The sequence below is a fragment of the Microbulbifer sediminum genome (assembly GCF_021729035.1).
Classification (GTDB): Bacteria; Pseudomonadota; Gammaproteobacteria; order Pseudomonadales; family Cellvibrionaceae; genus Microbulbifer; species Microbulbifer sediminum.
Genome location: NZ_JAJSAP010000012.1, coordinates 1 through 57144, shown reverse-complemented (window position 1 = coordinate 57144; position 57144 = coordinate 1). Strand labels below are relative to the sequence as shown.

Below are 57144 nucleotides of genomic sequence, written 5' to 3'. Positions count from 1 at the left end.
CCGTCCTCGAAACCGGGAATCATCTGGCCGGAACCCAGGACCAACTGATGGTCCTCGCCCTTGCCACCTTCGAATTCCTCTCCGTCCTTGCGGCCGACGAAGTCGATCACAACGCGATCGCCCTTCTGGGCCTTGCGCTTGGTTTCCTTCCAACCGGACTGCTGCTTGCGCAGCACGTCGATCATGTTGTCGACGTCTTTGTCGGTCACTTCGGCTACCGGGCGCTCGACGGTGATCTCGGCCAGGTCAGCCAGCTCCACTTCCGGGTAGACTTCGAAGGTCGCCACGTACTCCAGGTTCTCACCCGGTGCGGTCTGCTTGGCCTCGATGCTCGGCTGGCCTGCAGGCTTAACCTGCTCCTGCTGCACGGCCTCGTAGAAAGAGCGGCTCATCACCTCACCCAGGACTTCCTGGCGCACACCGGCACCGTAGCGCTGGCGAACAACTTTCATCGGCACTTTGCCCTTGCGGAAACCGTTCATACGTACGGTTTTGGCCGCCTGCTGGAGACGTTTATCCACTTCTTTATCGACGACTTCCGCCGGCAGGTTGACGGTCAGACGACGCTCCAGGCCGGAAGTTGTTTCGATGGAAACCTGCATCTTAATCCTCGTGAGACTCTCTGTAGTCGCGCCGCAGCGCCAGCTCGTGATGGCCGCCGGGCAGCCCCGGCAAACCTCTCTTCCCAGGCGCAGGCCGGGGATAAAACCGCCGAACCCTTTACGCCAAATACAAACAGCCCGCGCCTCGCCACTGATCCAGGGCCGGCAAACGGACTGCGCTTAACATTGCTTGGTGGGGACGGGGAGACTTGAACTCCCACACCTTGCGGCACCAGAACCTAAATCTGGCGTGTCTACCAATTCCACCACGTCCCCGTGGCCACTGTCGCTAACTCATTGATATATATGCATTTTACTGCACTGACCCGTGGGCCCCGCGACAGGGGGAGCAGATTGTGCCACAGGCGTGGGGGCGCTTCAACAAATGCCGGGCCCCCACACTGCCCACCGCAAACCAAAAGGGCGCCCGGCGGGCGCCCTTTCAGGTCTATATCGGCAGCTGAACCAGCCTAGACACGCTCGACGATTGTCGTGATGCCCTGGCCAAGGCCTATACACATGGTAGAAACCCCCAGGTCGCCACCCTCGTTCTGCATGACAGACAGCAGGGTACCGGTGATGCGGACACCGGAACACCCGAACGGGTGGCCCAGTGCAATTGCACCGCCGTAGAGGTTGACCTTCTCGTCCATCTTGTCCAGCAGGTCCAGGTCCTTCAGCACCGGCAGAGCCTGGGCCGCGAATGCCTCGTTCAACTCGACCTTGTCGATATCACCGACGGTCAGGCCTGCACTCTTCAGCGCTTTCTGGGTAGCGGGCACGGGGCCGTAACCCATAATGGACGGATCAACACCCGCCAGGGCCATCTCGCGCACCTTGGCGATCGGCTCCAGCCCCAGCGCCTTGGCCCGCTCGGCCGACATCACGAGCATGACGGAAGCACCGTCAGTGATCTGGGACGAAGTACCCGCCGTGACCTGGCCGTGCTTGGGATCAAAGGCCGGCTTAAGCTGCGCCAGCCCCTCCGCCGTGGTATCCGGGCGGATGGTCTGGTCAGTCTCCACCAGGAAGGGTACGCCGTCCTCGTCGTGCCCCTCGATGGCAATGATCTCCCTGTTGAACTTGCCTTCCTTGGTGGCAGCGGCAGCGCGCTGGTGCGAACGGGCCCCGAATTCATCCATCTGCTGGCGCTGGATACCGTGCATCATCGCCAGGTATTCGGCGGTCATGCCCATGGAGCCGGCAGCCTTGGCCATATGGCGACCCAGCATCGGGTTGGGACTGACATGCTCCATCATATTGAGGTGGCCCATGTGCTCGACACCGCCGACCACATAGACATCCCCCAGCCCGGCGCGGATATTCGCCGCGGCAGTATGCAGGGAGGACATGGAGGAGCCGCACAGCCGGTTTACCGTCTGGGCCGGGATAGTGTGCGGCAGGCCGGCACGCAGCAGGATAAAGCGGGCCACGTTGAAGCCCTGCTCATCACGCTGCATCACGCAGCCCCAGATCAGGTCATCAATCTCAGCCGGATCCAGTTTCTCGTTGCGCTGCAGGAATTTCTTCAGCAGCTCCGCGGACATATCGTCCGCGCGCACATTGCGGTAAACGCCATTCTTGGAACGGCCCATGGCCGTACGGGCGTAATCGACAATTACGGCATCTCTGGGATCTAAACTCATCGAAACTCTCCTCACTTGTCGCCGTAGTAAGTAGTGCCGTTGGCGGCCATTTCGCGCATGCGCTCGGTAGGCTTGTACAGCTCACCCAGCTCGGCGTACTTGTCTGCCATCTTCACGAATTCATCCATACCGACCTTGTCCAGCCAGGCAAAGATGCCACCGCGGAAGGGCGGGAAGCCGATGCCGTAGATCAACGCCATATCGGCCTCGGCCGGTGAATCCACAATGCCTTCTTCCAGGCAACGGGCCAGCTCGGTAGCCATGGGGACCATCATGCGCTCGATAATTTCGTCCTTGTCGAACTCGCGGCGCTCGGCCACATGCGGCTTGAGCAGCTCGTAAGCCTCATCGGTAGCCACCTTCTTGGGCTTGCCCTTCTTGTCTTCTTCGTAGTTGTAGAAGCCCTTGTCATTTTTCTGGCCGTAGCGCCCGGCCTCGTACATGACATCGGATGCAGCCTTGAAGGTTTTGCCCATGCGCTCCGGGAAGCCTTCTGCCATCACTTCCTCGGCATGGACTCCGGTATCGATACCGACCACATCCATCAGGTAGGCCGGACCCATTGGCCAACCCCAGCGCTCCATGACCTTGTCGACTTCCTGGAAGTCGGCACCGTCGCGGACCAGCATGGAGAAGCCGGCAAAGTACGGGAACAGCACACGGTTCACCAGGAACCCGGGGCAATCACGCACCACAATCGGCTTCTTGCCCATCTTGTTGGCGAACGCCACCACGCGGGCAATGGCGTTGTCGGAGGTTTTTTCACCGCGAATAACTTCCACCAGCGGCATCTTGTGCACCGGGTTGAAGAAGTGCATGCCGAGGAAGTTTTCCGGGCGCTTCAGCGCTTCGGCCAGCTTGTCAATGGAAATGGTCGAAGTGTTGGAAGCAATCACGGTGTCGTCACTGACCTTGCCTTCCACCTCGGACAGCACCGAGTGCTTGACCTTCAGCTTTTCCACTACTGCCTCGACCACTACGTCGACGTCGTCGAAGCCGTCGTAGCTCAGGGTCGGCTCGATGCGGTTGAGGGTCTCGCCCATTTTTGCCGGCGTCATGCGTCCGCGATCGACGAGCTTGGCCAACAGCTTGTTGGCCTCTTTCAGGCCCAGGTCGATGCCCTTTTGCTCGATGTCCTTCATCTTGATCGGCGTGCCCTTGTAGGCGGACTGGTAGGCGATACCGCCACCCATGATGCCGGCACCGAGCACGGCGGCGCGCTCAATCTTCTTGTCGGCTTTCTTTTCCCAGCCCTTGGCAACCTTGCCAATCTTCTGGTCATTCAGGAACAGGTTCACCAGCGACTCGGCGGTATCGGTCTGGGCGCACTCGATGAACTTCTGTTGCTCAATCTTCAGGGCCTCATCGCGGTCCACCTTGTAGCCCTGCTCGATGGACTCAACCGCCTTCACCGGGGAGGGGTAGTTGCGCCCGGCCTGCGCACCAACAAAAGCCTTGGTGGTGAAGAAGGCCATCATGGCCTCGGTGTCATTCAGTGGGATGGGCGATTTCTTGATCTCGCGGCGTGCCTGGTAATCCAGCTCGCCATCAATGGCACGACCCAGCAGCTTGAGCGCAGCGTCTTTGAGCTGGTCATTGGCAACCACCGCATCCACGGCGTGGGCGGTCAGCGCCGCATCCGGCTTCTGCTCCTTACCGGCAGCGATCCACTCGGCCGCAACATCCACACCTACCACGCGCGGCAGGCGCACGGTGCCACCCCAACCCGGGATCAGGCCCAGCTTGACTTCCGGCAGGCCAACTTTGCCCTGGTCCCCCATAACCCGGTAATCACACGCCAGGCAAACCTCAAAACCACCGCCCAGGGCGAAACCGTTGATGGCCACCACGGTGGGCACACCCAGGTCCTCCAGGCGATTGAAGTTCTCGTTGTTCTTGTTCATCAGGTCGGCGATGCCTTCCGGGCCGGCCGAGAAAGCGCCGCCAAATTCGGTGATATCGGCACCGACGATGAATACTCCCTTGCCACTGGTGAGCAGCACGCCTTTCAGGCCGTCCGCCGCCTCAATCGCGTCCAGTGCTTCGGAGAGTTCCCCCACAGTCTGGCGATTGAACTTGTTGACAGACTCCCCTTCAAGATTGAAGTTGAGCTCGGCGATGCCGTTGTCCAGCATCTGCACAGTTAGCGCTTTGCCTTTAAATAACATTGATTGACCTCTTGGATTCAGGGCACGGGTCGGCCCGGGGTCGAAGTTTTTCTGTGACCGGGTGAAGCGTACGCCAGGCAGTGACGCCTCACTCCATTTCGGTCAGCCAGCCCTAGTATAGCCAGATTCAAACATTCGTTTGAATACCATTTCTTACAAATTGGATGGCACCACAAGTACCAGAGTTCAGAAATTCACCAACCGACAACGGTGCTGGCGAAAACCGCCGGCGCCAATGGCGAGACCGATCAGACACTGGGCGGTGAATTGGCACTGACGAGAATACAGTCGCAGTCGCCCGGGTTGCGAAAGCGATGGGGCCTGCGACTGCTGAAATAGTAGCCGTCCCCGGGGCCCAGAACGGCGGCCTCGGCGCCCACGGTTACCTCCAGTTGACCAGAGACCACTATCCCCCCCTCCTCGCCGGTATGGCTGAGCATCTCCGGGCCCGTGTCCGAGCCGGCCGGGTAAACCTCGTAGAGTATGGACATCTCGCGCCCCTGGATACCTGAACCCAACAGCCGGTGCTCGACAGAACCGGTACCCATGTCCGGCATCTCATCGGCGCGAAAGAAAATCTGGGAAGAGTCGTCGAACTGCAGGGTAAAAAATTCCGCCAGCGACATCGGGAAGCTGTCGAGCACTTTCCTGAGCGACCCCACGGAGGGGCTCACCCGGTTCTGTTCGATCAGGGAAATTGTGGCGTTGGTAACGCCGGCACGCTTTGCCAGCTCCCGCTGGGACAGGCCGTGCATCCTGCGCACGGCCTTGAGGCGCGAACCCACGTCATCGCCATCCTTGAGGTCCGGCGGTTTTACCGCCGGTTCGCTTTCCGCCATAAGCCACCTCCCTGTTGTGTGGCATCAGTCTACGCCATCCACAACCCGCGGCAACAGGCTTCAGCACATATCATCGAAGGGGTTGTCTGCGGGGAGTTCCACCGGCACCGCGCCCGGGAACGTCATCCTTTCAGCAGAAACCTCGATGGCACTCTCGTCCACGAGCCCCTCGCCGAAGCGGTAAATGGCATTCAGGTCACCCCGTGCCGCCCGACGGTCATATTCCTGCGCCCGCTCAGACACCGACTCATTGCGGTGGCGGGCGGCCGCGATCGCCTTTTCACCGTGGCGCCGGGCCAGCATTTTTTCCACCAGGTGCGGCGCCAGCACACTGGCGGTGGCGTTGTTGCCGCCAAACCCCTTCGAGTTGAGGAATGCGACATCCAGGGATTCCGGCGCCCGTTCGCGATGCTCCAGCGCGATATCCAGGTGCTGGTGATGCACGTCATCCGCCACCCGGTCGATGGTGGTAATCCCCGGCAGGATACCCCGATTGAACATGCCCAGGCTGGTGATCAGCTGGTCGCCACTGGCTGCGGCAACCGTGTGTCCCAGGTAGGCCTTGACCGCGCAGACCGGCCAGCGCTCGATACCGAAGGCGCCGGCGACACGGTCGAAAATAGCGGACTCGGTAACCCGGTTCTGGGGTGTGCTGGAGCCGTGGGCCTGCACGAAGCTCCGCTGGCGCAGGCTTTCATCGCCGACTATCGCACGGGTTTCGGCCAGGGCCCGGGCAACAGTGAGGTAATTACCCGGGCCGGGCGCGGAGATGGACTTCTTGGTGCCATCCGCGTTGACGAACACATTCGCCACGGCGCCGTGGATACTGGCCCCCAGCTGCAGTGCCAGCTCGTCATCCATCAGGATCGCCCACTGGCTGCCCTCACCCAGGGTGAAACCGCAGTTTTCCCCGAACGGCCGGCTAGCGCGGCGATAATCGATCTCACCGGGGAACAGCTTCCGAAGCCCATCGATATTCGCCAGCGCGCCCATGGTCGCATAGCCGTCCACAACCTCTGGCACCAGGGGGGCTTCGGCGGCACCCACCACCGCCACACGCGCGCGGCCATGGCGGATGTCCTCCACCGCTGCGCGCAGGTTGTAGAGGTAGGTGGCACAGGCACCGGCAACAGCACCAGTGGTCCCCACGCTGCCTAACACGTAGGCATTCACAAAGTCGGCGGGCATGCTGGTCAGGCCCAGCGCCAGCTGCTTCGAGCTTACCCGTGTGCCGCGCAGGCGGGATTGCAACAGGCCGCCATTACCGTAGGGGTCAAGCTGGCTCATGGCGGAACTGGCATACACCGAGATCTTGTCCGGGCCGGCGGCGGACACCACGGTGTCCCAGTCAATGCCCAGTGACTGCACGGCATCCGACGCGCCCAGGATCGCCAGCTGCAGGCCTCGGGGGTGAAAACGCGAGTTATATTCCCGGGAGGGCTCGAAGCCGGTCGGCAACTGTCCCGCCGAGGCCACGGGAATCTCCCGGTAGCTGTCCAGCATCACGGACAGGCCGGTACAGCGAACCCGCACCCTGCCCTCGCCCAGGGATTCCACCTGCCAGTCCTCCGGCAGCGGGTCAGGCAGCTGCCGTGCGGTCATCTCGAAGGTGAACCCCTCTGTGTTGCTGAGCTCCGCCGGCTGGTGGTAATGGCACTTGCGGTAGTCGTAAAAGCGCTGCTCAAGTTCCCGCACCAGGGTACCGTCCCGCACCTGCTGCTCCAGCGCAGCGTCCAGCGGCTGCCCCGCGTCCTCAGCCTGGCGCAAGCCCATCAGAGCCGCCAGGTCGGCCAGGATATCCGCGCGCTCAGAAGCACCCAGGCTGTCGAGGACGAGACGGCGATAGCCGCGGTGAAACGAACTGCGTCCGGCGGGATTGAAACCGCCAAAGGCGGTGATGACGGGTAGGCGCTGCATCCTTACCTCCAGCAACAGGGCTGAGAAATTGACTAAATTCGACGGAAGGTCAGTTTAGGGGGTGGCGAATCGGCCTGGTTATGGGCATACTGGCCAGCAAAATTGAGTATCTGGCCAGCGGCATCCCCGGGGCCGGTTTTTTTATCTTTCAGGTATTCAGGGTTCTGGGAAGTAATGCGAACTGTCATTTTTGTACTGATCGACCAGATGCTGGCAACCGGGACCGTGTTGCCGCTGGAGATGCTCCGTGGCGCACAGAGCCGCGCCCGTGCCGAGGGCCTGGACGGCAGGGATACCAACAGTGAGTTGCGCATTCTCACGGTCAGCCTGGACGGCAAGCCGGTTGCCACCCGCTCCGGTTTTCCACTGACACCGGATGCGGCCCTTGCGGATGCACCCGACAGCGACATCATCTACCTCCCTGCCCTGTGGCGCAATCCCCGGCCTGCCCTGCGTCGTTCGGGGCCACTGCTGCAGTGGCTCCAAAAACAGGAGGCCGCCGGCGCCGCCATCAGCGCAGTGGGCACCGGGGTATGCTTCCTCGCGGAGGCAGGGCTGCTCGACGACAAACCCGCCACCACCCACTGGCATTATTTCGAGCGCTTCGCCGCTGACTACCCTCAGGTCAAGTTAAAGCGGCAGTACTTTATCACCCAGGCAGAAAAGCTCTTCTGCGCGGCCAGCGTCAACGCTCTGGCCGATGTCACGGTGCACCTGATCCGGCAACTTTACGGCTCGTCTGTCGCCAGTCACGTGGAGCGCAATTTTTCCCACGAAATCCGCCGGCCATTTGAGGAGATTGCCTACTCGGAGGGCTCGGTACACCTGCATCCGGACGAAGAAATTGTACAGGCACAGACCTGGTTGAAGGAACACTGCAGCGAGGAGGTACGTCTCAGCGAAGTGGCAGAGCACTTTGACATGAGCGTGCGGTCCTTCAACCGGCGCTTCAAGCTCGCCACCGGACAAACCCCGCTGCAATACCTGCAGAATGTCAGGGTCGACATGGCCCGGGAGCTGCTCCAGTCAAGCAACCTTTCGGTCAATGAAATTGCCGAAAAAGTCGGTTACCAGGATATGGGGCACTTCACCGCACTATTCAAAAAATTCCTTGCCACCACCCCCAGCGAGTACAGGACCACTGTGCGCGCCAAGCTCTTCCGGGTAAACACCTGAAACCCCGGGGACCAGAGCGGCGCCCAGGGCCTGCATTGCAGGGTTACCAGCCCGGTCCCCGGCACTATTTGCGCAGAAACACCACATCCCGATCGGCATACTCCAGCCCGGCACCCAGATGTTCCGCAAGCCATGCAAATGTGTGCTTGCTGAAAAAGCAGATATGTGTGGGATCGCGGATATAGTGCCAACTGGCGAATCGCTCCGGCGAGATCACCAGCTTGGTCATCAGCGCGAGCAGCCCACCCTGGCGCAACCTCGACCAGAGTAATTCCAGCACATCACCCGGCGCAGAGAGATGTTCCACCACTTCTGTCGCCACAATAAAATCGAAGCTTTCCTCCAGCACGCTGCTGCCAGGTGCGTAATACGCGTCATGGAGGGCGACGGAGTGGCCGGCCGAGCTCAGCATTCGCGCCAATAGCGGTGCGGGGCCACAGCCAAAATCCAGGCCGCGGGATGCCGGCGGCAGCACTTCCAGCAGCGGGTCGGCGCAGCGGGAAAGGAACTGGCGGTATCCGGAATCGTCCAGGGAATTTTCGTGCAGGTCGTAGTAGGCGCGTTCCGCAGCGGCACTGAGATGAAAGTCGGCAGGCACAAATACCAGTGCGCATCGAGCGCACTGGTGATACGGGCGGAACTTGTCCCGATGGTAGCCCTGCACGGCACCACTGCCGCACAGGGGACATTGCTGAGTCAAGCGATCAAGAGTCAGGCAGCCTGCTCTTCGCCAGCACTTTTCTGGTCGGACTGCAGCAGGCGACCTTCACCGATCTCGATTGACCGGGGTTTCATTGCCTCGGGAATCTCCCGAACGAGCTCGATATGCAACAGCCCATTGGACAGGTTCGCGTCCACCACTCTCACGTGGTCCGCCAGCTGGAAACGCCGCTCAAAATTCCGTGCCGCGATACCGCGATGGAGGAATTTACGCCCATCACCGGAGTCTTCAGACTGCTTGCCGCTCACGGTCAGGCGATTCTGCTCCACCTTGATATCCAGCTCGGACTTCTCGAACCCGGCTACCGCCATACTGATACGATAGCTGTCATCGCCGGTAAGCTCGATGTTATAGGGCGGGTACGCGGGCTGGTTCTGCTCACTGGCAGTCATCCCGTCCAACAGGCTGGCCATGCGATCAAAACCGATGGCAGAACGGTAAAGCGGAGAAAAATCAAAATTACGCATTGTCATATCCTCGAATCAGAGCAATATTCACGATGTGCCCGTCCGTAGACCGGGCGTTGCGGGGGCCTCACTGAGCGCCCTGCCCGTATTACGGATATAGGGGTGCGCGAGCGCATTTCAAGTCTTGGATACAGGGATTTCTATGTCGACGCGGAGAGGGCAAAACGATGGCCGGCTGGAGTCCGGAAACGACACTGCGCGGCTGTTTATCGGAATCCAGCCCGACAGCGCCACCCAGCACTTCCTGGACGGACTGTGCAGTCACGCACGGGGCCTGCTGCCACCTGGCCGGGGCCGGACACGCTGGACCAGTGCCAGCAACAGGCACCTGACACTGGCCTTTCTGGGCGAGACACCCGCGAGCCTGATCCCCAAGATAGAAAGCAGCCTGGTGCAGCTGGCCCATATCGCCAGGCCGTGCTCTGCCAGGATAGTGTCACTTGGGCCCTTCCCTCGCCCCCGGGCCAGCCTGTTGGCAGCAGAGCTTATCAGCAACCCGGATCTCGACAGGCTGCATAACGGCTGCAGGGACCTCATGCGCGAACTGGGCATGAAACCCGAGAGCGCGGCATTCCGGCCCCATTTTACCCTGGCGCGCAACCGCCGGGGGTTTGGCCGCTTCCCTGCAGAGCAACTGGACTTCATCGCCCAACTGAACCACCTGGCCCTCTATCGCAGCGACATGGCGCCTGGTGGCAGCCAGTACACGCCCCTGTTTGAGGTCCTGCTGGACGATCAAGACCCCGCCGATGGAGAGGGCGCCCCGCCCGGTACCGACAGGCAGGCATAAAAAAAGCCCGCGCGATGCGGGCCTTTCGTCGACAATCCCGGCACTCAGTCCAGGTAAGACAGGGCGTACTCCGGGTACATGATCAAGCGCGGACGCGAGAGGCGCCGCGCATCGAGCACAAATACATAATTTTTGCCCGCATCCTCGCCGGGAATGGTGCGTCGGAATTTTAACGTGCTGAACCCGCTGACCTCGTATGTCTGCAAGCCAGCCTCCACAGGCGCCACAACGCGGTACTGGTTATGCCCGAGGAACTCAAAGTCGTGACGCTCACCACGGGAAGACGACAGCGTGAGAGACTTGAAGGTATGCTTACCCTCGCCCTTGCCCCCTTCTTCCATCAGCTCCTTCAGGCGCGCCCGCTCGCGCTTTACATACGCCAGCAGCTCTTCATCGATTTCATCCGGCTTCTGGGTCTGCGGCACATCACTGCTCTCCGGCTCTGGGGAGGCTTTTGCCATGGACGGCTCCGGCAGCTCTGGCTTTTTCACCGGCGCCTGGCTCTTGGCGAGCTTCGCTGCCCGGCGGGATGCCTCGGCTTTTTCCAGCATCGCAGTAACAAGACCATCCACCTTGCGCTTCTGTGCGGCAATACGGTCGCGGCTGCGGGCTATCGCCTGCTCCACTTCCTTTTGTTCCGCCTGCAGCTCGTCGTAGTTTGACTGGATAATCTCCACCCGCCGTGACCGACTGTCCACGCCACGTTTGGCCATTTCAAAGGCGTGTTTCGCCTTGCGTAACTGGCGCTCAGAGTCGCTGTCGCCAACGCGCTTGTGCTCCCGCTCGGCGCGAGTCAACTCGATACGGCTCTGCTCGTAGTTCTCCCGCGCCTCCTCAAGGGAATCACGTGCTTCACCGAGCTTGTAATCGTAGGCCAGGACTTCATTCTCGAAATCCTCGGCTTCAACCATACGGTTTTCCAGCGATTGCTCCATCCGCGCAAGGCGGTTCTTTTCCGCATTCAGCGTCGCCTGTGTCTGGGCGACGGCAGTCGCTCCCCAGCCCAACACCACCGCCAGCCAAAACCACTTGCAGTACCTCGCTACCACCATAATCACGAACCTGTTACCTATTGTTTGCTTCCTGCCCCCGCCTCCCCGCCAGTCAATCGACTAACGCAGCAGCTGCAATAAACAGGCCACTGCAGGAACGCAGTTGCTTACGGGCAATCGCTTGTTTTCCCCAAAATTGGTGCGGCGCCCGCCACGGGCGCCGGCCCGCTATTCTACGCAGCGCCCGCCAGCACTGCAACGACTGGCACCCCGCCGGCAGTCACTGACAGAGGTGCCGTCAACCATCTGTGCGCCAACCCGAGCGGGCTAAATCCAGTCACATTTTTGTGACATTTTTACCTTCGCAACGCTTGATTTTTTTGCTGTCGGGAGCATTATGGGTAACAGGGAGCAAAAAGCTGATCCCGGTTAAATTGGAGCCCGGACGTAAAACACCCTCGGCCGCGCAAGCGGCGAAATAATCGTTGCGAATCCGCTGGCCTCCGGTCCCGATGCTCTCAGCTACTCCCTAAAGGGCGCCCTTCCTTTTATACCCGGCAAACCGCACAAGCGGCCTGCATGGTCCCCTTATAACTGGAGGTAAATGCCCATGAAAATTGCGCCGAACGATAACATCGTGTTCCGCGATATCGACAAGTCCGACGCACTCGCGGATACGGTATCGAAAAAACTGCATAAACTGGAACGTTATTGCGGCGACATCATACAGAGTCGTGTCGTGCTCGAAGCCCCCCACCAGCATAAAAACAAAGGCCGGCAATACCGGGCCTCGGTTGAACTTGCCGTCAGCGGCAGTCCGGTAACCATCAGTAACGAGAGCGACTCCATTCACCGGGCAGTAAAGACCGCATTCGAGTCTGCCGAGCGCTGCCTGAAGGAGCGCAGCAACCGGCGCATTGCCCAACGGCACCAGGGGCCCGCCTGAGAGACCGAAAGGTTTCAGGTCGCCAGAACCTGGGCTGTACAGGCCTGGCTCTAATGAGGACTGACAGGGAAGTCGGCCCCGAGGAAGACACCACAAACTCAACACCCCTCCAACCGTGGCCCCGGGCAAACGCCGGGGGGGGGGGCGACTCCTGAAGGAAACAGGATTCGGTCATTTCCCCCTGGCACCCGATCGTGCCGGCCACGGGCAGGAGGCCATCCAAAAAAGGCGATGCCAAGCATCGCCTTTTTTATTGCCGATGTATCGCGATATCCGGACCGCGCTCTTTTCAGCAAATCACGCAGAAGGGGTACGCATGGTTACAAATTCCTCTGCTGCCGTGGGATGGATACCAATGGTCTGGTCGAAGGTGGCCTTGCTGGCCCCGGCTTTCAGGGCTACGGCCATTCCCTGGACGATCTCTCCCGCGTCAGGCCCCACCATGTGGACCCCCAGTACCCGGTCCGTGCTGGAATCCACCACCAGCTTCATCAGCGTTCTCTCATCGCGACCGCTAACCGTGTGGCGCATAGGCCTGAACTCGGACTTGAATATGGTGACCGGGATCCCCGAGTCCCGCGCCTCCTCCTCGGACAGCCCCACCGTCCCGATATTCGGCTGGCAGAACACCGCCGTGGGGATATTGTTGTAGTCGATCTCCGCCGTTTGGCCGGTCTGCAGGTGCTTGACCAGCGCCATCGCCTCCGCAAGGGCGACCGGCGTCAACTGGGGCTCGCCGGTCACATCCCCCAGGGCGTAGATCGAGCGGACATTGGTGCGGAAATTATCATCGACGGAGATGGTTCCGTCCCGGTGCATCACCACGCCCAGCTCCTCCAATCCCAGTCCGGCCGTGTTCGCCCGGCGCCCGGTTGCGAAAAGTACCGTATCCACATTCAGGGGCGCACCGTCACCAGAGTGCACCATCAGGCTGCCATCATCCTGTTTTTCAATAGCGGTGACCTGATGGTTAAAATGCAGGCGAATTCCTTTTTTGCCAATCTCGCCGCGGGCAAACTCGCGAATTTCCCGGTCAAACCCCCTCAGGAACAGGTCACGGCGATAAGAGAGGTGCGTCTCCGCCCCAAGGCCCGCAAATATGCCGGCAAACTCCACCGCGATATACCCTCCCCCGACCACCAGGATACGCTGGGGGAACGACTGCAGGGCAAAGATCTCATTGGAGGTAATGGCGAACTCCCGCCCCGGAATATCCGGCACAAAGGGCCAACCGCCGGTAGCCACCAGGATACGTTCCGCGCTGTACTCCTCCTCGCCGACGGTGACTGTATGGGGACCGGTTAGCCGGGCACGCCCGTCGAAGGTCTGCACACCGGAGTTGGCCAGAAGGTTACGGTAGATACCGTTCAGGCGATTGATTTCCGCCGCGTTGTTGTCCCGCAGAGTGGCCCAGTCGAACGTCGGCTCGCCGGGCTGCCAACCGTAAGCGACCGAATCCTCAAAATCCTCACTGAAGGCACTGGCGTATACGAACAGCTTCTTCGGCACACAGCCAACATTCACGCAGGTGCCTCCCATATAGCGATCTTCGGCTACCGCTACCCGCATACCGGCCGTCGCCGCCATCCGCGATGCCCGGACACCGCCGGAACCGGCACCGATCACAAACAGATCAAAATCGTATTCTGACAAAACAAACTCCTGCTACTCCTGAAACTGGAAACGCGGACCACCCCGTGTAATGGTCGATCGTAGAATGCACGAACCGGCACAAAACGAACCTAATTGACTTTTGTTTCTTAATAGACGTTGACTTTAGCCTCGCTATTCGATACTTATGAGATGTTTATCACAAAAAGAAGCCTGTTAACGACTAGAAGAAACTATAGGCAGTCCAAAATGTATATTTTTACCTCAGCCTCACAGCGGGTTTTCTGGTTTCTCTGCCTGCTACTGTTTACCAGTGCAGCGAGCGCCAAGGAACACCCTTCATACCTGACCCCGAAATATTGCGACGGCCTGGTGCAACAATTCGTTGACACCGGCATGCGCAGCCTGGGCAAGTACGTCAATAACCACTTTGACCCAAAATATCGCGGGGGCATTCGCAACACCATCCACTTCCTCGAGCAGCGCTCCAGCTGGATCTCGGAGTGTGACGAGTATCTGCAGGACACTGCCAACACCAGTGCCTTCTACAACCGTCAGCTGACCGATAATATCCTGGCCGCTATCGATGGGCTGGCGAAAGAGCTACAGCTTGTTCGCGAGGGCGTGGAGTATTCGGACGAAAACGGCGTAAACAATCCCACGCCCTTTATCAAGGAACGGTACCAGCAGCTCGCGGAACTTGTCGACGAGCATCACACGCGTTACCTGATGAAGAAACAATTCCAGTAAGCGCTGAGGTGCCCTCACCGGCCACTAACCTGGTGGCCGGCCTTCTCCCCGAGGTATCCAGCAAGCGACGACAACTGCTGACCGAGAACCTGGTCTACCGGGCCGGCGATGCGGTCCAGCTGGTTACTGGCGGCTCCCCATACACGATACTCCCAGGTCAGCGTAGCCCCCGCACCACGGGGCACAATACGCCATCGCATCAACCCATTGACCGGCAACCCCTGCAACGGGCCCAGTCCACCGCGCAAACGCACCTCGCGATCGGGCACGGAGTAAATTACCCGCAGGTGTTCCACCGAAGCCCCACCCCAGCGCTCACAGAAACACCCACCGGCAGCCAGATCAAAAGAGAAATTATCCGCGTCCCCCGAGTAGCTGTGATCAGCACTCCACCACTGTGGGAGTGCGGCAAGGCCCGCAAAGACCTCTTCGCTGGGAACGTCCAGATCGACTTCATTGCGGATGGCAAACTCCCCGCCCTCGCTGTGCAAAACTTCTGCGGAAGGGGACGCACATGCAAGGGCAAACGCCCATGCAGCAGCCGCATAACGCAACCTGTTTCCCATATACCGCCCTCCTTTGCCCCTATTGTCCCTGATCATCCCGCGCGCGCCGGGCAGCCAATTCTGCCTCACTGAGCTGCCGCTGCAGGTCTGCGGATCCCGAGCCACCCAGCGCACGCTCCTTCAGGCTGACGGCTATACGGCGCGTCAGCGCCCCCAGGCGCGGCCGCTGCTTCTCGGAAAACGGCACGGGCCGGCAGGCCTGGAGTGTAGCCAGGCCAATCCGCCCCATAAACAGGCTCGCCCCCATACCCTGGCCAAGCCGGGCGGACATGCTACTCAGCATGCTATCCCCGACAAGCTCCGGCCACAGTTCACTGACGGCATACTCACTGGCGCCGCTATAAGCAACCAGGGCCAGCACCTTCTTGAACAGCCTCCACCGAATCACCATTGACGGCCGCACGCCGTATATCTGCGCCACGTCATCGATCATGCGCAGTGATTGTCGCAAGGCCACCAATACGTCGAGCGTGGCAAAGGGACTCAGTCCTACCAGGGCGCCGGTTGTCGTTGCATGACGGACGATCCGGCGCAGGGCCTCCTGGTCAAGAGCCTCGAGGAATGTCACCTCCAGGTGTTGCAGCAACTCGCTGCTGTCGTAATAGTCGGGCGCCCCATCGAGTACCCGAGCCAACAACACCCCCTGGGGTTTGCCGTCAAAATGTTCTTGCAACTGCGCGCGGAATTTTTCGGTATCGTCATTGCTGCGACAATCACGCAACTCCCCGGCCAACTCCTGGGTCTCCTGCAGGCGACGCAGGGGCCGGCCAGCGCGGAAAAACTCCCATACCGAAGCTGCAATCGTCGCCCCCAGCGACAGAATGATTACCCCCACCAGCACTCCCAGTGTCCAGTGGCGCTCCATCGCCCAGCCAAACAACTGGTGCAACTCCCAGGCAACCGCAGATGTCGCCAGAACCAGCCCCGCAGCCAGAGCCGGCTTCCAGAAGCGCAACCGGAAAAAAGGCACGCGCAGTTCGGAAAAGGAGATCCTGTCGGGCAGAGACTCCCCGGTGGTAATCGAGCGAGGCAGTTCCTCATCAGCGTCGGCGATGTCCTCGACCCGGGTGGAAGCCCTCGCGCCAGTCTGCATTTCCGGTTCTTCCACGGGTTCAATTCGGGTTTTGCGGCGGGCCTTGTCCTGCTTACCGTTCATTACAGCCGGTCTCCCAACATCAGGTTCAGTAACGCATCCAGGCGGATATGCGGAATAGTACCGCCGGACGCCATGCCCAGAGGAGGGCGCAGTTGCGGGGGCGCGGCACCGGCATAGTGCTCCCAGCCCTCCTGCTCCTCCGGCAGTCGCGCCAGAATCTCGGCATTCTCGAAGCCCAGGTGGCGCCCCTGAAGGTCGTGCCCCACCAGCATGCGCCGGCCATTGCGCTGGCTCTCGTTCGAGCAACGCACAGCGGCAATTGCTTCACAGAAGAGTGGCAGGCCCTGGTGGCGGGCACCGGCAAACGCCTGCTGCAACTGCTGCCCCAGGAGCTGGCGCAACGCGTCATGGTCAGCGGCCAGAACCTGGTCAACCTTGGTTGCCGCAAAAACCAGACGATCTACCCGCGGCCGCCACAATTTGCGCAAAAGGCCGGTACTGCCATAGCGGAACGTATCGGCAATATGCCCGAAAGCAAGGCGCATATCGTCCAGCGCCTGCTCGCCCGCATAGAGGGTCCCGATCATATCCACCAGCACCAGCTGGCGATCGAGGTGCCGGAACTGGTTCTCGACAAACGGCTGTACCCGCTCTTCCACGTACTGCCGGTAATGGCGTTCCAGGGTCTTGAAATTACTTTCCTCAGGCAGCCCCTCCAGTGCCTCCGGTGAATGGCCGCGGAGGTCAAGCATCGGCAGGACGCTGTGCGGATGATCGCCAGTAAGTGCGCGGCCGGGTTGCAGGTAGCTTAAACGCCGCTCACGCCGGCATTCCAGCAGGAACTGCCGATAGTCACACCAGAGGTTCGCAATTCGGGCGGGCTCGGCGCGGTCGCGGGGATTCAGTGCTGCCAGTTGGGACATTAGCTGCGGGGCCAGGCCAGCTCGGGAGTCAGTGCCAATCAGGTGTGACTGGTGGCGGCACCAGTCCTGATACGACATACCGAGAAGCGGCAGGTCCATCAGCCACTCCCCGGGATAGTCGCGTAACTCAATAACCAGCGTGCGCGTGGTTTCACTCCTGAGCCGGCGTCGATGACGCAAGTGTACGTGCAGTTCCATGGCTGAAACCTCACGGGTACTCTCTGGCCACCGCGGAGGTTGTGCCAGCAGCGCTTCAAGGCATTGGCGGTAGTCAAACAGTGGCAAACCGGAATCCTTTGCCGGCATAATCTCAGCCCCAAGGAGGTCCCCGTTCAGCGCCGGGGCAAAACCCGGCAACTGCGCGCGCTGGGGATGACTCAGCTGGTAGATCAGACTGGTCAGGAGCGTCGACTTCCCCGCACCACTCAATCCCGTGACCCCCACGCAGAGACGACGGTCCAGCAGCCGTTCTGCCGCCCACTGGGACTTCTCCCCGGCCCTGCGCCCCCAGCGGCGCACCTTTTCGCCCAGCCTCGCACGTTTTCCAGGCTCTGCATCACCCATTGTTGTGTCCGAACTCCCTCTCTGCCTCCGCGGCGCTATCGCCGGGATGAACCTGCTGACCAGTCAAGAATAACAGGTCAGGAAAATACCTGCGCCGCGGTATGGCCCGACCGCGCTGCCGTAGTTCATCGGGCACAGGGTCACAATGTAAAAAAGCGCGCAGGTGCACTGCGCGCTTTTCCAAGTGCGGGGGCCTCCCCTGGTCACTCCACCAGGGCGATATCCCCGGACCCCATCACCGAGAAGGACTCCCTCGCAGGCCGGCGCAGCACTATGTCACCCGACCCCATGACAGTGCCCTCTGCATCATCAGATTGCAGGTTGCGACCGAGAAAGTCACCAGACCCCATGATGCTGATAGAGAGCGAAGCGACCTTGCCCCCCACCACCATATCGCCGGAGCCCTTAATCTCCGCGCCAAAAGAGTCGCCAATGACACTGTCCAGCCGGATGTCACCGGAACCCTTGATCGATGCACGGCCCTCGACCGCGAGAACAGTACCCAGCGACAGGTCCCCGGACCCGGTGACAGCGGCCTGCAGGGACTCCGCGGCAACTTTGTCCACCGCCAGGGAGCCGGAGCCCGTTACTTCCAGATCGAGGCTTTCACTCTCCAGCAATTCCGCCCTGGCATCCCCTGACCCGGTCACTTCCAGGGACTCGAGCCGCGGCAGCACGACGCGGTAATCCACGCCCTCACTGTCGCTCACGGTGACGACACCAAAAAAGCGCCGGTGCTTGTCCCGGACGGACAGTTCCAGGGTGTCGCCCCGCACTTCCGCAACCGCCAGGTCCACGATCTCTTTCGGGCCCGAGGCGATCACTTCGAACACCTCTCCCTGCACCACTTCCAGCCGGGAATCGCCCTTGAGTTCAATACGTGTGAACCCCTCGACCGGGAACTGCCTGCTCACATCGTCAGCTCGTGACATTGCAGAAACTGCGAACAGCAGAATCACTGCCAGGCCCGCCAGCGGACGATTCAGGAAAGATTTTGCGGCCATTCGATCCTCTCAAATAATCAGTTTTACCCTGTTAGCCACTATGACGCATTCCACCCGGCCCGCGGATGCAGTGGATGAACGTTTTTTTGGCACAACTGCTGACTCAAGAGTCAACACTGGCTTCGGAGAAACCCAGTTGTACCAGTGCGCCGCGCACCTTCTCAGCCTCAGCGGCCAGGACATCGGCCTCCGCGGGCCGCTGCTTGGAGAAGTCAAAATCGTCCAGGGCATCCACTGGCACCAGGTGGATGTGGGTGTGCGGGACCTCGAGTCCGGCCACCATCACCCCTACCCGCCGCGGCTGATAAACCTCTTTGATTCCCTTGGCCACCCTCTGGGCCACATGCATCAGGTGCGCCGAGAGGTCCTCCGGCACGTCATCCCAGTGATTGACTTCCTCGATAGGGATCACCAGGCAATGCCCGGGCTTGATCGGGCTGATCGTCATGATCGCCACCGCCCGGTCATCGCGCCAGATAAAGTGCCCGGGCAATTCACCATTGATGATCTGGGTAAAAATACTCGCCATGAAACTCCCCTTCGTTGTTACTGGAAATACTGTCCCCCGCTAGCAGTGGTTGCGAATAGGGACGCGCTGTCAGTCAGACTACACAGTCTATCAGCCTGGCCGGATTCCGCAGCCTCCTTTGTAAGAAGCCGGCAAAACCCCTGGGCCAAAGCTGGTGCGGACTTGCCAGTTCGGCGCATGCCTCGTTGGACAACCTTGCCCGGCCGGCCCAGGCCCGAGAACCTGAAGAACAAGATGACAATCTCCGCGGAGTTCGTTGGCAGCCTCCTGCCATTCGCGTACTCTCGCGGCATAAATTGATCCCGCCGGACACAGGCATCCCAATGGGGACGGATGCCGGCCACAGACGCCTGCGGGACGACCAAAAACAGCCTCTCAAAGACTTCAAAACCGGGGGATCCAATGAGCAATCTGCTTGACCAGATTGGCGGCACCAGTGTTATCAACCGCATTATCACCGAATTTTACCAGGCGCTCGGTCGCCACCTCTCAACCTATGAGGCCTGTGACCACCGCAAGCAGCAGGCTCGCCAGGTCCGGTTCATCAGTAATGCCCTCGCCGACAGCCCGGAACCTGTCCGCTCCAGCCGAGCCCGGTTCCTCGCCAGGGGCCTCAACGGTCCCCTCTTCGAAGCACTGCTGGAATACCTGCAACCGCGCCTGGTGGAACTTGGCATTCCGCAGTCCACCAGCAGCGACCTCGTGGAGACCACCGAAGGCCTGTATGACCACTGCGACGCAGGTCTGTCGCTCGCCTGCTGACATCCCCGTGACGCCGCCCGGGCAGACTATGGTTGCGACCGGCCCGGGCGGTCAATACAATACGCGCTTCAAAGCCTTATCTCTCCTTTGCATGGCTTCCGCATGCGGTAAGCGCTACTTCATTCACCCACCTTTCTCAGAGACTTTTCATGAAGATTGCCAACCACTCCGTAGTGGAGATGCACTACACCCTGAAAGACGCGGACGGTACCGTGATCGACTCCTCCGAGGGCCGCGAGCCGCTCAAGTTCCTGCAGGGCGTGGGCAACATTATCCCCGGACTGGAAAAAGAGATGCTGGACAAGGCTGCCGGCGACAAATTTACTGCCGTGATCCCGCCCGAAGAGGCCTACGGCCCGCAGAACCCGGAACTGATCCAGACCCTGCCGCGCACCGCCTTCGGTGGTGTCGACAAGCTGGAAGTCGGTATGGCGTTCCGCGCCCAGAGCACCGAGGGCCAGCCGATTGAGGTGGAAATCATTGATATCGAGGGTGACAACGTCACCATCAATGGCAACCATCCGCTGGCAGGTGTGGAACTGCACTTCGAGGTTGAAGTGGTTTCCGTGCGTGAAGCCACTCCGGAAGAGGTTGACCACGGCCACGTGCACTGATCTTTTCCCGGCGGCTCCTCCGGAGCCGCCACTCTCCCCCTTCGTTTTTCACCCTCCTCCCGACTACCATTGCCAGCTGACGCAAAGACGACAGATTGCCCAGAAAGCCCATGACGGCCGCACTGCCCGATCGAATCATCCTGTTCGACAGCCTGTGTAACCTGTGCAATGGCTGGGTTCGCTTTGTGCTGCAGCGGGACCAATCAGCGGTCTTTACATTCTGCCGCGCGCAATCCCCGGCAGGTCAGCAGCTGCTGGCCGACCTGGGCCTGCCCCTGGATGAATATGAAAGTGTGGTCTACCTGGAGCGGGAAAGCGGCAGTCACCAGCCCTACTTCAAGAGCGAGGCTGCCCTGCGGGTGCTGGGAGGATTACCGGGAGCGGCCCGACACCTCCGCCTGCTCCGGGCAATCCCGCCTGTGATCCGCGATGCGGTATACGATATCATCGCGCGCAACCGCTATCGCCTGTTCGGGCGGCGCGCAACGTGCCGGCTGCCAGGCGAAGCAGAGCAAACCCGATTTCTGGAAACAATCGACGAATGAAGCTGAGTGAGCAATACCTGCAGAGATTTGGCGGGATCGCGAGACTTTATGGCGAAGCGGCATTACCGGTACTGCACAGTGCCCACTGTGTAGTGATCGGCATCGGCGGCGTGGGCAGCTGGACTGCGGAGGCGCTGGCCCGCTCGGGGGTGGGCACGATTACTCTGATCGACCTGGATGATGTGTGCATCACCAATACCAACCGCCAGAGCCATGCGCTGCAGGACACCATCGGCCAGCAGAAAGTCGCCGTGCTCGCAGGGCGATTACGCCAGATCAACCCGGAGATCCGCGTGTTTGAGGAAGAGGACTTTCTGGCACAGGACAACCTTGCTGACCTGATCGACCCGGAATCCAGACCAATCGATGTGGTGATCGACGCGATCGACTCCGCTCGCGTGAAAGCGGCCCTCATTGCTTACTGCAAGGCGCGCAAACTGCGACTGGTCACGGTTGGCTCGGCCGGCGGCAAACTCGACCCGCGCCGTATCGAGTGGAACGACCTGGGGCGCACACTCAACGATCCGATGCTGGCCAAGGTGCGCCAACACCTGTATCGATTCCACAACTTCCAGAAATCACGTAAGCGGGTATTCGGGGTGGATGCCATCTACTCCCCGGAGCAGATGGTCTATCCGCAACCCGATGGCCAGGTGTGTGCCCGTAAAAGTGCCATGCAGGATGGAGTGAAGCTCGATTGCAGCGGAGGCTTCGGCGCCGCCACCATGGTTACCGGCACCTTTGGTTTCGTGGCCGCTTCCCGGGCCATCGAGCGCCTGCTGCAGAAAAAGCTCAGTCGCTGACCAGGGCCTGGATCTGCTGCAGTAGCGCATGAAAGCCGTTGCTGCGGGACTCGCTCAGGTGCCGGGCCAGGCCGAGTTCCCTGAACAACCCGGCCAGGTCGCGCGTGCGAATCTCCCCGGCCTCACGACCGTCCACCTGTGACAACAGCAGTGCGGCCAGTCCCTTTACCACACGACTGTCGCTGTCGAAGGCAAAGTAGTGCCGGCCACCCTCTTCGCGGTGCACCAGCCAGGCGTCCGCTTCACACCCACGCACCAGGTTTGCCGGAAGGCGAATCTCCGGCTTGGCCGAAATCGACTTGCCCCAGCGCAACAGTTCGCGGTACCGGTCCTGCCACGAGCGCTGAGCCGCGAGCCTCTCGAGTTGCAGCGCGCCCAGGGAATCCCGGGACCAATGGCAAGTACCACCTGCCGCACTGGCCAGGGATTGGTCCAGTTGCAGGTAGTCGGCGACGGCCACCAACAGCGCCTCAACGTCCGCATAACTATTGTATGCGGCCAACGAGGCGCGCACTGTGGGCCCGCTGCCGGCAGCGCGCAGCAACGGCTGCGCGCAGTGGCTACCGACACGCACCGCGATATCGCGCCCATCCAGCCAGTGCATCAGGTCGCTGGCGTCCCCGGCCTCCGGTGCAAATGCGGCCACCCCGAGGTTGTGCTGGGGCTGGCTCAGCAGACGCAATCCAGGCAGTGCTGCGATTCCCTCGTGTAGCCGCGCCAGCAGCCCCTGCTCGTGGGCCGCCATGGCCGTGCGATCCTGCTCGCGAAGAAACTCCAGAGTGGCCCCCAGGGCAGCAATGCCAGCGAGGGAGGAAGTCCCCGCTTCAAAACGGTGTGGCAGCCCTGCGTACTGGCTCTGGTACAGGCCTACCTCGGCGATCATTTCGCCACCGCCCTGCCAGGGCACCATGCCCGCAAGGCACGCCTCCCGGCCGTACAGAAGCCCGATGCCAGTGGGCCCATAAAACTTGTGTGCGGAACACACCAGGAAGTCGCACCCGATCGCCTGCACGTCGATCGGCTCATGCGCCGCCAGCTGGGCAGCATCGACCACCCAACGCAGGTTGTAGCCCCGCAGCTGCCGGCGAATCCCGGCCAGGTCCGGTCGCAAGCCTAAAGCGTTGGAGCCGCCACTCAGGGAAACAATACGGGTGCGCGGTCCCAGTACCTCGCCCAGGCGGTCAAACTGGGGCACTCCGGCGGTATGGGGTATATAGCGCAGGTTCAGCCCGCGGCGCGCGGCAGCCATCTGCCAGGGCACGATGTTGGCGTGATGCTCGATCGTCGAGAGTACGATCTCATCGCCCCGCTCCAGCTCCTCGCACAGGCTGAAGGCCAGCAGGTTGAGCGCCTCGGTGGCACCACGGCAGAAGACCACTTCCCGCGGCGATGCCGCATTGAGAAATCCGGCCGCCTGCGCCCGCACCCGCTCCACCATCGCTGTCGCCCGGCGCGCCAACCGGTGGCTCGAGCGGTGGGTATTGGCATTGCTGTGCAGGTAAAACTCTGCCAGCGCATCGATCACTACGGCTGGCTTCTGGGTGGTCGCGGCATTATCGAGATACACCAGGTCGCGATTCTCCGGCTGTGCAAACAGCGGGAAGCGACTGCGGAACGCCTCAGGCGAAAAGGAGGAGCGGGTCATAAGGCGAATAAAAGCTCTGTATTGCGAAATGTCTGCACCGCCACCTCCTCCACGGGAATCCCGCGCAGGGCCGCCAGTGCGACGGCGATATCCGGCAGGTTCTCCGGGCTGTTGCGCTGCCCCTGGCGACCGGACAGCGGCATATCCGGCGCATCGCTTTCCAGCACCAGGCTCTCCAGCGGCATTGCCGCTACCGCTCTGCGCGTCTTTAACGCGCGGGAGTAGGTGATGGTACCGCCGATGCCCAGGTAAAAGCCCAGCTGCCAGTATTCCCGTGCGATTTCCTCACTGCCACTGAACGCATGGATCACCCCTCCCCTGGCCGGGCGGTACTCTTTTAACAGGCTGAGCACCTCCGCGTGGTAGCGGTGCACATGGATGATAAGCGGTAGCTCCAGTTCACAGGCTGTAGCGAGATGCACCCGAAAGATATCGCACTGATGTTCCAGCGGTGTTTCGACACCCCGATCAAGCCCACACTCACCGACCGCCACACAGCGCTCCCGGCGGCCCCACGACGATAGCTGCTCCCGCAGGTCCTCCAACAACAGCTGCTTATCCTGGCCGCCCGGGCCGGCCAAAAACGCCTCCACCCACCAGGGATGGACACCTACCGCCCCATACCAGTCCGGCCGCAACCGCAGGAGTTCGAACAGTGTTTGCCACTGGGAGATACTGACACCGGGTATGACCAGGCCTTTCAGGCCCAGGTCACGGCAGCGCTGCCAGACAGTATCGCGATCACCGGCAAACGCGTCGAAATCAAAATGGCAATGGCTGTCGATCAGTTCCACAGTGCGCCTGTTAATCCATTCGGTTACCAAGTCATTTTAACACGGGACCACACCCCGACGTTGCCAGGCAGACCGACGGGCCTTCTCTGGTTACAATGCACCCGCTCAAGCCAACAATACCGCCTACTGCTTACGCTGGAGACTCCCGTTGATAGAAGCCCTGTTGCCACTGGCCCTGTTTGTGTTTTCCACCAGCATCACACCGGGCCCCAACAACCTGATGATCATGACCTCCGGGCTGAACCACGGCGTGGCCCGCTCCCTGCCCCATTTCCTGGGAATCTGCCTGGGCTTCCCCGCCATGATCATGGCGATCGGGCTCGGTCTTGGCACCCTGTTCACGGAGTTTCCACTCTTGCACCAACTGGTACGCTGGGCAGGGATCACCTACCTGCTGTACCTGGCCTGGGCCATCGCCAGCACCCGCGAGGTGACCAGTGCCGACCGCCGACCACCCTTCACTTTCCTGCAGGCAGCTGCCTTCCAGTGGGTCAATCCCAAAGGATGGGTAATGGCAGTGGGTGCGTTGGCTGCTTTTTCCATCCCCGGTGGCGAGGCCTGGCTCGCCGCCGGCAGGGTCGCACTGGCATTCATCCTTATTGGTGGGCCCTGTATTATCATCTGGCTGCTGTTTGGTGTCGGCATGCAGCGCCTGCTCTCGAACAGCGATCACCTGCGCCGCTTCAATATCACCATGGGGCTGCTGCTGGCGGCCAGCGTCGTGCCGATGGTGTTCGACTAGCCCGGCAAGCAATCATTCTTGTCATGAAAATTTTTTGCCAATCGGCCCTTGAAAATGGGCGGGCCCACCTCAGGTAGAGCCCTGAAGGCGGCAATCCCGTGGCTGTCCATCAGTCCACGGTGCCCGCAGCGGCACTACGCGGCGCGGCAATTTGCTGTCAACAACTCAGTAGCCCCAAGACAATCTCTGTAATACCTGCAGAAGCAATCATTGGGGAACCGGGGCAAGGTGATGGATATCCGCTCAGCGGCCTCGCCACCTTTGCAGCCCTACGACAGAACACTGTCGCACCCGCACCTGAGTGCGTTGAAAATTTCACAGGCCAATAGACGGAGGTAATCTATGCATTGCAGCCGATTTGTGACTCCAGTGCTGGCCGGTTTGGCAACCGTCTCTCTCCAGGCAGCCGCCATGGAACCGGAAGTCCGCGACACGGACCAGGTAAGATACGTTTCCGGTGGCGTTGGCAAGCAGGAACGCCAGGCACTGGACGCCCTCGCCTCATCTCCGGACGGGGATTTCGACACCCGCATCCACCTGAGTGCCAACTCCGGGCACTACCTGGGCGACGCCCAGGTGGAAATCCGGGATACCAGTGGCCACACAGTACTCGATACCCAAACCGAGGGGCCACTACTGCTGGTAGACTTGCCGGCGGGAACTTACACCGTTGAAGCCCGCAATGGTAATCGTACCCAGGGCACTGAGATCGAGGTCGCACAGGGTGGTGACACAACGCCTGTCTACCTGACCTGGGCTATCTGACCCCACGCCGCCCGGGGCCTACCGCAGTCAGGGGGCCCCGGACGCGATCGATTTACCTGCCTCGAGCTCTGCACGGAAGTTTTTCACCATCTGCCTCATAAACAGCCTGGGCGCCAACCGGTAGAGATAGGCTCCCAGTAATGTCATGTCATGGGGGAATAGCCTTTCCTGGCCTTTCCGGTACGCAGCGACGATCTTGGCGGCCATCCACTCGGCACTTCTCACGGCGCCGATTGTACTTTGCTTGTGCTGCGCCCTGCCCCCATCACCAGACAATGCATTACGGTCAATATTGGTGGCGATAAAGCTGGGGTAGACCATCAATACATGGATTCCCTCACCACGCACTTCCTCGCGGAACGTCTCGAAATACTGGTGCAACGCGCTCTTCGCCGCACAGTAGCCCGCCCGACCCAAAACAGGCATCCAGCCGGCCATGGAACTGACATTGATGACACAACCGCCCGCGTGGCGCAGCTGTCCCAGCAGCCCCTGCGCCAACTCCACCGGCGCATGGTAGTCCACCGCCATCACCCGCCGGATCACCGCATTTTCGGTCCGGCAGGCCAGGCTGCGGTGAGTGATACCGGCGTTATTGACCAGGATATCGACCCGTTCGCAGGCTGCTCTCAGGCGCCCTGCAACGCCCGCCACCTCCTCTTCGCTGGAAAGATCCGCAACCCAGGCGCGCGCCCGGACGCCACGCTCCGCGAGCATCGCCACCCGGGCCTCAAGGGCGGGCCCATCCTGGTCTATTAGTGCGAATTCTGCCCGGTAGGTATCCGCCAGTGCCTCCACAATGGCCCAGCCCAGCCCCCCGGCAGCACCGGTAACAACAACTACCTTTTCCACACCGGCGTCGCTCATGCGGGATTCTCCTGGGGTTCCTGTACCGGCTGGACCTTGAGCGCCTCACGGGCGAAGAAGTCGAAGGCCTCGGCCGAGGTCTTCTGCGGGATAAACCCGAGCTCCTCCTTCAGGCGACGATTGCACAGTACAGGCCTGTACTGCAGGAACTTGACCTGTTCAGGCTGCTTGTCAGTGAGATGCAGGGTGTAGCCGGTCCCCAGCAGCATCTTGACCAGCCATACCGGTGGAGTGCGCAACGGCTTGCCCAGGCGTGTGGCGATGTCGCGCGGCGTCAACGCGCCATCACCGGCAAGATTAAAAACACCCTCAGCGCTGCGGTTGACACCAAACTCGATGGCACTGACGACATCCTGGTCCCAGACAAACACAAAGGGCGAATTGTGGCCCCCGGGGTCAAGAATCGCACTGCCGGAGAACAACTCCGCAATTTTGTTATTGGTGGTCGCACCCACGACGGAACAGGGACGGAAAACCAGCTGTTTCAACTTGGGATGCCGCTCACGGTAGGCTGCCAGCATTTCCTCCACGAGCCGTTTATTGTCGGAGTAACCAAACTCCGGATTGCCACGCAGCGGATGATGCTCCTCCAGCCAGTCAGGGTTATCGGCATGGTAACCGTACGCTGCCCCGCTGCTGGTCACGGTCACATGTTCAACACCCGCGGAAAGGCAGGCGCGCAGCACATTTTCAGTGCCCTCCACATCAATCCGGTATTCCGCAGCCCGGTCCCGGCCCGCTGCCATCACTGAGGCCAGGTGCACAACGTGGGTGACAGATTCCGCACGCATCAATTCGCCCAGGGCGGCGTCACAGATATCCAGCTTGAAAATGGGGAAAGTTGCGGGACGAGGATAAACATCCACACCGACTACCGGCATCTCTTTCGCCAGCCGCTCGCCGAGCTGCTGGCCGATATAACCCGATGCACCTGTTACCAGTACTTTCTTGCGCGTCATAAAGCTTTTCTTGTCTCTTCGGTTGAAGGGCGCAGCCAGTTCACACCGCGTCCGGAAAAATTCCAGTAGCCCGCCAGGGCCAGCCCCGCGACCAGGTGCCAGACGCCCCAGAAACCGGCCACGACCAGCATCTCCCCGGCCCCGGGGTAAAAGGTGAAAAGCACAGCCAGCGCCAGCCCGGAATTCTGGATTCCCACCTCCATGGTCACTGCCCGTCGCTCCGCAACCGGCAGCCCCATGACCCGACCGCTGAGATTACCCAGCAGGAATGCGAGCGCATTGTGGGCCACGACCAGGAACAGCACCGCGCCCGCCACCTGCATCGCGGTGTCCCAGTGCTTGCTGAAAGACACCAGTACAAAGAGCAGGAAAACCAGCAGCGATGCACTGCGGAAAAACCGCTCGCTGCGCGTCGCAAAGCCCGGGTAGCGGGCTCCCACAAGCATGCCCAGCAGCATCGGCATCGCCAGTACCAGCACCACCAGCATCACCATGCTTCCGGCCGGCAGGGCAATCTCCTCAAGGAGACCGCGGGTATGGGGGTTCAGGCCACCATACAGGGCAAAGTTGAGAGGTGTCATCACGACGGCTGCAAGGCTGGAGACAGCGGTCATACTGACCGAAGTCGCCACACTGGCACGCCCTATCCAGGTCATCACATTGGAAAAGGTGCCCCCGGGACAGCAGGAGACCAGGATCATCCCCAGGGCCAGCCCTGGACTCACCTCAAACCACCAGGTCGCCAGAGAGGTAATAGCAGGTAACAGCAGGAATTGGGCGACCAGCCCGGTCGCCGGGGCCACCGGGCGCCGCAACACGGCGACAAAATCTGCCGGACGCAGTCCCAGCGACACCCCGAACATCATGAAGGCCAGCACGGCGTTCAGCGTCAATAACGCAGCCGGCGACATCTGGAAGCTCTCCGCCACCCGCACGGTTCCGTCCACTAAACTGCCTCCGCTCGCCCCTGGTTGCCGGCCAAATCGGGCGCCGACAGGTCACGCTGAAGATCGCGGCAATGCCCGCGCAAGGCCTTGAGATACGTATCCTTATGCACGTAATAAGCCATGCGCTCGAGCTTCAGGTAATTCATTCCGCCATCTGCACGGGCGGTGGCCCGCTCTCGCTTGGCGCTTCGGAATGCCGCGGCGGACTCAGCCCCGGTCGCCAGCTGGTGAATGTAAAGTGCGACGAGCTCAGCCTGCTCATTGCGGCCCTCCCAGCCCAGACCTGCTGCTTCCACCATACCCATCACGAACAGGTTGTCGTACTCAGGGTGGAATGCATTCAGGTAAAGACTGGGTGCCATCCCCTGCCAGTTGAGATGCTCGCGATCAATGAACGGATAATGCAGTTTGTAACCGGTAGCCAGTACGATCATGTCGTAGTCGGCAGTGTGGCCATCGGCAAAAGTGACCCTGCTGCCGCTGATAGCAGAAATGTCGCCCCGCGGCTGCACATCGCCGTGGCCGATGTGATGCAGTATCAGCGAATTAATGACCGGATGGGACTCGAACATCTTGTAGTCGGGCTCGGGCAGGCCATACTGGCTCGGTCGCCCGAGCATCAAACGGCTGAGGGCCGCGCTGATGCGTTGCTGAATAAAGCGTGGCAGGCGAACCCTGCCGCCGACCGCGTCGGTCGGCTTGCCGCCAATAAACTTCGGCAGGAAATAGTAGCCACGGCGCAGGCTGATATCCACGCTGCGCGCCCGGTGTGCCGCATCCACGGCAATATCGGCGCCGCTGTTGCCGCAGCCCACCAGCAACACCCGCTTGCCCTCAAATACTGCCGGCTCCCGGTACTCGCTGGAGTGAATCAGCTCACCATCAAAGTCGCCGGGCAGTTGCGGCATATTCGGGTAATGCAGGGTGCCATTGGCGATCAACAGCCCCCCGAAAGTGCGCGTCTGCTCCTCGCCCTTACAGCGCGTGGTGATCAGCCAATCGTTACCGTCCCGCTCACAGCGCACCACTTCGGTATTGAACTCATAGCAGTCGTACAGGCCGAACTCCCGTGCATAGGCCCGAAAATAATGGCGCAGCTCGCTGTGGTGGGGAAAATCCGCCACCCCCTCACCCATCGGGAACTCGGCGAACTCGGTCATTTTCTTCGACGAGATCAGGTGCGCGGACTGGTACATGGTGCTGGTGGGACTGTCGATATCCCAGAGACCGCCAACATCGGAATGAATCTCGAATCCGATACAGGGAATCCCGTATTTGCGCAGGTTGCGCACTGAGCACAGGCCCATCGGGCCGGCGCCAATCACTGCGTAGGGTTTCATTGTTATTGTCACCTCTGTTCCATTGTTGCCGGGGGAACATGCATCGACCCCGGCACATCACCGCAATATACAGTGACAACCCTTCAGGCGTTCGTCATAATCGGGCCATAACTGGTGATTTACGGACAGGCGTGATGTTACGCAGAGATTCAAGAAGTGTCACTTTAAACTATTCCCGCGCACTGGCATCGGCCCTGAACGGTATGGGCAAATCCCTGCCATGTGATGCACGGAACATTCTGGCCGATATTGACCAGCATGATCGTGTTCCCATGGAACGCCAGGAGCAATTGTGGAAATGCCTCGCAGACAGCCATTCGGACCCGCTGCTGGGCATCCGTCTCGGGCAGGCCATCCAGGCCAGCCAATTGGGCCTGGTGGGCTATCTGTTGATGACCCAGGAAAACCTGGGCCAGGCAATTGACCAGCTACTGCAGTATCACCCGCTGGTCGGTGAGGGTGGCCAGTTTGAGTTGCGCCGTGGCGCCCAGCATGTGGACCTGTGCTACCTGCCCAACTACGTCTGCTGCGCACAGCTGCGGGTTGAAACGGTACTGGCCGCCTGCCTCACCCAGATCCGCGAGATGACCGGGGGACAGCTCCGCGCGCACAGCCTGCAACTGGCCTATCCCGCCCCATCACTGACAACCCAGCACCAGTACCAGCAAGCCCTGCAGACCGCCGTGCACTTCGGCGCCCCGGTTTCGGCCATCCGGTTGCGGCCGGAGGACCTCGGCACCCGGCTGGTGGCTGCGGACCATCAGGTAATGAAGCGCCTCAAACCCGAGGCCGATGCGCTGCTGAAATCACTGAATGACAAGAGCCTGCAACTGCGGGTAGCCCACCTGTTGCAGCAGGAACCGCAACTCACGCGGGAACAGGTTGCGAGCCGGCTGTGCATGAGCCCCCGCCACCTGGGACGCAAGCTCACGACGGAAAACGCCAGCTTCAGGGCCATCCAGGACGAGGTGCGCTGCCACTATGCGCGCCAATGGCTTACCGCGGGCAAACGCAACAACTCGGAAATCGCCGCAGCCCTGGGCTACTGCGACGAGAGCGCATTTGGCAAGGCATTCCGGCGCTGGACGGGCACCTCACCGAAGGCCTGGCGCAAGGCGATTCTGGTAGAGCCAGAGCCAGCCTGAACGGCATCGACCGACTTCTCGGGCTGACGGCCCGGTCGTGCCCGGAGTGGCGCCAGCGCAGCCGTGTCGACGCCACAGCATGGCTCGCCCCGCAGTCACGCCGCAGGCGACTCGGCAACAGCGATTGCAGGCCTGCGCTCTGATCGCGACTCACGGGCATATACCCGCTCTCCCCGGATTCCCCGGCAGTGAAGCTTGTTTTCAGGTAGTGGTGCGGGCGCGAAGTTGCTGGGAGCCAGCCTGGTGCAGGGAGAGGATTCACCCCACTTAAACAATATCAGGGGTATACATAAGCGGTATAAGCAGCTGGCCGGCCCCACGGGCATACCGGCGGCAAGCACCGGAGCGAATAGCGACCGGGCTGCTGATGCCCGCTGTTACTCTTGTCGTTGACGCCCCGGTGGGCCACAGCGGCGCCACCGGGGAAAGCGGGGCCAGAACGCCCCAAGGAATCAGAGCGCCGCGGTGCGCTCGGCCCGGGCGGCCCGCAGTGCAGCGAGATCCTCTACCCAGACAATATCCTTCACAGCCACCTGCTCGCCGGTTGCGGAAGACAGGGTGGCGCTCAGTTGCTCCAGGTTGTCGGCTTCCGCGGATACTTTGTTAACCGGCATTTTCAGCCACACCTGGCCCTGCTGGTCGACAACTGTTTCAGCACCCTCGACGTCGGCTGCACTCACGTGGCGATCTACCGCAGAGCTACTGCCAGCGGGCAGGTAGATAGCACCGGTGGCAAAGTCCACGGCGAAGGCCACCACGCCCGGGAGGATACCGAACAGGAGCGCTGCGCCGTCCAGGATAACGACCGTGGGGTCGACGCGACCACCGGTCTGGCCCTTGCGCTCGGGGTACAGGAAGTAACCGCAGGCGGTCAGGTTCATCATCATTACCAGCAGGCAGCTGGCGGCAATACCGCGCTTGGCAGTTTTGTTCATGGTCTCTCTCTCGGTGTTTTATCAGAGTCAGAAAGTGGGCCACATAGCTTACCTAATCGGTACAGCGGCCGAAAGTGGCGCACTCTACCACCTGTGTGCGATACGTCGCAAAGCGGGCATTAACCGCTCGAGCACCGCAGCACCCTCTGCTTAAATGAACCAAGACAATAACAACGAGGACTCTCCCATGTTCCGCCGACTTGCCCTGGGCACCCTGATTATCAGCACCCTGCTCTCCTCTGCCTGCACCGCGCCCGGCCAGACCCGGGATGACCGCCGGCAGCACATCGATCGCACCGAGCGAGAGGTACTGGCTGAGCTCTACCGGCTACAGCCGGACCTCCGCGGTGACGTGGCGGCCGCACCGGGCTACGCCGTCTTCAGCAACGTTAACGTCAACCTGCTGCTTGCCAGCGCCTCCACCGGCTATGGGGTGGCGGTCGACAATCGCAATCGCGACCGCACTTATATGAAGATGGGCGAACTCGGGGTTGGTCTCGGCCTAGGGGTCAAGGACTTCCGGGCCCTGTTTGTCTTCGACTCCCCCGCGGTGATGGAGCGCTTTGTCGAGAGCGGCTGGTCTTTTGGCGGTCATGCGGACGCCGCTGCGAAGGCCCAGGACAAGGGCGCCGCGGTCAGTCGCGAGGTCGTGGTCGACGGGATGCGCGTCTACCAGCTGACCGAGAGCGGTATCGCCCTGCAGGCCACGCTCAAGGGGACCAAATTCTGGAAAGATCCCGAACTGAACCATGACTGACCAGAGTGGTCAAAAGTTAACCATTATGCCGCCAATTTGTGCAGGGGAGGCCACACGCGCGCTACGCCTGCCTAAACTTTAAACAGCACCTGACGCGGAATGTAAGGGAGCAGTACAGAATTTCTGATGTGCGGGATCATGCACTAGTGACCAGGTCGGGACAGTCAGCGGTCGTCCCGAGCGTCGCCGGGAATTTCAGGGAGCAGTAGTCGCTCAGGTGCCGCCAGGGAAGGCAGGGGCGCGGTCTCCAGAAGGGACCGCGCCCTTTTATTTTGCGCGCCCGCTCCCCAGCCGAGGCCCCACACAAGGCCCCGCCCCGCCCCTTTCGGTAAAAAATAGCCTCACGCCCTGTTATCCTTGCCGCGCATATCAGGACTGGAGCTCAATTTTCATGCATATCAGTAGCGCTTTTGACAGCGGCAACATCGAAGTCATCAACAGCGACAGCCGACCGGTTGAACTGGCCATCCGTCGCGACAACAACTCCGATTTCTACCAGTGGTTCCACTTTCGCCTGGAAGGCAAGGTAGGCGAGTCACTGCCGTTCCGCATCACTAATGCTGGCAAGGCCGCCTACCCGGAGGGCTGGGAGAACTACCGCGTGTGCGCTTCCTATGACCGGCAGGACTGGTTCCGCATCCCCGCAGAGTACGACGGCAACACCCTCGACTTTACCGTCGAGCTGGAACGACCGGCGATCTACCTGGCGTATTTTGCCCCCTTCACCTGGGACCGTCACCTGGACCTGCTGGCCTGGGCCCAGTGCCACGACGAAGTGACGCTGGAAACCCAGGGACAGACCCTGGACGGCCGCGACATGTCCCTGCTGACCATCGGCGACGTAGAAAACGCGAAGCACCGGGTCTGGATGATCGCGCGCCAGCATCCAGGAGAGACCATGGCCGAATGGTTTGTTGAAGGCTTCCTGGAAGCGCTGCTGGACGATGCGAACCCGTCAGCGCGCACATTGCTCGAGGATACGGTTTTCCATGTCGTGCCCAATATGAACCCGGACGGCAGCGTACGCGGTCACCTGCGCACCAACGCGGCTGGAGCCAACCTGAATCGCGAGTGGCAGGACCCCAGCATGGAGCGCAGTCCCGAGGTATTCCTGGTGCGGCAGAAAATGCTGGAAGTGGGCGGCGATATCTTCCTCGACATCCACGGCGACGAGGCCCTGCCATTCAACTTCGTCGCCGCCTGCGAGGGCATCCCGGGCTACGATGAGCGGCATGCACAGCTGGAAGAGACATTCAAACGCGCATTTGTGGCCGCGAGCCCCGATTTCCAGACCGAGCGCGGCTACGACCTGGACAAACCCGGCAAGGCCAACATGACCGTCGGCACCAACTGGTGCGGCCACCAGTTCCGCACGCTGGCCCTGACCCTGGAGATGCCGTTCAAGGATAACGACAACCTGCCCGACCCGGTCGAGGGCTGGTCACCGGCCCGCTCCCAGCAGCTGGCACGGGATATCCTGTTCCCGATCCGGGAAACACTCAAGAACCTCCGCAAGGACTAGTCCCGGCTTCTCCGGCCACCTCTCCCACCGGCCCGGCAAAGCCGGTGCCGGTGGGAACAGGACCGGCTCGCGACCGCCCGGCTTCCGGGCGCAGCCACAATCCCACCCACCGACCCCGCACCCAGCCAGCACTATTTACTGCGCACTTCCCCTTTTTCAGCACAGAATCTCTCGGTGCGAGGCGCGCTTTTTGCTAACTTAACTGGTCCAGAATAACTCTCACAGGATGAATTCCATGCAGATAACCACTCTCTGGCGTCGGCTGGGCCTCGCTGTGGCCGTCAGCGGCGCGCTTGCCGGCTGCGGCAAGGACACCACACAGGGCACGGCACAACCAGCAGAAGACCGGGCGCAGGCGGAGCATAGCGCGGCCGCTCAACCGCCACTGGACAAAGACGCACAGGCACAAGTGAATGCCATTGCCGCGGACCTGCACAAACATGTGGCTGTCCTGGCCTCTGACAAATTCCAGGGGCGCGCACCGGCGACCGAGGGTGAAAGCCTGACCGTCGACTACCTTGCCGAGCAGTTCCGGGCAGCAGGCATGGAGCCGGGCACAGTGGATGCACAGGGTGAGCCCAGCTGGTTCCAGCAGGTGCCGGTAGTGGAGATGCAGATTGAATCCACCCCTCTGGAAATAGCGGGAGGCGATTTCAGCAAGTCACTGCAACCCCTCTCCGACATGGTCGCCTTTACCCAACGCCAGACTGACAGCTCCGCGCTGGAGAACAGCGAGCTGGTGTTCGTCGGTTACGGCATTGTCGCGCCGGAGAATGACTGGAATGACTATGCCGGGCTCGACATGAGCGGTAAGACGGCAGTAATCCTGGTCAATGATCCCGGCTATGCCACCCAGGACAAGGCCCTGTTCAATGGCAATGCCATGACCTACTACGGCCGCTGGAGCTACAAGTTTGAGGAAGCAGCCCGCCAGGGTGCCGACGGTGCCATCATCATTCATGAGACCGGTGCCGCCGGGTATCCCTGGGAAGTCGTCAGCGGTAGCTGGTCCGGTGCCCAGATCAGCCTGGCTGCAGAGGACAAGAACCGCGACCGCGTGGCAGTGGAAGCCTGGATGACCGGTGATGCCGCGCAGGAAGTCTTCCAGGCTGCGGGCCTGGACCTTGCCCGGGAAATGGAAGCGGCCAAGACCCGGGGCTTCAAACCCAAGTCACTGGGCCTCTCTGCCAGTGTCCGGCTGGAAAACGAGCTGCGCACCTCGGACTCCCGTAATGTGGTAGCGCGACTGCCGGGCAGCAAGTACCCGGACGAAGCCGTGATCTACACCGCGCACTGGGACCATCTGGGCGTAAACAAAAATGCCGCCGGCGAGGACCATATCTTCAACGGAGCCGTCGACAACGCCACCGGTACCGCCGGCCTGCTGGCGATGGCACAACAGCTCTCCGAACAGCAGGCGCAGCCGGAACGCTCCATTCTGTTCGTCGCGGTCACTGCTGAGGAGTCCGGCCTGCTGGGCTCCAAATACTATGCCGCCAACCCGGTTGTACCGCTCGAGAAGACCGTGGCGGGTATCAACTTCGATGCCATGGGGGTACTCGGGCCGATGCGCGACGTGGTTGTCGTGGGATACGGCAACAGCGAGCTGGAGGAGCAACTGGAGGAAGCCGCCAAACAACAGGGCCGCTACCTGGCACCGGAGGGCCACCCGGAGCGGGGTTACTTCTACCGCTCTGACCATTTCAGCCTGGCCAAAAAGGGTGTGCCGATGCTGTACTTTGATTCAGGTACCGACAGCTTCCAGCACGGTCGCGAGTGGGCGCAGGAAAAAGGCGAGGAATATACCGCCCAAGCCTACCACAAGCCTGGCGACGAGTATGATCCCGAGTGGAACCTGAAAGGCGCCGCTATGGACCTGCAACTCGGGCTTGAGCTGGGCCTGGACCTGGCGAACAGCCGCACCTGGCCGAACTGGTATGAGGGCAACGAGTTCCGCGCAATTCGTGACGCCAGCAGCGACAGCCGCAATTAATACCGGCAGATCCCCAGAAATAAAAGCCCGGCAATTGCCGGGCTTTTTTGTTTGTGCTGGTCGGTTTCAGTTTTTTCTCGTCACCAGCCAGTAGGTCACACCCAGCGCCCCTATCGCAGCGGCAATCGCCACGATCTGCTCGGGGCCGACATCGGCGAGATCCAGCACGATCACTTTACGGGCAATGGCCATCAATGCTGTTGCCAGCACCAGCTGGATGGGAATGACATTGGAGCCCAGGTACAGGCGGATATTGATAAAGATCTCAATCGCGATCAGGACCAGCATGACGGTACCAAACACATCGAACAGGTCCCGGTAGTTCAGCAGCCAGACTGGCTCCGTACCCAGGCGCTCGTAGAGGACATAAATCACGTCCGCTACAGACCACAGGATAACCAGTGACATCAGCACTGCGAGCAATCGCACAGAGCTGCGGATTACCACATGCAGCGCGCGGATGAGCGGATCATCGTGCTCGGCTGGCAGCTCCTGGTGGACCAGCCGATTCCGGTCCTCGGGCTCTTCCATCGGGAAACCCCAATAGCCTGGTCGAACCACAGTTATAGCGCATGCCTGACAACCAGGCTCCGCATTACCCGGCTTCTGGATCAACCAGCTCGCGAATCTCCTCCGGAAAAGCCACCATCTCCTGGACCTGGCGCACTTCGATCGTCTCACCAGAGGTGGCTGGACAGCGCCGGGCCCAGTCTATTGCTTCGTTTTTAGAGTCCACTTCAATTAACCAGAACCCGCCAAGCGATTCCGTCGCGTCGAGCCGGCTTCCTTCCATCACCACCGGTTCACCGCTGGCAAAAGTTACCCGCGCACCCATTGATGGCGGGTGCAACCCCTCTAGGGACAGCAGGACGCCCGCCTCCTCCATTTGGCGGTTGTACTCCATCATTGCAGCTACCCGGTCACAATCCGGCAGCGTGCCAGGCTCCGCCTGCCGGTAACCGTCCGGGATCATCAACAGCATGAATTTCATTGTGGGGGACGCCTCATCAAGCACATACATTGCGCACAATCATTACCTTTCCCCCGGGAAGGCGGAAGCAGTTTCCATTGTTGTCCGGGAATTCAACCAAAAACTGCGGACAACATCCTGCCTTCCGCGTGAAGGGCATACAAAAAAGCCCCGCTGTCACCAGCGGGGCTTCCTGTCCTGTACCCGGGTAGCGACCGGTTATCAGGCGCTCTCCAGGGCCTCGATCTTCTTCATTTCCTCGTCGCGCAGTTCCCGACGCAGGATCTTGCCCACATTGGTCTTGGGCAGCTCCTCACGGAATTCCACCTGCTTCGGCACCTTGTAGGCGGTCATATTTTCGCGGCAATAGGCGATAACCTCCTCTTCGGTCACGGACTCATCGGCCTTCACCACAAACAGCTTGACCACTTCCCCGCTCTTATCATCGGGAATGCCAATGGCTGCGGCCTCGGCAACCTTGTCATGCGCGCTGATCACATCCTCGATCTCATTCGGGTAAACGTTGAAACCGGATACGATGATCATGTCCTTCTTGCGATCCACGATCTTGATATAGCCATCATCCTGGATCTCGGCCATATCGCCGGTCTTCAACCAACCCTCACTGTCGATGGTCTCGGCAGTGGCCTCTTCGCGCTGCCAGTAGCCCTTCATCACCTGTGGACCCCGTACGCAAAGCTCACCCGGCGAGTTGTTGGGCAGGTCATTGCCATTTTCGTCGACAACTTTTACCTCAGTACCGGGTACCGGCAAGCCGACCGTGCCCAACTGCACAGCCTCGGCCGGATTAAAGGAAACCACAGGGGACGTCTCGGTCATGCCATAACCCTCGGTCACTACACAGCCGGTCATCTCTTCCCAGCGCTTGGCGGTGTCACGGGTCAGGGCCATACCACCGGAGGCGGTTGTGTGCAGCTTGCTGAAATCCAGGTCGGAAAAACCGGGGGCACGCATCAGTCCGTTAAACAGGGTATTCAGTCCCACAAAGCCGGTAAAGCGCACGCCTTTCAGGGTCTTCACAAATGTTGGAATGTCGCGCGGATTCGGGATCAGCAGCGAATGGTTGCCGGTCGCAAACAGGGACATGCAATGAATGGTAAAGGCATAAATGTGGTAAAGCGGCAGGGGCGCGATGTAGAGCTCCTCACCTTCCTTGATCGATTTACCCAGCGCTTCACGAACCTGTTCCATATTCGCAACCAGGTTGCGGTTCGTCAGCATCGCACCTTTGGCAACACCTGTGGTACCGCCGGTGTACTGGAGTACAGCCACGTCATCCGGCTTGCACTGAACGTCACTGTGCGGATTCTGCTCGCCCAACCCCATCGCGTCGCGAAAGTTCACCTGGTTGGCAAAGGAAAAGTCCGGCACCATCTTCTTGACGTACTTCGCCACGCTGTTGATCAGCACGCGCTTGAGAGGGTTATGCAGGTCGGCAATCTCGGAGACGATCACCTGCTCTACCCCGGTCTCCCCAATCACCTGGGAAGCGGTATCGGCGATATTGGCCAGCACTACCAGGGCCTTGGCGCCCGAGTCGTTGAGCTGGTGCTTCAGTTCACGGCGAGTGTAAAGCGGGTTGGTGTTTACCACCACCAGGCCGGCACGCAAGGCACCAAAAACCACAACCGGGTACTGCAGGACATTGGGCAGCTGTACCGCAATGCGGTCGCCAGGCTCGAGATTGGTGTGATTCTGCAGGTAGGAGGCGAACCTGGCACTGAGTTTGTTGATATCGCCGATGGTCAGTGTCTGGCCCAGGCAGGTAAATGCCGGCCTGTCGCTGTATTTGGCGCAGGCGTCAGAAAATACGTCGAGTATGCTGCGGTCGATGTCCAACTGTCTTCTCCCAGTCCTGTTGTTGTCGCTTGTCCGCGTGTTTCGTTTCTTATAGACGAAATTCCCTCTCTGAGAGTGCGAACGTGTCGTTATTCTTCGTAAGCTTATGCTGCGGGAAACAGGTCCGCCAGCGCGGCGGCCAGATCCCGGTCACCGGAGTATCTAATGTCTCCAAGAAGAAATGCATGGCGGGCACTGAGTTGCCCTTCCATGACGGCGTCCAGGGTTGTCTGCGACATCTCCAGAATCAGGGCCGCACCCTCAACCTCCCCATACCGGGCAAAAGCCGGTGGCTCACCGGGTTCCTGCGAAAGAATGACACAGAAATCACTGGCGTCCGGTAGCCGGAACTGTACCCGAGTGCAAGGGTGCAAACAAGAGAGGCGGCGCAGCCGCGCCACCACCTGATCTGGCAACTGCATAAAATACCCTGAATAAAAAAACCGCCGGCAGGGCCGACGGTTTTCAGTTACTGCGCGGTTCAGAACGCGAAGTGTTCGGCGTCCAGCTCCATCAGGTTGGCAGCGCCGCTCTTCATCGCCGCCGCGTGGCCCGCGGTCCGCGGCAGGATGCGGTCGAAGTAGAAACGCGCAGTGGCCAGCTTGGCCCGGTAGAACTCCGCATCACCCTCTCCCGCAGCGAGCTTGTCACTGGCTACCTTGGCAGCACGGGCCCACAGGAAACCGAGCACCACGTAACCGGAATACATCAGGTAATCCACGGATGCAGCCCCCACCTCGTCAGGATTCTCCATGGCCTGGGCGCCGACATGCATGGTCACATCACCCCATTCCTTGTTCAGTTCCTGCAGGCGGGTGACAAACGGGGCCAGCGCTTCAGTGTCGATTTCTGCCTGGCAGAACTTGTGCACCTGCTTGGTGAACTTGCGCAGGAGTTCGCCCTGGCTCATCAGGACTTTACGTCCCAGCAAGTCCAGCGCCTGAATGCCGGTAGTGCCCTCGTAAATAGTGGCGATTCGCGCGTCGCGCACGTTTTGCTCCATGCCCCACTCGGCAATGTAACCGTGACCACCGAAGCACTGCAGCCCCAGGTTTGCGGATTCAAAGCCGGTTTCTGTGAGGAACGCCTTGGCGATCGGCGTCAGGAAAGCCAGCAGGTCATCGGCATCCTTCTTGTCCTCATCGCTGCCCTTGTGGGTGCGGTCCACCTGCTGTGCACACAGCGCGACCAGCATGCGGCCGCCCTCGGCAAAAGCTTTCTGGGTCAGCAGCATGCGACGCACGTCCGGGTGCACAATAATCGGGTCGGCCGCCCCGTCAGGGTTTTTCGGGCCGCTCAGGGAACGCATTTGCAGACGGTCCTTGGCATAGGCCAGGGACTTCTGGAAACCGGCCTCGGCGTGGGACAGGCCCTGCAGGGCAGTGCCCAGGCGGGCGGTGTTCATGAAGGTGAACATGCAGTTCAGGCCCTTGTTGGGCGGCCCGATCAGGAAGCCCTTGGCACCGTCAAAGTTCAGTACGGCAGTCGCGTTGCCGTGGATGCCCATCTTGTGCTCCAGGGAGCCACAGGTGACGCCGTTGCGCTCACCGGCAGAACCGTCTGCCGCGGGCAGGAACTTGGGGACGATAAACAGGGAAATACCCTTGGTGCCGGCGGGTGCATCAGGCAGGCGCGCCAGTACGATATGCACAATATTCTCTGCCATATCGTGCTCACCGGCAGAAATAAAGATCTTGGTACCGGAGATGGAATAGGAGCCATCATCATTCGGTTCGGCCTTGGAGCGCAGGATACCCAGGTCAGTACCACAGTGGGGCTCGGTCAGGCACATGGTCCCGGTCCAGGTGCCCTCTACCAGCTTGGTCAGGTAGGTCGCCTTCTGCTCCTCGGTGCCATGTTCCTCGAGGGTGTTCATAGCGCCATGGGACAGGCCCGGGTACATTCCCCAGGACCAGTTGGTGGTGCCCACCATCTCGCTCATCAGGGTACCCAGCGAGGGCGGCAGGCCCTGGCCGCCGTACTCGACATCGTGCGCCAGGGAGGGCCAGCCGGCCTCGACAAACTGCTGGTAGGCTTCCTTGAAGCCCTCGGGGGTGGTGACCTCACCGTCTTTCCAGGTACAGCCCTGCTGGTCACCAACGGCATTCAGCGGTGCCAGGACGTTTTCACAGAACTTGGCCCCCTCTTCCAGAATGGCGTCCACCAGATCCGGAGTGGCCTCCTCGTAACCCAGGGAGGCATAGTGCTGGTCCCAATCGAGCAGTTCGCGCGTGGCGAAACGCATGTCGCGCAGTGGAATCTTGACGTCGGTCATCCTGCTACCCTCAAATTCTCGCTGTATTATTTCGGCCCGGTTATGAAACCGGCTGGTCAGGTTTGTGACTAGAACTCACGATTGGTTCATCATAGTAGCAGGTGCGCAGATCTCTCTATGGCGAAAACCGCCCAAAGCGCTGACAAAAACCGCACACGGGCCCGGCAGTAAAAAGCGGACCTTCAGTCAGCTGCAGCCGTGACCGAAAGGCCGCTTTTGCGATACTCGCCGGGCGTGATGCCCGTCCACTTCTTGAACGCGCGAAAGAAGGCGCTGGACTCGTCAAAACCCAGCATCTCGGCAATCTGCCCGTTGGAAAGGTCCGGACAGCTCAGGTAGTGAAAGGCAGCCTCCATGCGGCACTCGTCTTTGAGCTTCTGGTAAGAAGTCCCTTCCTGCTGCAGTCGCCGGCGCAGCGTCGTGACCGACATGTTCAGGCGCTCCGCCACCACCTCGGCCGCCGGCATGGACTCACTCACATCCCGGTTCAGGATGGTCTTCACCTTGGTCTTGATACTGTTGGCACTGCCATCACTGATCACAAGGTGATAGGGCGCGGTACGGATAAAACCCTCTACCGTCTGCGGGTTCTGCACAATGGGGTAATCGAGGTAGCGGCTGTCGTACTCCAGTGCATTGGAGGGCTGCTCGAACAACAGCTCGCCGGCTTCACTCTGTGCCAGGGTGCGGAACTCCTCCGGACACGGGAAGGAGAAATGCAGCCGCGCCAACGGGATTTCACGCCCCACCAGCCAACAGTAGAAACGATGCCAGACCGCCAGCGTGGTACGGATCACGCCCGGACTGGTGTCTGCGATCAGTCGCTCAAACTCCCCCTCCCCCAGGGAGCTGATCCCGCGAATCGCCACTCGCTCGCGCCCTCCCTGCTGGTCCTCAAGGACCGGTTTCACCTTGAATCCCCGGCAGATTTCCATGAACTCGGCGCTGAGCTGGATAGCCTGGCGGACGGTCGCACAGTTGACCACGGTGAGGCACAGCAGGCGGAAAGAGCCCGAGCGCACACGCCCACCACTGAGCATGCCGAACCATTCGTCCTGGACCTGCCACATGACGCGCTGGTAGAGCCGGCCGTACTTGAGCGCCGAGAACGCCGCCGCACCTTCCAGCTCCCGTTCCTCTATGCCCACCGCGCTGAGCAGTTCCTGCCGGTCACAGCCATGCCTGGCCGCCTCTTCCAGCAAGCGCTCGAGATAGGCAATGGGGATACGGATATCCTCTTCCGTCACGCTCATCTATTTTTTGCGCCTGCGCAGCCAGTTCAGCAGCGCGCCACCGGCAAGGCCCGCAAGAATCAGGACCACCAGGAATCCGAGGAGGATAACCAGATAGGCCAGCACATCCCTGACCGGCAGGTCCCAGGCCCAGATTGCGGCGACGACAAAACCGATACAAGCGATAACGCTGGTGAGAAAAGAGCGACGACGTTTACTGGCCATGGGCATCCGGACTGCTTGATAAACGTGAATACTGGGTCATACCTGAGCGCGGCATTACCATTTAAGGATCGGCAACTATAGCCGGTGCGGCGCAGAATCGTGAGGCATTGGCCCATCGCTGTCAACGCCGCAGGAGGTTCCATGAGCAAGAAATTACTCTATCGGAAGGAAGATCGCGCGACCGTGAGGCGATTGTTCACGTTGATCGAATGCCTCACTCTGGCCATAGCGACCCTGGTACTCTGCCTGATTTTGCTCACCTGAGGCGCCGGGCCGAAAGGCGTGCTCTTTAGTCGCCACCGGGGATGCCGCCCTTGGTCAGCTGTCGCGGATCGAGCAGGCGTTCCAGTTCCTGCGTGTCGAGATCTGTCATCTCACTGGCCACTTCCAGTATCGGGCGCCCTTCCGCGTAGGCTCGTTTGGCAATTTCGGCCGCCTTTTCATAGCCGATTACCGGGTTCAGCGCAGTAACGAGCACCGGGTTGCGCGCCAGGGCCCGCTCAATGTTTTCCCGCTTGACGGTGAAAGAGGCAACGGCCTTGTCGGCGAGTGTCTGAGAGGCGCCGGTCAACAGGCGGATACTCTCCAGCAGAGAGCTGGCCACCAGCGGCAGCATCACATTGAGCTGGAAGTTGCCGCTCTGGCCCGCGACACCGATGGTGGTGTCATTTCCCATCACCCGCGCTGCAACCATCGCCACCGACTCGGCAATGACAGGATTCACCTTCCCGGGCATGATGCTGCTGCCCGGCTGCAAAGCCTGTAGCTCGATTTCACCGAAGCCGGCCAGCGGGCCACTGTTCATCCAGCGCAGGTCGTTGGCTATTTTCATCAGTGCCACAGCCAGCACTTTCAGCTGTCCGGAAAGCTCGACCGCCGTGTCCTGGCAACTGATCGCCGTAAACGTATTGTCCGCCGGGCGAAACTGCTGGGTCGTATCGGCACTGAGTTTTTGGGCAAACAATTCGGCAAAGTCCGGATGTGCGTTCAGGCCGGTTCCAACCGCAGTCCCGCCCTGTGCCAGCTGCGCCAGCCGTGGCAGGGTGGAGCGAATCCGCTGCCGACAATGCTCCACCTGGGTCGCCCAGGCGGAGATTTCCTGGCCCATGGTGATCGGCACCGCGTCCATCAGGTGGGTACGGCCGGTCTTCACTACATCAGCAAGCCCCGCCGCCTTCTCGTCCAGCACACTGTGGAGGAGTCTCAGGGCCGGCAATAGCTGGTCACGTACGGCGAGCAGCGCCGACACATGGATTGCACTGGGAATCACGTCGTTGCTGCTCTGGCCCATATTGACGTGGTCATTGGGATTGATATCGACGCCGCTATCCCGCATCGCGATTGTCGCCAGCACCTCGTTAACATTCATGTTGGTGCTGGTGCCGGAGCCGGTCTGGTAAACATCCACCGGGAACTGCTTTTCCAGCATCGCATCATCGACGGCATTGCAGGCCTCGACAATAGCCACCGCCTGCTCACCGGCCAACAGGCCCAGGTCTTTGTTGGCCTGTGCCGCGGCCTTCTTGATCAACAGGACGGCGCGGATAAACTCAGCCGGCAGCGACTGCCCGCTGACCGGGAAATTCTCCACAGCGCGCTGGGTCTGCGCACCGTAAAGCGCATCCCCTGGTACCCGGACTTCGCCCAGGCTGTCTTTTTCCGTGCGAAAATCTTTACTCATGCGAACCGGTCCCCGACTCGTATTCGGAAAAACTGATACCCGCTTACTCGCCTACCACCACGGTAATTTTCTCGGACAGCACTGGATTGCTGTGCGGAATATGCAGGTGGTTACCGAGTAGTAGCTGCAGGGTGTGCTTACCCGGCGACAGAGTAATCTCGGTTTCGGTCTGGCCACCGCCGAAGTGAATGATATTGTCCGTGGCCGGCAGCGGCTTGTTCATAGAGGGCAACTGGTCTACATCGATCAGCAGGTGATGATGGCCAGTGCTTTCCTTGTCAATGCCAGCCGGGGCAATACCCATGCCCGACAGGCCAAACCTGACGGTGAATGTCTTGCCGACCTTTTCACCATCTTTGGGAGACAGAATATAGGCCCGGGCATCGGCCGGCGCCTTGGACACCTGGGATGCCGCCTTATTGTGATCGTCGGCGTGCAAAAGGGGCGCCGCAACCAGGGCGCCGCCGAAAATCAGGGATTGCAGCAAACGGAAGATCAAGCACTTCATAAAAAGCTCCTAGCCTGGAGATTATTTTTACTGTGCCGCAGCCTCTGCCACGGCACAGCGCGTCAAAGTCGGTTTTCACAGCTTACCGCCCCAGAGACGCAACGCCAAGCCACAATTTATTCAGAAAATGAACCATATTCCGCAAAGAAATAAAAAACCTGGAAACTCATCCCCGACACCAGGAAGCTAGCACAGCAAACAACCATTTGCGTCGCAGGAAAAACAATGAGCGGTAATCCTTGGGCCGGGAATTCTTTTCGGGGAACAGCAGGACACACAACAGGTACAGGAACAGCGTATAACTGATCAGGTATAGATAAGTGAGCAGGTCGATGGTCCCGCTGTGGGAGAAGCGGAATGCCCACCACCAGAAATGCAGCAGATACAGCATGACAAAGCCGACCCAGCCCAGGTGCAGCCAGTAGAGGCGGTCCTCGCGGGGCTCCTCAACCAGGCGCGCCAGGTTACGCAGCAGGTGAGTGAGCCCCAATCCGACGACGATCCCCAGGATGACCCGGATATGAGCGTAGAGGGTTGCGTACGCCGGCAGAGAGCCCTCTGCCACCACTGTCAAGTCCACACCGCGCGGCTGCCCGGAACCACATCGCTCGCGACACCAATGCCAGCGAGTCAGTTAAGCATAGCAAGGTGTGCGGCGTGAAAAGGCGCTCATGGCCGGGCAGTCAGGCAGCGATAGACAGTGGAATGCGGGACTTTCCGGTCAGACGCTGACGCGCCCTTCCTGGGTCCACTCGCAACGCACCTGCATGTCACCACTGCCGGGCTCGTGGTAAAGGCCTGTAGCCTCCCAGGTAAACGAATGGGTACCGGAGAGTTCAGTTTCCAGGTGGACAGTGGCGGATACCCAATACATGCTGCGCAGTAATTCCTCGAACTTGAGGATCCAGTGATTCCATTCGTACTCCACCGCCCGGTAAGAGGCCCCGAAATGGATCACATCGGTCTGGTACTGGGACTGTTTCACCTTGATGGTAGGAATGGAAAACATATCGCGGCAGAGAAAGGGCCACTCGTCGGCACTGGGCAGGGCGAGCACCGCCTCGCGATTTACGCGGCGACGGTCGGAACCCCCGGCAAGGCTGTTGGTGTCCTTGATGCATCCGTAAACAATGGATTCCTGATCACCCTGTACCACTATTGTGTCCCTCAGCACAGCGCAGCCGCGCAATTGTTGCGCGGCCATTTGAGTATTTGCCGGACCACTTTAACGGCGGCCGATGGAAAATACCATAACGATGAGCGTATTTTATGTGCACGCTGACCACTACCGGAACGCTTCAGGCAGTGGAGGGCGACAGTGGGCGGCGACTGCCCGGGAATCAGATCTCAATCCCGCGCCCGCGCAACATTTCCAGGAACTCATCCTCATCAAGCGTGGCAATTCCAAGCTCGCGGGCCTTGTTGAGTTTCGACCCGGCGCCGGGACCAGCCACTACCGTGTGGGTATTCGCTGAAACGCTACCCGCAACTTTGGCCCCCAGCCGCTGCAGGTAATCCTTGGCCTCACTGCGGGATAGCGTCTCCAGTTTCCCGGTGAGAACCCAGGTCTGGTCCGCTAATGGCTGGGCTTCCCCACCGGTCTCCTCTGCGGGCCAGTGCACACCCGCCTGCCGCAGCGCCTCGATTTCTTCCTGGGCGTGAGGCTGGTCGAAAAACTCGGCAACGAAATGCGCCACCACCGGCCCTACATCCTCAACTTCCTGCAATGCTTCCTCGCCGGCCTGCATCAGGGGCTTGAGTTCACCAAAGTGTCGGGCCAGGTTCCGCGCGGTGGCCTCCCCTACCTCACGAATCCCCAATGCATACAGGAAGCGGGGCAGTGTCGTGTCCTTGCTGCGCTCCAGGGCATCGATCAGGTTCTGTGCAGATTTTTCGCCCATGCGCTCCAGGGCTGCCACCTGCCCGACTTCCAGCCGGTAAAGGCCGGAAACCGAATGCAGCAGGCCCTCGTCAACCAGCTGCTCAACAAGCTTGTCTCCCAGGCCATCGATGTCCATGGCCTTGCGCGACGCAAAGTGCTTGATTGCCTGCTTGCGCTGTGCGCTGCAGATCAAGCCGCCGCTACACCGCGCCACCGCTTCCCCGGGGGTCGATTCAACGGGAGAGTCACACACCGGACAGTGATCCGGGAAAACAATATCCTGGGCGTCTTGGGGCCGCTTGCTCTCCACCACCGACACAACCTGCGGGATCACGTCACCGGCCCGACGGATAACCACCGTATCGCCGATCTTTACCCCCAGCCGCTCTATCTCATCGCGGTTGTGGAGCGTGGCATTGGAAACCGTCACCCCGCCAACAAAAACCGGCTCCAGGCGCGCGACCGGGGTGACTGCGCCGGTGCGCCCCACCTGGAATTCCACGTCCCGCAACACCGTCATCTCTTCCTGGGCCGGGAACTTATAAGCCATGGCCCAGCGCGGTGCGCGGGCAACAAACCCAAGCCTGCGCTGCAGCGGGATACTGTTTACCTTGAAGACAATACCGTCGATATCGTAGGGCAGCTCCGCGCGCTTCTCGCCAAGCTTGCGGTGATATTCGATACATTCCCGGATATCCGCCGCCACCGCCATCTCACTGTTGATGCGGAAGCCCCAGCGGTGCAATTGCTGCAGGATCTCACTGTGTTTTTCCGGCAGGCTGGCACCATCAACCAGGCCCACGCCATAGACACAGAGCTCAAGTGGTCGCCGAGCAGTGATACGGGAATCCAGCTGGCGCAGGCTACCCGCGGCAGCGTTGCGAGGATTGACAAACACCTTCTCACCCGCGACGCGGGCCTTCTCGTTCAACTCGGCAAAGCCAGCCTTGGGCATATATATCTCGCCGCGCACTTCCAGCACCGCCGGCACCCCGTTCTCGATCAGCCGCAGGGGCACCGAGCCGATGGTGCGCACATTCTGGGTGATATCCTCGCCGGTAGTGCCGTCACCGCGGGTTGCGGCCCGCTCCAGCACACCGTCCCGGTACAGCAGGCTGATGGCAATACCATCCAGCTTCGGCTCACAGGCATATTCCACCGCGCCCTTGCTATTGAGGCGGTCACGCACACGCCGGTCAAACTCCTGTAGCTCGCTGTCATCGAAGGCATTGTCGAGCGACAACATCGGCACTTCGTGCTGCACCTCGGCAAACTCGGTCAGCGGCTCGGCACCCACCCGCTGGGTGGGAGAATCCGGGCTAACCAGGGCGGGGAATTCCTGCTCCAACTCCTGCAGCTCACGCAGGCGGCGATCATACTCAGCATCCGGTAATTCCGGGGCATCGAGCACATAATACTGGTAGTTGGCACGCTGCAGGACAGCGTGTAACTCCTGGGCGCGTTCGCGTTTTTCGGTGGGAATTTTCTTATTGGTCATCGATTATTCGCTGAGAACACGGAAAGTATCTTGGGCAGGGATTTTACACGTAACAGCGGCCACCGGCCGCACCTGCCGGCATGCACCGGGAAGCGGGCGGGAGCCGCTCGACGATCAGTTGCTTTGCGTCAGGCCTGCGCCCTGGCCAGGGCTCGCCGGCGCTGGAACTCCATCACCCGCTGGCGATAGTGCTCGGCGGTTTGGGCAGTAAAGACACTGCGATTTTCATCCTTCAGTTCACCGCCGAGGTGCTCAGAGATCTCGCGCGACACTGACAGCATCAATTCAAAGGCCTTGATCGCTTCGCCATCGATTGGCAGCGCCAGGAACAGGCTCACACCGGGGGTAGTAAACTCTTCCATCCGCCCCAGGTCGAATACGCCCGGCACCACCATATTGGCAAGACTGAAGATCACCGGGCCATCGTCTGCACCCCCCAGGTGATAGTGGAAAATATCCATATCACCAAAGCGCATGTTCACAGCCATCAGCGCCCGCAGGAGGTCGTTGCCCTCGAACAGGTCGCCATCCGGTGCCATGATATTGATAATCAGCACCTCCTCGACCGGGGACTTGTCCGCACCACCCATTTGCTTGCCTCGGCGATCGGAACCGCCCCTGCTCTTTCCTGGCTGGCGCATGGTTTCATCCTCCCGGGGACGGGGCTCCGGCGGTCTTTTTTTCTTCAGCACTGGCTCGACCTGCTCTTCCTGTTCGGTTTCACTCAGGGCTTGGAGGCTGTCGGCCTCGTCGAGTTCCGGTTCACGGCGGAAGTCTTTGCCGATGGGCTCTTCCACTTCTCCGGGAACAGAGTCCATCAGGGTCGGCACCTGCTCTTCCAGGTTCAGAGAAGCCTGGCGGGGCTCCCTGCTCCTTGCACCACCGGTGCCGCCCTCACCAGAATCTGCATCACCCGCGGCCTCGCTCTTCCCCGGCTTTTCGTCGGACTGGAAGTCCTCCTGCAGCTTGCGGTTTACCTGTAGCGCCTCTTCCAGCGCCCGTCGCTGAACGACACGCACACTGCCGGGCAGCTCACGGGCAATCTGGGCACGCTTGGCCGCCTCTTCCGGATCGAGTAATTCATCCTCACCCCGGCGCGAGCGGGCCCGCGAGGCGGGCGCAGTATCCCGATGGCCTCGCTCACCGTGCATGGCGCGACTCAGGCTACGCTCGGTACGATCCGCATCCCTGTGGCGCACGATCGCGCGGCGCACACCATCCACCAGGGCCAGCACCAGGACCAGTGCGAGAATCGTGATCAGCCAGTTGTCCATATCAGCGTTTCTCCCTTTACGCCCTTATGCGGATGCCAGCTCGGCCGCCTCTTCAACGTCTACCGTTACCAGTCGCGATACACCGGGCTCGTGCATGGTGACACCCAACAGCTGGTGCGCCATTTCCATGGCAATCTTGTTGTGGGTAATGTAGATGAACTGCACGTGCTCGGACATTTCCTGCACCATCCGTGCGTAGCGACCCACGTTGGCATCGTCCAGCGGCGCGTCCACCTCGTCCAGCATACAGAATGGCGCCGGGTTGAGACGGAAAATCGAGAATACCAGCGCAATCGCCGTCAGGGCCTTTTCACCACCGGACAGCAGGTGGATAGTGCTGTTGCGCTTGCCCGGCGGGCGCGCCATGATCGCGATGCCGGTATCCAGCAGGTCCTCGCCGGTGAGCTCCAGGTAGGCGTGACCGCCACCGAACACCTTCGGGAACAGTTCCTGCAGGCCCGTGTTGACCTTGTCGAAGGTCTCCTTGAAGCGTGTGCGGGTTTCCCGGTCGATGCGCTTGATGGCGTTCTCGAGGGTCTCGAGGGCATCCATCAGGTCGCTGTACTGGCGATCCAGGTATTCCTTGCGCTCTGATTCCTGCTTGTATTCATCGATGGCCGCCAGGTTGATGGCGCCGAGCCGGGAAATTCGTGCGGCCACCAGTTCCAGCTCTTCCTGGACCTGGCCAATGGTCAGGTCACCCGGGAGTTCTTCCAGTACCTGGTCCACGTCGTAATCGGATTCACGCAACTGCTCAACCAGGCCGTTGCGCTGCACCTCGAGGGTCTGGGCGCCCAGGCGCTCCTGTTCGAGCTGGGCGCGCACACCCTGCAGAGCCGCCTCTACCTTGTGGCGCTCCTGCTCCTGTTCGCGCAGGCCGCTCTCGACCTCCTCCAGTTTCTTGCGCGCCTCGGACAGCTCGGTTTCCACCTCCATGCGCTCGCCCAGTTTTTCCTCCAGCTCGGCCTGGAAATCCTGGGACGGGTCGTCGCTCTCCGCCATCTGCTCCTGTAGTTGCTCGCGGCGGGTGCGCAGGCGTTCCAGCTGCTCGCGCATCACCTGCAGGGTGCGCTCCAGCGACATCATCTGGGTCCGCACTGACTGCTCGCGCATAGCCAGTTCGTGTGCCTTATCCTTGTCTTCACGGGCGCGCTGGCGCGCCGCATCCAGCGCCTCGCGCAGCTCGTCGCGGCGGGCCAGCAGGGACTCACGGCGGTCCGTGTCGTCACTCATCGCCTCCAGCGCCTCCTGCAGCAGCAGGCGTGCCTCGGACAGGGACTCGCCCTCCATCTCCTGCTGCTCGCGCACTTCCGCCAGTTCCTGCTCGACCCGGGTACGGCGCTCGCCCATCTGTTCGGCGCGCGCACGGCGGGCGGACAGCTGGCTACGCAACTCGGATTCGCGCCGGCTCAGCTGCTCCAGCTCATTGCGGGACTGCTCGATGGCGCTCTCCATGTCGGAGGCCTGGTTGCGCAGTTCTTCGCGCTGCTCCGAGAGGGTCTCAATCTGTTCTTCGCAGGCGGCAATCGATGCCTCGAGCTCTTCCAGCTCCTGCTTGCGCTCCAGTACCCCGGCCTCGGCGTCGGAGGCACGACTGACCCGCAGCCAGTTCGGTCCCAGCCAGAGGCCGTCACGGGTTACGATGGATTCATGGGCCTGCAATCGCTCCCGCTGGGCCAGCGCGGCGGTGAGGTCCTCAGCGGTATAGATGCCGGACAGCAGGCCACCCAGCGAATCGGGGCCCTCGACCACTTCCGCCAGCGCCGGCAGGCTGCTGCCGCCAGCGGTGGCAGGAACCGGGCTGCCATCGACAAAGATCGCCTGCCCGCTCTCGAGGCTGGCAAGCCCCTCACTCAGGCTCTCCAGCTGGTCCACACAGACAGCCTGCAGCTGGGTGCCCAGCACCGTTTCCACGGCCTTTTCCCAGCCGGCCCGGGCGCTGATCTGGTCGGCCAGTCGCGGGCGGTCCGCCAGCGACTGCTGCTGCAGCCAGTTATCCACGGCCTTGCCCTGCCCAAGCGCCGCCTGCTGCAGCGCCTCGAGGGAAGCGAAGCGCCCGCGGCTGGTCTGCAGCTGCAGGCGCAGCTGGTCGAGCTCCGCAGCGCTGTCACTCTCGCGGGCACGCAGCTCAGCCAGGGATTCATTTTTCTCCGCCACGGCCTCGCGGCGTTCGCCGGCCTGCAACTCCAGCTCGGCCAGTTGCTCGCCCAGCTGTTCAAAATCGTCGTCCTCGCCGCTCTCGGCGAGGCGGCCACGCTCTTCCTGCAGCTTGTTGATACGCTCCTGCAGGCGTTGCGCCGAGGTCTCCAGGTGCTGGATGCGGGACTGCTGCACCTCGGCTTTCTGGCGCGAACCCGAGGCACCGGTGTTGAACTGGTCCCACTCGTTCTGCCAGTCGCGCATCTGGTCCTCGGCGGTCTGCAGGGCCAGGGCGGATTCTTCTTCGGCGGCCTGGACCATCTCCAGGTCCGGGTTGATCACTTCCAGCTCGGCCTCGAACTGCGCCGCCTTCTCCCGGTCTGCTTCCAGGCCGGTCTCCGCCTCGCGGTATTCGTGCTCGGTCTGCTGCAGGTCTGACTGCAGGCGCGTATTGCGCTCGCGGGCGTGGGCGATACTCTGCTCCAGTCGCGCAATATCAGCGCCGATGGCGTAGAAACGCCCCTGGACCTCATTGAAGCTGTCCGACAGCTCATGGTAACCGACTCGCTTCTGCTCGATATCGGTGTCACAGCTCACCTGCCGCGTCACCAGCTCTTCCACCGTGAGTTCCAGCTCAGAAATCTGCCGCTGCTTGGTTTTGGCCTGGTCGTCGAGGTCCCGGTACTTGAGGGCTTGCAGGTGGGCTTTGTGGCTGCGCTCCTCTTCCTTGAAACGGCTGTACTTTTCCGCCGCCGCAGCCTGGCGCTCGAGTCGTGCCAGCTGCCGTTCCAGCTCTTCGCGAATATCGGTCAGGCGCTCCAGGTTCTCGCTGGTACGGCGCATGCGATTCTCGGTGTCGCGACGGCGCTCCTTGTACTTCGAGATACCGGCCGCCTCTTCGATATACACCCGCAGCTCTTCGGGCTTCGCCTCGATCAGCTTGGAGATCATGCCCTGCTCGATGATGGCGTAGCTGCGCGGCCCCAGGCCAGTACCCAGGAACAGGTCGGTCACGTCACGGCGGCGACACTTGTCGCCATTCAGGTAGTAATTGTTCTGGCCGTCGCGGGTCACCCGGCGCTTCACCGAGATCTCGGCGAATTCGGCATAGGGGCCGGTCAGCTTGCCCTCGGAGTTGTCGAACACCAGCTCGATGGAGGCCTGGCCCACGGGCTTGCGGCCACTTGAGCCATTGAAGATTACGTCGGTCATGGAGTCACCGCGCAGGTTTTTGGCGGACGACTCACCCATTACCCAGCGCACGGCGTCAATGGTGTTGGACTTACCACAGCCATTGGGCCCCACCACAGCACTCAGGTTGGAGGGAAAGTGTACGGTAGTCGGGTCAACAAAGGATTTGAAACCCGCAAGCTTGATGCACTTCAGACGCATGTATTTGTAACTCGGTATTTTGTTATTCGCCGGCGCCCGACAGCGTGCCGGCGATGGCCGCACCAAACTGCCGATTGTACATGGCGGCGCCGGCCGTTTCAGCGGTAATTTTCGATTAAGAAATGGCGCCTCCCGCCAATGCGGCAGGCGCCAGCCCAGCTGGTTCCCGGGGCACCGCGCAGCGGTGCGGGAAAGCCCCCGCCCTTACTCAGAGCTGGCGGTCGATCGTGATCGAGACTGGCTGGTCCCAGTCCGACTGCGGCAGCGACTCCACACTGCCCTGCCAGTCGCCCGGCGCCGGCCGCGCGCCCCCATTCACCGCCAGGCGCGCCACAAGCTGCACCTGGTCCACACTCGCCAGTGAGCGACCGGGCATCATCGCGCGGGACTCATCCAGCACCACTTCGGCCGGCAGCTGACCGGCGCTCAGGCGCACGATCGCCAGTGGCATGGGGCTGTCGGCGCCACGGGCATAAATGAACACCGGAGTCTCCGCCGGCGCCTCAACTGCCTCAGCCAGCTCCACACTGACCCGGATTACCGGGCCCACGTCCCCTTCCGGGGATGATTGCCCTGCCTCGCGGGCCCCTCCTGTGACCGACTCACCGCGGTCCGCCATAGCTTTCTCCGCACGTGCCACACCGGCGGCCAGCGCCTCCGCAGCGGCAGAACCGGGCGACAACTGATCCAGCGCACGCTGCCACAAGTCGCGGGCGTCCAGGAACCGTTCGTCTTCAAACGCGGCGATCCCGGCCAGCCCCAGCGCAGTGCCGTTATCAGGCCGTGCCGCGAGCACCTCGCCCACCAGCCGGCGAACCTCCCCTGTCACCCGGGAACCCTGCTGGAAGAACAACGCCTGTGCCAGCTCGGCCTTGACGCCCGCCGCCTGCGGCTCCTGCGCAACGATATAGCGGTACGACTCCACCGCGCCGTCCAGGTCACCCCGAACCATCAGCCGCTGCGCAAGAACATAGCGACTGGTCAGGTCGTCCGGATGGGATGCCGCCCGCTCCCGAAGCTCGCTGGTAATACGTTCCTCGGTGACCCGGTCGGCCTTGCCCTGCTGGCTGGCCAGGATATCCCGGTAGAGCTCCAGGCCCCCCACATGACCACTGTTGAGATACAGCGCCAGCGCCGCCAGCGGCACCACGGCCGCCAGGCCCAGCAGCAGGCCACGCCCCCCCTGGCGTGTTTCGCCACCCGCTGCCTGCTCGGCAGCCAGCAGGTTGCGGGCCATCTCCGCCTCCAGCTGCGCAAACTGCCCGTCATCAATGGCGCCGCTGGCACGGGATGCCTCGAGCTCCGCCCGCTGTTCCCGGTACAAGGCCGCCAGCGCCGCCCGGTGGCGACCAGTTTCCTCCTGTGCCCGCCGGCTCGCACCGGCACCGCGTAACGCCGGCCACAGCAATATGAATACGAGCAGCAAAACCAGGGCCGCCACGCCCAGCCACAATTCAGTCATCACGCCTGGCTCCACGGTCACTCTCCCGGTCGGATTCCAACCCATCTTCCCCCAACAGCGCCTGCAGTCGACGCCGCTCCTCGGCAGTCAGCTCACCGCTGACATCATCCTGCCTCGCGCCGGTGCCCGAGCGCGACCGCACCACCACCAACACCAGGGCGACCAGGCCGATGGCCGCAAACACACCCGGTGCAAGCCACAGCGCCATGGTGTTGCGCTGCACCGGTGGGCGGTACAACACAAAATCGCCGTAGCGGGCCACCATGTACTCAGTGATCTCGCCGTCCGTAAACCCCTCCTCCAGCAACCGCCGGATCTCCCGGCGCAGGTCCTGGGCCACCGGTGAATCAGAACCTGCCAGGTTCTGGTTCTGGCACTTGGGGCAGCGCATTTCCTCGATCAGCACCTGGTATCGCGCCTCCAGCTCCGGGGTCGACAACGGCTCAACCTCCACGGCAGCTGTCACGGCCATTGACAGGCACAGGCCGCCCAGCAGGGCCACGACCAGGGGCAGCCACCCGATCTGTTTCACTCGCTCTCTCACCCGAGTCCCTCTCTGTCATTCGTCCGGTGGAAATTTGCGCGATTATAACAGCCTCCCCCACCCCCCGCACTGGCCCGCAGCGGCCCGCCACCTGCTTAACTTGTTGAAAGGTAAAAAAATTTTTCACAAAGCGTTGACGCGTCGGAAAATATCATTACTATACGCAGCTCCTGACGCGGGGTGGTTAGCTCAGTTGGGAGAGCGACGGCCTTACAAGCCGTAGGTCACAGGTTCGACCCCTGTACCACCCACCACTTCCCCTCACCTGCCCGGCAGGTTAAAACGGGGAAGCAAGGAATGCGGACCGGTAGTTCAGTTGGTTAGAATGCCGGCCTGTCACGCCGGAGGTCGCGGGTTCGAGTCCCGTCCGGTCCGCCACATACAAAAAAGCCCCGCTCGCAAGAGCGGGGCTTTTTTGTATGTGGGTGATCGGCGTACAAGAACTCCCGTTCGACAAAATTGCCTGGAGCAATTTTGGACGCCGCAGCGAAGCAAAGGCGCCCGCAGGATGGGCGTCACAGACGGCACCTGTCAGCCCCGCACGGCCCAACAAAAAACCCGCTCTCAGCGGGCTTTTTCCCAGGGGGGTCACCTTCCACCTGCGACCACCTGAGACGCAGGGACTGGCCCCCACTTAACCAGTATCAGCTGATTGGCAATCAGCCCTCCCCGGCCCCAAATACCTGCCCGATCAGCACACTGCCCCGGGCCACAGGATCTTTGCGGATCAGGGCCTCTTCCTCACCGATGCGACTGAACAACGTCATCATGCTCTGGTCGATCACGTAACGCTCCAGATCCATATCCGGCTTGTTGGCAATGGGCAATTTCTCGTAAGTGGCAAGCAGACTCTCGTACTGGTTATAAAAACCGGTCTTGCGCAGGTTTGCCTCGACAATCGGCTCATAACGCATGCGGAGGGCAGCCTCGGTCTGGCGCTGGAAATAATCTGTCGCCGCGGTTTCATTACCGCGGATAATACCCAGGGCGTCATTGACCGTCATATTGGCAATCGCCTGCTTGAAAACCGGTGCCGCTTCGGCCACCGCCTGCTCTGCCCCCCGGTTCATGGCATTCTCCAGCCGGTCAACATAATTGCCGAAACCGAAGCGGCGCAGGCCATCTTCCACCGGGCGAACCGATGCGGGCAGGCCCAAGTTAAATGCCCCAACCTGAGACAGCCGGCTGCTGGCCCGGTCGGTACTGGTGCGCAGGGTATCCTTGATACCCCGGGCAAGCCGGGAGTCTGTGTCATAGCCCGCGTTTTTTGCCACCTGGTTACCGACATCGATCCAGGGAGAGGCGGCCCCCATGTTCTGGCAGCCGGCCAACACCAATCCAGAGGCCAGTAAGACTGCGAAAATCCAATATTGTCTCATTGTCGTTCTCCTTGGAATCTAATGGCAGCATATTAACGCAGTCGCCCACGGCAGGAAGTGACAAACTTCCTGCTTCCAGCGCATACACAGGCGGGTTGCCTCATCGTCGTCCCACGGTGTGCATATTTTTGAACAGGGCATTGACTCAATAGAATTTACCGGTAAGATACGCAGCCCTTCGCAGGGTGGTTAGCTCAGTTGGGAGAGCGACGGCCTTACAAGCCGTAGGTCACAGGTTCGACCCCTGTACCACCCACCACTTCCCCTCACCTGCCCGGCAGGTTAAAACGGGGAAGCAAGGAATGCGGACCGGTAGTTCAGTTGGTTAGAATGCCGGCCTGTCACGCCGGAGGTCGCGGGTTCGAGTCCCGTCCGGTCCGC

Annotated in this window: 52 protein-coding genes and 5 tRNA genes (1 of these 57 only partly in view); 18 read left to right on the top strand and 39 right to left on the bottom strand. The window is 61.1% G+C overall.

Annotation, left to right across the window (positions count from 1 at the left end; genetic code table 11):
• From tig to LVD11_RS16490, 6 genes are all read right to left on the bottom strand, one after another.
• Positions 1–602, bottom strand: the beginning of a protein-coding gene (gene tig, locus LVD11_RS16515; RefSeq protein WP_237060772.1) for a trigger factor. 712 nt of this gene lie to the left of the window's left edge; 602 of the gene's 1314 nt are visible here — the first part of the coding sequence; its start codon is at positions 600–602; its stop codon lies off the left edge, out of view.
• Positions 603–793: 191 nt separating this feature from the next.
• Positions 794–878, bottom strand: a tRNA-Leu gene (locus LVD11_RS16510).
• Between the two features lie 194 nt (positions 879–1072).
• Entirely contained in the window at positions 1073–2248 is a 1176-nt protein-coding gene (fadA, locus tag LVD11_RS16505) for an acetyl-CoA C-acyltransferase FadA (RefSeq protein ID WP_237060770.1), read from the bottom strand.
• A gap of 11 nt (positions 2249–2259) precedes the next feature.
• Complete coding sequence (gene fadB, locus LVD11_RS16500) at positions 2260–4416, bottom strand: fatty acid oxidation complex subunit alpha FadB (protein ID WP_237060768.1); 2157 nt, start codon at positions 4414–4416, stop codon at positions 2260–2262.
• A 248-nt stretch (positions 4417–4664) separates the two neighbouring features.
• Entirely contained in the window at positions 4665–5255 is a 591-nt protein-coding gene (locus tag LVD11_RS16495) for a cupin domain-containing protein (RefSeq protein WP_237060766.1), read from the bottom strand.
• A gap of 60 nt (positions 5256–5315) precedes the next feature.
• Positions 5316–7172: a beta-ketoacyl synthase gene (locus tag LVD11_RS16490; protein WP_237060764.1), complete on the bottom strand. Its 1857-nt coding sequence runs from the start codon at positions 7170–7172 to the stop codon at positions 5316–5318.
• A 174-nt stretch (positions 7173–7346) separates the two neighbouring features.
• Here LVD11_RS16490 and LVD11_RS16485 point away from each other — a divergent pair, with 174 nt between their 5' ends.
• A complete protein-coding gene (locus LVD11_RS16485; RefSeq protein WP_237060762.1) occupies positions 7347–8348 on the top strand; it encodes a GlxA family transcriptional regulator in 1002 nt (333 codons plus the stop codon).
• Positions 8349–8412: 64 nt separating this feature from the next.
• On the opposite strand, the gene LVD11_RS16480 is transcribed toward LVD11_RS16485, so the two are convergent.
• Positions 8413–9012 carry a class I SAM-dependent methyltransferase gene (locus LVD11_RS16480; protein ID WP_237060760.1) on the bottom strand — a complete coding sequence of 200 codons (600 nt, stop codon included), beginning with the start codon at positions 9010–9012 and terminating at the stop codon, positions 8413–8415.
• Positions 9013–9059: 47 nt separating this feature from the next.
• A complete protein-coding gene (locus tag LVD11_RS16475; RefSeq protein WP_237060758.1) occupies positions 9060–9536 on the bottom strand; it encodes an Hsp20 family protein in 477 nt (158 codons plus the stop codon).
• A gap of 142 nt (positions 9537–9678) precedes the next feature.
• Between LVD11_RS16475 and thpR the strand changes: the two genes are divergently transcribed.
• Positions 9679–10326, top strand: coding sequence for an RNA 2',3'-cyclic phosphodiesterase (thpR, locus tag LVD11_RS16470; RefSeq protein WP_237060756.1), 648 nt, complete (start codon positions 9679–9681; stop codon positions 10324–10326).
• A 44-nt stretch (positions 10327–10370) separates the two neighbouring features.
• Here thpR and LVD11_RS16465 read toward each other — a convergent pair whose 3' ends face one another.
• Entirely contained in the window at positions 10371–11378 is a 1008-nt protein-coding gene (locus tag LVD11_RS16465) for a hypothetical protein (protein ID WP_237060754.1), read from the bottom strand.
• Positions 11379–11928: 550 nt separating this feature from the next.
• Here LVD11_RS16465 and hpf point away from each other — a divergent pair.
• Positions 11929–12264: a ribosome hibernation-promoting factor, HPF/YfiA family gene (hpf, locus tag LVD11_RS16460; protein ID WP_237060752.1), complete on the top strand. Its 336-nt coding sequence runs from the start codon at positions 11929–11931 to the stop codon at positions 12262–12264.
• Positions 12265–12561: 297 nt separating this feature from the next.
• On the opposite strand, the gene gorA is transcribed toward hpf, so the two are convergent.
• A complete protein-coding gene (gorA, locus tag LVD11_RS16455; RefSeq protein WP_237060750.1) occupies positions 12562–13917 on the bottom strand; it encodes a glutathione-disulfide reductase in 1356 nt (451 codons plus the stop codon).
• 207 nt (positions 13918–14124) lie between these two features.
• On the opposite strand from gorA, the gene LVD11_RS16450 reads away from it, so the two are divergent.
• On the top strand, positions 14125–14625 hold the full coding sequence (locus LVD11_RS16450; protein ID WP_237060748.1) for a hypothetical protein: 501 nt from the start codon (positions 14125–14127) through the stop codon (positions 14623–14625).
• A gap of 14 nt (positions 14626–14639) precedes the next feature.
• Here LVD11_RS16450 and LVD11_RS16445 read toward each other — a convergent pair whose 3' ends face one another.
• The 5 genes from LVD11_RS16445 to LVD11_RS16425 all read right to left on the bottom strand — a co-directional run bounded on the left by LVD11_RS16445 (position 14640) and on the right by LVD11_RS16425 (position 19307).
• Complete coding sequence (locus LVD11_RS16445; protein WP_237060746.1) at positions 14640–15191, bottom strand: hypothetical protein; 552 nt, start codon at positions 15189–15191, stop codon at positions 14640–14642.
• A 19-nt stretch (positions 15192–15210) separates the two neighbouring features.
• Positions 15211–16347: a TIGR01620 family protein gene (locus LVD11_RS16440; RefSeq protein ID WP_237060744.1), complete on the bottom strand. Its 1137-nt coding sequence runs from the start codon at positions 16345–16347 to the stop codon at positions 15211–15213.
• The gene (locus tag LVD11_RS16435) at positions 16347–17774 is read right to left on the bottom strand and encodes a YcjX family protein (RefSeq protein ID WP_237060742.1); all 1428 of its coding nucleotides are present in this window, start codon (positions 17772–17774) and stop codon (positions 16347–16349) included. Before LVD11_RS16435 ends, LVD11_RS16440 begins: the two co-directional genes overlap by 1 nt.
• Before the next feature lie 203 nt (positions 17775–17977).
• Positions 17978–18778, bottom strand: coding sequence for a GIN domain-containing protein (locus tag LVD11_RS16430; RefSeq protein ID WP_237060740.1), 801 nt, complete (start codon positions 18776–18778; stop codon positions 17978–17980).
• Positions 18779–18881: 103 nt separating this feature from the next.
• The gene (locus tag LVD11_RS16425; protein WP_237060737.1) at positions 18882–19307 is read right to left on the bottom strand and encodes an HIT family protein; all 426 of its coding nucleotides are present in this window, start codon (positions 19305–19307) and stop codon (positions 18882–18884) included.
• 402 nt (positions 19308–19709) lie between these two features.
• Between LVD11_RS16425 and LVD11_RS16420 the strand changes: the two genes are divergently transcribed.
• From LVD11_RS16420 to tcdA, 4 genes are all read left to right on the top strand, one after another.
• Positions 19710–20069, top strand: coding sequence for a globin family protein (locus LVD11_RS16420; protein WP_237060735.1), 360 nt, complete (start codon positions 19710–19712; stop codon positions 20067–20069).
• Between the two features lie 149 nt (positions 20070–20218).
• Positions 20219–20683, top strand: coding sequence for an FKBP-type peptidyl-prolyl cis-trans isomerase (locus LVD11_RS16415; protein WP_237060732.1), 465 nt, complete (start codon positions 20219–20221; stop codon positions 20681–20683).
• 110 nt (positions 20684–20793) lie between these two features.
• On the top strand, positions 20794–21228 hold the full coding sequence (locus LVD11_RS16410) for a thiol-disulfide oxidoreductase DCC family protein (protein ID WP_237060730.1): 435 nt from the start codon (positions 20794–20796) through the stop codon (positions 21226–21228).
• Positions 21225–22031: a tRNA cyclic N6-threonylcarbamoyladenosine(37) synthase TcdA gene (gene tcdA / locus LVD11_RS16405; RefSeq protein WP_237060728.1), complete on the top strand. Its 807-nt coding sequence runs from the start codon at positions 21225–21227 to the stop codon at positions 22029–22031. The genes LVD11_RS16410 and tcdA overlap by 4 nt, the downstream gene beginning before the upstream one ends.
• Here the strand turns inward: tcdA and LVD11_RS16400 are convergent.
• The gene (locus LVD11_RS16400) at positions 22021–23676 is read right to left on the bottom strand and encodes an aminotransferase class V-fold PLP-dependent enzyme (RefSeq protein WP_237060726.1); all 1656 of its coding nucleotides are present in this window, start codon (positions 23674–23676) and stop codon (positions 22021–22023) included. The two genes, tcdA and LVD11_RS16400, sit on opposite strands and share 11 nt — an antisense overlap.
• A complete protein-coding gene (locus LVD11_RS16395; protein ID WP_237060724.1) occupies positions 23673–24470 on the bottom strand; it encodes a TatD family hydrolase in 798 nt (265 codons plus the stop codon). Before LVD11_RS16395 ends, LVD11_RS16400 begins: the two co-directional genes overlap by 4 nt.
• Before the next feature lie 148 nt (positions 24471–24618).
• On the opposite strand from LVD11_RS16395, the gene LVD11_RS16390 reads away from it, so the two are divergent.
• Positions 24619–25212 (top strand): LysE family translocator, encoded by a 594-nt coding sequence (locus LVD11_RS16390; RefSeq protein ID WP_237060722.1) that lies wholly within the window; start codon positions 24619–24621, stop codon positions 25210–25212.
• 411 nt (positions 25213–25623) lie between these two features.
• On the top strand, positions 25624–25977 hold the full coding sequence (locus LVD11_RS16385) for a T9SS type A sorting domain-containing protein (protein ID WP_237060721.1): 354 nt from the start codon (positions 25624–25626) through the stop codon (positions 25975–25977).
• Positions 25978–26004: 27 nt separating this feature from the next.
• Here the strand turns inward: LVD11_RS16385 and LVD11_RS16380 are convergent, their stop codons facing one another.
• From LVD11_RS16380 to LVD11_RS16365, 4 genes are read right to left on the bottom strand one after another with little or no spacing between them, the layout of a single operon-like run.
• Positions 26005–26844 carry an SDR family NAD(P)-dependent oxidoreductase gene (locus LVD11_RS16380; RefSeq protein WP_237060720.1) on the bottom strand — a complete coding sequence of 280 codons (840 nt, stop codon included), beginning with the start codon at positions 26842–26844 and terminating at the stop codon, positions 26005–26007.
• Positions 26841–27803 carry an SDR family oxidoreductase gene (locus LVD11_RS16375; RefSeq protein WP_237060719.1) on the bottom strand — a complete coding sequence of 321 codons (963 nt, stop codon included), beginning with the start codon at positions 27801–27803 and terminating at the stop codon, positions 26841–26843. The genes LVD11_RS16380 and LVD11_RS16375 overlap by 4 nt, the downstream gene beginning before the upstream one ends.
• Positions 27800–28750: a bile acid:sodium symporter family protein gene (locus LVD11_RS16370; protein WP_237060718.1), complete on the bottom strand. Its 951-nt coding sequence runs from the start codon at positions 28748–28750 to the stop codon at positions 27800–27802. The genes LVD11_RS16375 and LVD11_RS16370 overlap by 4 nt, the downstream gene beginning before the upstream one ends.
• Positions 28750–30090, bottom strand: coding sequence for a flavin-containing monooxygenase (locus LVD11_RS16365; protein ID WP_237060717.1), 1341 nt, complete (start codon positions 30088–30090; stop codon positions 28750–28752). Before LVD11_RS16365 ends, LVD11_RS16370 begins: the two co-directional genes overlap by 1 nt.
• A gap of 134 nt (positions 30091–30224) precedes the next feature.
• On the opposite strand from LVD11_RS16365, the gene LVD11_RS16360 reads away from it, so the two are divergent.
• Entirely contained in the window at positions 30225–31235 is a 1011-nt protein-coding gene (locus LVD11_RS16360) for an AraC family transcriptional regulator (RefSeq protein WP_237060716.1), read from the top strand.
• A gap of 452 nt (positions 31236–31687) precedes the next feature.
• Here the strand turns inward: LVD11_RS16360 and LVD11_RS16355 are convergent, their stop codons facing one another.
• Positions 31688–32170 carry a hypothetical protein gene (locus LVD11_RS16355; protein WP_237060715.1) on the bottom strand — a complete coding sequence of 161 codons (483 nt, stop codon included), beginning with the start codon at positions 32168–32170 and terminating at the stop codon, positions 31688–31690.
• Between the two features lie 154 nt (positions 32171–32324).
• On the opposite strand from LVD11_RS16355, the gene LVD11_RS16350 reads away from it, so the two are divergent.
• From LVD11_RS16350 to LVD11_RS16340, 3 genes are all read left to right on the top strand, one after another.
• Entirely contained in the window at positions 32325–32927 is a 603-nt protein-coding gene (locus LVD11_RS16350) for a lipid-binding SYLF domain-containing protein (protein ID WP_237060714.1), read from the top strand.
• 391 nt (positions 32928–33318) lie between these two features.
• The gene (locus LVD11_RS16345; protein ID WP_237060713.1) at positions 33319–34449 is read left to right on the top strand and encodes a M14 family metallopeptidase; all 1131 of its coding nucleotides are present in this window, start codon (positions 33319–33321) and stop codon (positions 34447–34449) included.
• A 235-nt stretch (positions 34450–34684) separates the two neighbouring features.
• A complete protein-coding gene (locus LVD11_RS16340; protein WP_237060711.1) occupies positions 34685–36442 on the top strand; it encodes a M20/M25/M40 family metallo-hydrolase in 1758 nt (585 codons plus the stop codon).
• A gap of 66 nt (positions 36443–36508) precedes the next feature.
• On the opposite strand, the gene LVD11_RS16335 is transcribed toward LVD11_RS16340, so the two are convergent.
• From LVD11_RS16335 to LVD11_RS16260, 16 genes are all read right to left on the bottom strand, one after another.
• Positions 36509–36973 (bottom strand): phosphate-starvation-inducible PsiE family protein, encoded by a 465-nt coding sequence (locus LVD11_RS16335; RefSeq protein ID WP_237060709.1) that lies wholly within the window; start codon positions 36971–36973, stop codon positions 36509–36511.
• A gap of 64 nt (positions 36974–37037) precedes the next feature.
• On the bottom strand, positions 37038–37433 hold the full coding sequence (locus LVD11_RS16330; protein WP_237060707.1) for a YciI family protein: 396 nt from the start codon (positions 37431–37433) through the stop codon (positions 37038–37040).
• A gap of 201 nt (positions 37434–37634) precedes the next feature.
• Complete coding sequence (locus LVD11_RS16325) at positions 37635–39272, bottom strand: AMP-binding protein (protein ID WP_237060705.1); 1638 nt, start codon at positions 39270–39272, stop codon at positions 37635–37637.
• Positions 39273–39376: 104 nt separating this feature from the next.
• Positions 39377–39694: an SCP2 sterol-binding domain-containing protein gene (locus LVD11_RS16320; protein ID WP_237060703.1), complete on the bottom strand. Its 318-nt coding sequence runs from the start codon at positions 39692–39694 to the stop codon at positions 39377–39379.
• A gap of 59 nt (positions 39695–39753) precedes the next feature.
• Positions 39754–41547 (bottom strand): acyl-CoA dehydrogenase C-terminal domain-containing protein, encoded by a 1794-nt coding sequence (locus tag LVD11_RS16315; protein ID WP_237060702.1) that lies wholly within the window; start codon positions 41545–41547, stop codon positions 39754–39756.
• 182 nt (positions 41548–41729) lie between these two features.
• Positions 41730–42800, bottom strand: a complete 1071-nt coding sequence (locus LVD11_RS16310) for an AraC family transcriptional regulator (RefSeq protein WP_237060701.1) — start codon at positions 42798–42800, stop codon at positions 41730–41732.
• On the bottom strand, positions 42801–43004 hold the full coding sequence (locus tag LVD11_RS16305) for a hypothetical protein (protein ID WP_237060700.1): 204 nt from the start codon (positions 43002–43004) through the stop codon (positions 42801–42803).
• A gap of 289 nt (positions 43005–43293) precedes the next feature.
• Entirely contained in the window at positions 43294–44685 is a 1392-nt protein-coding gene (locus tag LVD11_RS16300; RefSeq protein ID WP_237060699.1) for a class II fumarate hydratase, read from the bottom strand.
• A 43-nt stretch (positions 44686–44728) separates the two neighbouring features.
• Entirely contained in the window at positions 44729–45193 is a 465-nt protein-coding gene (locus tag LVD11_RS16295) for a DUF4399 domain-containing protein (protein WP_237060698.1), read from the bottom strand.
• Positions 45194–45359: 166 nt separating this feature from the next.
• Positions 45360–45773, bottom strand: a complete 414-nt coding sequence (locus tag LVD11_RS16290; protein WP_237060697.1) for a hypothetical protein — start codon at positions 45771–45773, stop codon at positions 45360–45362.
• 141 nt (positions 45774–45914) lie between these two features.
• Positions 45915–46349, bottom strand: a complete 435-nt coding sequence (locus LVD11_RS16285; protein WP_237060696.1) for a hypothetical protein — start codon at positions 46347–46349, stop codon at positions 45915–45917.
• Between the two features lie 184 nt (positions 46350–46533).
• Positions 46534–48573: an NAD-dependent DNA ligase LigA gene (gene ligA / locus LVD11_RS16280; protein WP_237060694.1), complete on the bottom strand. Its 2040-nt coding sequence runs from the start codon at positions 48571–48573 to the stop codon at positions 46534–46536.
• A 128-nt stretch (positions 48574–48701) separates the two neighbouring features.
• Positions 48702–49847: a cell division protein ZipA gene (zipA, locus tag LVD11_RS16275; protein WP_237060692.1), complete on the bottom strand. Its 1146-nt coding sequence runs from the start codon at positions 49845–49847 to the stop codon at positions 48702–48704.
• Positions 49848–49871: 24 nt separating this feature from the next.
• Positions 49872–53378, bottom strand: coding sequence for a chromosome segregation protein SMC (gene smc, locus LVD11_RS16270; protein WP_237060690.1), 3507 nt, complete (start codon positions 53376–53378; stop codon positions 49872–49874).
• A gap of 208 nt (positions 53379–53586) precedes the next feature.
• Positions 53587–54840 (bottom strand): c-type cytochrome biogenesis protein CcmI, encoded by a 1254-nt coding sequence (ccmI, locus tag LVD11_RS16265; protein ID WP_237060689.1) that lies wholly within the window; start codon positions 54838–54840, stop codon positions 53587–53589.
• The gene (locus LVD11_RS16260; protein ID WP_237060686.1) at positions 54833–55372 is read right to left on the bottom strand and encodes a cytochrome c-type biogenesis protein; all 540 of its coding nucleotides are present in this window, start codon (positions 55370–55372) and stop codon (positions 54833–54835) included. The genes ccmI and LVD11_RS16260 overlap by 8 nt, the downstream gene beginning before the upstream one ends.
• A gap of 190 nt (positions 55373–55562) precedes the next feature.
• Between LVD11_RS16260 and LVD11_RS16255 the strand changes: the two genes are divergently transcribed.
• Both LVD11_RS16255 and LVD11_RS16250 read left to right on the top strand, forming a co-directional pair.
• A tRNA-Val gene (locus LVD11_RS16255) sits at positions 55563–55638 on the top strand.
• Positions 55639–55685: 47 nt separating this feature from the next.
• Positions 55686–55762: transfer RNA gene (locus LVD11_RS16250), tRNA-Asp, on the top strand.
• 281 nt (positions 55763–56043) lie between these two features.
• On the opposite strand, the gene LVD11_RS16245 is transcribed toward LVD11_RS16250, so the two are convergent.
• Entirely contained in the window at positions 56044–56763 is a 720-nt protein-coding gene (locus LVD11_RS16245) for a DUF4197 domain-containing protein (RefSeq protein WP_237060684.1), read from the bottom strand.
• Positions 56764–56946: 183 nt separating this feature from the next.
• On the opposite strand from LVD11_RS16245, the gene LVD11_RS16240 reads away from it, so the two are divergent.
• Positions 56947–57022, top strand: a tRNA-Val gene (locus tag LVD11_RS16240).
• Between the two features lie 47 nt (positions 57023–57069).
• Positions 57070–57143, top strand: a tRNA-Asp gene (locus LVD11_RS16235).
• The last annotated feature ends 1 nt before the right edge of the window (position 57144 follow it).

Bases quoted from the DNA above. Each gene is read 5' to 3' on its own strand.
- LVD11_RS16310 (WP_237060701.1), bottom strand. From the start codon at position 42,800: ATGAGCGTGACGGAAGAGGATATCCGTATCCCCATTGCCTATCTCGAG.
- ligA (WP_237060694.1), bottom strand. From the start codon at position 48,573: ATGACCAATAAGAAAATTCCCACCGAAAAACGCGAACGCGCCCAGGAG.
- LVD11_RS16445 (WP_237060746.1), bottom strand. From the start codon at position 15,191: ATGGGAAACAGGTTGCGTTATGCGGCTGCTGCATGGGCGTTTGCCCTT.
- LVD11_RS16475 (WP_237060758.1), bottom strand. From the start codon at position 9,536: ATGCGTAATTTTGATTTTTCTCCGCTTTACCGTTCTGCCATCGGTTTT.
- LVD11_RS16360 (WP_237060716.1), top strand. From the start codon at position 30,225: ATGTTACGCAGAGATTCAAGAAGTGTCACTTTAAACTATTCCCGCGCA.
- LVD11_RS16380 (WP_237060720.1), bottom strand. From the start codon at position 26,844: ATGAGCGACGCCGGTGTGGAAAAGGTAGTTGTTGTTACCGGTGCTGCC.
- hpf (WP_237060752.1), top strand. From the start codon at position 11,929: ATGAAAATTGCGCCGAACGATAACATCGTGTTCCGCGATATCGACAAG.
- LVD11_RS16465 (WP_237060754.1), bottom strand. From the start codon at position 11,378: ATGGTGGTAGCGAGGTACTGCAAGTGGTTTTGGCTGGCGGTGGTGTTG.
- LVD11_RS16320 (WP_237060703.1), bottom strand. From the start codon at position 39,694: ATGCAGTTGCCAGATCAGGTGGTGGCGCGGCTGCGCCGCCTCTCTTGT.
- LVD11_RS16385 (WP_237060721.1), top strand. From the start codon at position 25,624: ATGGAACCGGAAGTCCGCGACACGGACCAGGTAAGATACGTTTCCGGT.
- LVD11_RS16450 (WP_237060748.1), top strand. From the start codon at position 14,125: ATGTATATTTTTACCTCAGCCTCACAGCGGGTTTTCTGGTTTCTCTGC.
- LVD11_RS16245 (WP_237060684.1), bottom strand. From the start codon at position 56,763: ATGAGACAATATTGGATTTTCGCAGTCTTACTGGCCTCTGGATTGGTG.
- LVD11_RS16495 (WP_237060766.1), bottom strand. From the start codon at position 5,255: ATGGCGGAAAGCGAACCGGCGGTAAAACCGCCGGACCTCAAGGATGGC.
- LVD11_RS16440 (WP_237060744.1), bottom strand. From the start codon at position 16,347: ATGAACGGTAAGCAGGACAAGGCCCGCCGCAAAACCCGAATTGAACCC.
- LVD11_RS16430 (WP_237060740.1), bottom strand. From the start codon at position 18,778: ATGGCCGCAAAATCTTTCCTGAATCGTCCGCTGGCGGGCCTGGCAGTG.
- tcdA (WP_237060728.1), top strand. From the start codon at position 21,225: ATGAAGCTGAGTGAGCAATACCTGCAGAGATTTGGCGGGATCGCGAGA.
- LVD11_RS16345 (WP_237060713.1), top strand. From the start codon at position 33,319: ATGCATATCAGTAGCGCTTTTGACAGCGGCAACATCGAAGTCATCAAC.
- LVD11_RS16375 (WP_237060719.1), bottom strand. From the start codon at position 27,803: ATGACGCGCAAGAAAGTACTGGTAACAGGTGCATCGGGTTATATCGGC.
- LVD11_RS16400 (WP_237060726.1), bottom strand. From the start codon at position 23,676: ATGACCCGCTCCTCCTTTTCGCCTGAGGCGTTCCGCAGTCGCTTCCCG.
- LVD11_RS16350 (WP_237060714.1), top strand. From the start codon at position 32,325: ATGAACCAAGACAATAACAACGAGGACTCTCCCATGTTCCGCCGACTT.
- LVD11_RS16305 (WP_237060700.1), bottom strand. From the start codon at position 43,004: ATGGCCAGTAAACGTCGTCGCTCTTTTCTCACCAGCGTTATCGCTTGT.
- LVD11_RS16420 (WP_237060735.1), top strand. From the start codon at position 19,710: ATGAGCAATCTGCTTGACCAGATTGGCGGCACCAGTGTTATCAACCGC.
- smc (WP_237060690.1), bottom strand. From the start codon at position 53,378: ATGCGTCTGAAGTGCATCAAGCTTGCGGGTTTCAAATCCTTTGTTGAC.
- ccmI (WP_237060689.1), bottom strand. From the start codon at position 54,840: ATGACTGAATTGTGGCTGGGCGTGGCGGCCCTGGTTTTGCTGCTCGTA.
- LVD11_RS16355 (WP_237060715.1), bottom strand. From the start codon at position 32,170: ATGAACAAAACTGCCAAGCGCGGTATTGCCGCCAGCTGCCTGCTGGTA.
- thpR (WP_237060756.1), top strand. From the start codon at position 9,679: ATGTCGACGCGGAGAGGGCAAAACGATGGCCGGCTGGAGTCCGGAAAC.
- LVD11_RS16330 (WP_237060707.1), bottom strand. From the start codon at position 37,433: ATGAAATTCATGCTGTTGATGATCCCGGACGGTTACCGGCAGGCGGAG.
- LVD11_RS16295 (WP_237060698.1), bottom strand. From the start codon at position 45,193: ATGAAGTGCTTGATCTTCCGTTTGCTGCAATCCCTGATTTTCGGCGGC.
- LVD11_RS16415 (WP_237060732.1), top strand. From the start codon at position 20,219: ATGAAGATTGCCAACCACTCCGTAGTGGAGATGCACTACACCCTGAAA.
- LVD11_RS16315 (WP_237060702.1), bottom strand. From the start codon at position 41,547: ATGACCGACGTCAAGATTCCACTGCGCGACATGCGTTTCGCCACGCGC.
- LVD11_RS16485 (WP_237060762.1), top strand. From the start codon at position 7,347: ATGCGAACTGTCATTTTTGTACTGATCGACCAGATGCTGGCAACCGGG.
- LVD11_RS16335 (WP_237060709.1), bottom strand. From the start codon at position 36,973: ATGGAAGAGCCCGAGGACCGGAATCGGCTGGTCCACCAGGAGCTGCCA.
- LVD11_RS16300 (WP_237060699.1), bottom strand. From the start codon at position 44,685: ATGAGTAAAGATTTTCGCACGGAAAAAGACAGCCTGGGCGAAGTCCGG.
- LVD11_RS16410 (WP_237060730.1), top strand. From the start codon at position 20,794: ATGACGGCCGCACTGCCCGATCGAATCATCCTGTTCGACAGCCTGTGT.
- fadB (WP_237060768.1), bottom strand. From the start codon at position 4,416: ATGTTATTTAAAGGCAAAGCGCTAACTGTGCAGATGCTGGACAACGGC.
- LVD11_RS16425 (WP_237060737.1), bottom strand. From the start codon at position 19,307: ATGGCGAGTATTTTTACCCAGATCATCAATGGTGAATTGCCCGGGCAC.
- zipA (WP_237060692.1), bottom strand. From the start codon at position 49,847: ATGGACAACTGGCTGATCACGATTCTCGCACTGGTCCTGGTGCTGGCC.
- LVD11_RS16340 (WP_237060711.1), top strand. From the start codon at position 34,685: ATGCAGATAACCACTCTCTGGCGTCGGCTGGGCCTCGCTGTGGCCGTC.
- LVD11_RS16365 (WP_237060717.1), bottom strand. From the start codon at position 30,090: ATGAAACCCTACGCAGTGATTGGCGCCGGCCCGATGGGCCTGTGCTCA.
- LVD11_RS16490 (WP_237060764.1), bottom strand. From the start codon at position 7,172: ATGCAGCGCCTACCCGTCATCACCGCCTTTGGCGGTTTCAATCCCGCC.
- LVD11_RS16435 (WP_237060742.1), bottom strand. From the start codon at position 17,774: ATGGGTGATGCAGAGCCTGGAAAACGTGCGAGGCTGGGCGAAAAGGTG.
- fadA (WP_237060770.1), bottom strand. From the start codon at position 2,248: ATGAGTTTAGATCCCAGAGATGCCGTAATTGTCGATTACGCCCGTACG.